Annotated in this window: 52 protein-coding genes (1 of these 52 running past the window's edge); 25 read left to right on the top strand and 27 right to left on the bottom strand. The window is 69.0% G+C overall.

Annotation, left to right across the window (positions count from 1 at the left end; all coding sequences use genetic code 11):
- The 3 genes from AC069H_RS33400 to AC069H_RS33390 all read left to right on the top strand — a co-directional run.
- Positions 1 to 392 carry the 3' portion of a lytic polysaccharide monooxygenase auxiliary activity family 9 protein gene (locus AC069H_RS33400; RefSeq protein ID WP_340684235.1) on the top strand. The gene continues 124 nt to the left of window position 1, outside the view, so only the last 392 of its 516 coding nucleotides appear in the window; its start codon lies off the left edge, out of view; it ends in the stop codon at positions 390 to 392.
- 71 nt (positions 393 to 463) lie between these two features.
- Complete coding sequence (locus tag AC069H_RS33395; protein ID WP_478234990.1) at positions 464 to 1411, top strand: DNA polymerase domain-containing protein; 948 nt, start codon at positions 464 to 466, stop codon at positions 1409 to 1411.
- A gap of 72 nt (positions 1412 to 1483) precedes the next feature.
- On the top strand, positions 1484 to 2638 hold the full coding sequence (locus AC069H_RS33390; RefSeq protein ID WP_478234989.1) for a 4-hydroxybenzoate 3-monooxygenase: 1155 nt from the start codon (positions 1484 to 1486) through the stop codon (positions 2636 to 2638).
- Between the two features lie 148 nt (positions 2639 to 2786).
- Here AC069H_RS33390 and AC069H_RS33385 read toward each other — a convergent pair whose 3' ends face one another.
- The 3 genes from AC069H_RS33385 to AC069H_RS33375 all read right to left on the bottom strand — a co-directional run bounded on the left by AC069H_RS33385 (position 2787) and on the right by AC069H_RS33375 (position 5395).
- Positions 2787 to 3413 carry an AAA family ATPase gene (locus tag AC069H_RS33385; RefSeq protein WP_478234988.1) on the bottom strand — a complete coding sequence of 209 codons (627 nt, stop codon included), beginning with the start codon at positions 3411 to 3413 and terminating at the stop codon, positions 2787 to 2789.
- Between the two features lie 55 nt (positions 3414 to 3468).
- Complete coding sequence (locus AC069H_RS33380) at positions 3469 to 4134, bottom strand: DUF998 domain-containing protein (protein ID WP_478226801.1); 666 nt, start codon at positions 4132 to 4134, stop codon at positions 3469 to 3471.
- A 109-nt stretch (positions 4135 to 4243) separates the two neighbouring features.
- Positions 4244 to 5395, bottom strand: a complete 1152-nt coding sequence (locus AC069H_RS33375; protein ID WP_478234987.1) for a beta-ketoacyl synthase N-terminal-like domain-containing protein — start codon at positions 5393 to 5395, stop codon at positions 4244 to 4246.
- A 134-nt stretch (positions 5396 to 5529) separates the two neighbouring features.
- Between AC069H_RS33375 and AC069H_RS33370 the strand changes: the two genes are divergently transcribed.
- The 4 genes from AC069H_RS33370 (at position 5530) to AC069H_RS33355 (ending at position 10079) form a co-directional block, all read left to right on the top strand.
- Positions 5530 to 8106: a sensor domain-containing protein gene (locus AC069H_RS33370; protein WP_478234986.1), complete on the top strand. Its 2577-nt coding sequence runs from the start codon at positions 5530 to 5532 to the stop codon at positions 8104 to 8106.
- Positions 8107 to 8225: 119 nt separating this feature from the next.
- Entirely contained in the window at positions 8226 to 8807 is a 582-nt protein-coding gene (locus tag AC069H_RS33365) for an Rv1733c family protein (protein ID WP_478234985.1), read from the top strand.
- Positions 8808 to 9151: 344 nt separating this feature from the next.
- Complete coding sequence (locus AC069H_RS33360; RefSeq protein ID WP_478234984.1) at positions 9152 to 9715, top strand: TetR/AcrR family transcriptional regulator; 564 nt, start codon at positions 9152 to 9154, stop codon at positions 9713 to 9715.
- 1 nt (position 9716) lies between these two features.
- Positions 9717 to 10079 (top strand): tautomerase family protein, encoded by a 363-nt coding sequence (locus tag AC069H_RS33355; protein ID WP_478234983.1) that lies wholly within the window; start codon positions 9717 to 9719, stop codon positions 10077 to 10079.
- Here AC069H_RS33355 and AC069H_RS33350 read toward each other — a convergent pair whose 3' ends face one another.
- Positions 10080 to 10775: a CDP-alcohol phosphatidyltransferase family protein gene (locus AC069H_RS33350; RefSeq protein WP_478234982.1), complete on the bottom strand. Its 696-nt coding sequence runs from the start codon at positions 10773 to 10775 to the stop codon at positions 10080 to 10082.
- 60 nt (positions 10776 to 10835) lie between these two features.
- Between AC069H_RS33350 and AC069H_RS33345 the strand changes: the two genes are divergently transcribed.
- Genes AC069H_RS33345 through ribA form a run of 5 tightly spaced genes read left to right on the top strand, consistent with a single transcriptional unit; the run spans position 10836 to position 15713 of the window.
- A complete protein-coding gene (locus AC069H_RS33345; protein WP_478234981.1) occupies positions 10836 to 11816 on the top strand; it encodes a zinc-dependent alcohol dehydrogenase in 981 nt (326 codons plus the stop codon).
- A 21-nt stretch (positions 11817 to 11837) separates the two neighbouring features.
- Positions 11838 to 12236 carry a 6-pyruvoyl trahydropterin synthase family protein gene (locus tag AC069H_RS33340; RefSeq protein ID WP_478234980.1) on the top strand — a complete coding sequence of 133 codons (399 nt, stop codon included), beginning with the start codon at positions 11838 to 11840 and terminating at the stop codon, positions 12234 to 12236.
- Positions 12233 to 13300, top strand: a complete 1068-nt coding sequence (locus AC069H_RS33335; RefSeq protein ID WP_478234979.1) for a glycosyltransferase family 4 protein — start codon at positions 12233 to 12235, stop codon at positions 13298 to 13300. The genes AC069H_RS33340 and AC069H_RS33335 overlap by 4 nt, the downstream gene beginning before the upstream one ends.
- Positions 13297 to 14124: an SAM-dependent methyltransferase gene (locus tag AC069H_RS33330; RefSeq protein ID WP_478234978.1), complete on the top strand. Its 828-nt coding sequence runs from the start codon at positions 13297 to 13299 to the stop codon at positions 14122 to 14124. Before AC069H_RS33335 ends, AC069H_RS33330 begins: the two co-directional genes overlap by 4 nt.
- Entirely contained in the window at positions 14121 to 15713 is a 1593-nt protein-coding gene (gene ribA / locus AC069H_RS33325) for a GTP cyclohydrolase II (RefSeq protein ID WP_478234977.1), read from the top strand. The genes AC069H_RS33330 and ribA overlap by 4 nt, the downstream gene beginning before the upstream one ends.
- Here the strand turns inward: ribA and AC069H_RS33320 are convergent.
- Positions 15669 to 16364 carry a creatininase family protein gene (locus AC069H_RS33320; protein ID WP_478234976.1) on the bottom strand — a complete coding sequence of 232 codons (696 nt, stop codon included), beginning with the start codon at positions 16362 to 16364 and terminating at the stop codon, positions 15669 to 15671. The genes ribA and AC069H_RS33320 overlap by 45 nt on opposite strands.
- Before the next feature lie 18 nt (positions 16365 to 16382).
- Here AC069H_RS33320 and AC069H_RS33315 point away from each other — a divergent pair, with 18 nt between their 5' ends.
- The 4 genes from AC069H_RS33315 (at position 16383) to AC069H_RS33300 (ending at position 20221) form a co-directional block, all read left to right on the top strand.
- Positions 16383 to 17171: an inositol monophosphatase family protein gene (locus AC069H_RS33315; RefSeq protein ID WP_478226813.1), complete on the top strand. Its 789-nt coding sequence runs from the start codon at positions 16383 to 16385 to the stop codon at positions 17169 to 17171.
- Positions 17172 to 17251: 80 nt separating this feature from the next.
- Positions 17252 to 18322: a glycosyltransferase family 4 protein gene (locus AC069H_RS33310; protein WP_478234975.1), complete on the top strand. Its 1071-nt coding sequence runs from the start codon at positions 17252 to 17254 to the stop codon at positions 18320 to 18322.
- Positions 18323 to 18400: 78 nt separating this feature from the next.
- Positions 18401 to 19138, top strand: coding sequence for a GNAT family N-acetyltransferase (locus tag AC069H_RS33305; RefSeq protein WP_478226815.1), 738 nt, complete (start codon positions 18401 to 18403; stop codon positions 19136 to 19138).
- A gap of 198 nt (positions 19139 to 19336) precedes the next feature.
- Positions 19337 to 20221: an NAD(P)-dependent oxidoreductase gene (locus tag AC069H_RS33300; RefSeq protein ID WP_478234974.1), complete on the top strand. Its 885-nt coding sequence runs from the start codon at positions 19337 to 19339 to the stop codon at positions 20219 to 20221.
- A gap of 357 nt (positions 20222 to 20578) precedes the next feature.
- Here AC069H_RS33300 and AC069H_RS33295 read toward each other — a convergent pair whose 3' ends face one another.
- The 9 genes from AC069H_RS33295 to AC069H_RS33255 form a co-directional block, all read right to left on the bottom strand.
- On the bottom strand, positions 20579 to 21544 hold the full coding sequence (locus AC069H_RS33295; protein ID WP_478226817.1) for an LLM class flavin-dependent oxidoreductase: 966 nt from the start codon (positions 21542 to 21544) through the stop codon (positions 20579 to 20581).
- A gap of 15 nt (positions 21545 to 21559) precedes the next feature.
- The gene (locus tag AC069H_RS33290; protein ID WP_478234973.1) at positions 21560 to 23479 is read right to left on the bottom strand and encodes a GTP-binding protein; all 1920 of its coding nucleotides are present in this window, start codon (positions 23477 to 23479) and stop codon (positions 21560 to 21562) included.
- 216 nt (positions 23480 to 23695) lie between these two features.
- Positions 23696 to 25138, bottom strand: coding sequence for a glycoside hydrolase family 3 protein (locus tag AC069H_RS33285; RefSeq protein ID WP_478234972.1), 1443 nt, complete (start codon positions 25136 to 25138; stop codon positions 23696 to 23698).
- Positions 25139 to 25141: 3 nt separating this feature from the next.
- Positions 25142 to 25972, bottom strand: coding sequence for a carbohydrate ABC transporter permease (locus AC069H_RS33280; RefSeq protein WP_478226820.1), 831 nt, complete (start codon positions 25970 to 25972; stop codon positions 25142 to 25144).
- On the bottom strand, positions 25969 to 26955 hold the full coding sequence (locus AC069H_RS33275) for a carbohydrate ABC transporter permease (protein WP_478234971.1): 987 nt from the start codon (positions 26953 to 26955) through the stop codon (positions 25969 to 25971). Before AC069H_RS33275 ends, AC069H_RS33280 begins: the two co-directional genes overlap by 4 nt.
- A complete protein-coding gene (locus AC069H_RS33270; protein WP_478234970.1) occupies positions 26952 to 28244 on the bottom strand; it encodes an extracellular solute-binding protein in 1293 nt (430 codons plus the stop codon). The genes AC069H_RS33275 and AC069H_RS33270 overlap by 4 nt, the downstream gene beginning before the upstream one ends.
- A gap of 383 nt (positions 28245 to 28627) precedes the next feature.
- The gene (locus AC069H_RS33265) at positions 28628 to 29050 is read right to left on the bottom strand and encodes a DoxX family protein (RefSeq protein WP_478234969.1); all 423 of its coding nucleotides are present in this window, start codon (positions 29048 to 29050) and stop codon (positions 28628 to 28630) included.
- Positions 29051 to 29185: 135 nt separating this feature from the next.
- Entirely contained in the window at positions 29186 to 31225 is a 2040-nt protein-coding gene (locus tag AC069H_RS33260; RefSeq protein WP_478234968.1) for a hypothetical protein, read from the bottom strand.
- A gap of 78 nt (positions 31226 to 31303) precedes the next feature.
- The gene (locus tag AC069H_RS33255) at positions 31304 to 32101 is read right to left on the bottom strand and encodes a thioesterase family protein (RefSeq protein WP_478234967.1); all 798 of its coding nucleotides are present in this window, start codon (positions 32099 to 32101) and stop codon (positions 31304 to 31306) included.
- 58 nt (positions 32102 to 32159) lie between these two features.
- Here AC069H_RS33255 and AC069H_RS33250 point away from each other — a divergent pair, with 58 nt between their 5' ends.
- On the top strand, positions 32160 to 32855 hold the full coding sequence (locus tag AC069H_RS33250; RefSeq protein ID WP_478234966.1) for a TetR/AcrR family transcriptional regulator: 696 nt from the start codon (positions 32160 to 32162) through the stop codon (positions 32853 to 32855).
- A 9-nt stretch (positions 32856 to 32864) separates the two neighbouring features.
- A complete protein-coding gene (locus tag AC069H_RS33245; protein ID WP_478226826.1) occupies positions 32865 to 34070 on the top strand; it encodes a PP2C family protein-serine/threonine phosphatase in 1206 nt (401 codons plus the stop codon).
- 1 nt (position 34071) lies between these two features.
- Here AC069H_RS33245 and AC069H_RS33240 read toward each other — a convergent pair whose 3' ends face one another.
- The gene (locus AC069H_RS33240; RefSeq protein ID WP_478234965.1) at positions 34072 to 34641 is read right to left on the bottom strand and encodes a YdeI/OmpD-associated family protein; all 570 of its coding nucleotides are present in this window, start codon (positions 34639 to 34641) and stop codon (positions 34072 to 34074) included.
- 90 nt (positions 34642 to 34731) lie between these two features.
- Here AC069H_RS33240 and AC069H_RS33235 point away from each other — a divergent pair, with 90 nt between their 5' ends.
- Positions 34732 to 35091: an arsenate reductase family protein gene (locus AC069H_RS33235; protein ID WP_478226828.1), complete on the top strand. Its 360-nt coding sequence runs from the start codon at positions 34732 to 34734 to the stop codon at positions 35089 to 35091.
- Between the two features lie 36 nt (positions 35092 to 35127).
- On the opposite strand, the gene AC069H_RS33230 is transcribed toward AC069H_RS33235, so the two are convergent.
- On the bottom strand, positions 35128 to 36309 hold the full coding sequence (locus AC069H_RS33230) for an MFS transporter (protein ID WP_478234964.1): 1182 nt from the start codon (positions 36307 to 36309) through the stop codon (positions 35128 to 35130).
- A gap of 75 nt (positions 36310 to 36384) precedes the next feature.
- Here AC069H_RS33230 and AC069H_RS33225 point away from each other — a divergent pair, with 75 nt between their 5' ends.
- Positions 36385 to 36927 (top strand): ArsR/SmtB family transcription factor, encoded by a 543-nt coding sequence (locus tag AC069H_RS33225; protein WP_478226830.1) that lies wholly within the window; start codon positions 36385 to 36387, stop codon positions 36925 to 36927.
- Positions 36928 to 36976: 49 nt separating this feature from the next.
- On the opposite strand, the gene AC069H_RS33220 is transcribed toward AC069H_RS33225, so the two are convergent.
- Positions 36977 to 38134 (bottom strand): epoxide hydrolase family protein, encoded by a 1158-nt coding sequence (locus tag AC069H_RS33220; RefSeq protein ID WP_478234963.1) that lies wholly within the window; start codon positions 38132 to 38134, stop codon positions 36977 to 36979.
- A 61-nt stretch (positions 38135 to 38195) separates the two neighbouring features.
- Here AC069H_RS33220 and AC069H_RS33215 point away from each other — a divergent pair, with 61 nt between their 5' ends.
- The gene (locus AC069H_RS33215; RefSeq protein ID WP_478234962.1) at positions 38196 to 39155 is read left to right on the top strand and encodes a helix-turn-helix transcriptional regulator; all 960 of its coding nucleotides are present in this window, start codon (positions 38196 to 38198) and stop codon (positions 39153 to 39155) included.
- 18 nt (positions 39156 to 39173) lie between these two features.
- Here AC069H_RS33215 and AC069H_RS33210 read toward each other — a convergent pair whose 3' ends face one another.
- Positions 39174 to 40835, bottom strand: coding sequence for a sulfatase-like hydrolase/transferase (locus AC069H_RS33210; protein ID WP_478234961.1), 1662 nt, complete (start codon positions 40833 to 40835; stop codon positions 39174 to 39176).
- A gap of 62 nt (positions 40836 to 40897) precedes the next feature.
- Positions 40898 to 42037 carry a PucR family transcriptional regulator gene (locus tag AC069H_RS33205; RefSeq protein ID WP_478234960.1) on the bottom strand — a complete coding sequence of 380 codons (1140 nt, stop codon included), beginning with the start codon at positions 42035 to 42037 and terminating at the stop codon, positions 40898 to 40900.
- A gap of 144 nt (positions 42038 to 42181) precedes the next feature.
- Between AC069H_RS33205 and AC069H_RS33200 the strand changes: the two genes are divergently transcribed.
- Genes AC069H_RS33200 through htpG form a run of 4 tightly spaced genes read left to right on the top strand, consistent with a single transcriptional unit; the run spans position 42182 to position 47575 of the window.
- Positions 42182 to 43414, top strand: coding sequence for a YncE family protein (locus AC069H_RS33200; protein WP_478234959.1), 1233 nt, complete (start codon positions 42182 to 42184; stop codon positions 43412 to 43414).
- Positions 43415 to 43423: 9 nt separating this feature from the next.
- Entirely contained in the window at positions 43424 to 44044 is a 621-nt protein-coding gene (locus AC069H_RS33195; RefSeq protein ID WP_478234958.1) for a hypothetical protein, read from the top strand.
- Positions 44045 to 44093: 49 nt separating this feature from the next.
- Positions 44094 to 45680, top strand: coding sequence for an alkaline phosphatase D family protein (locus tag AC069H_RS33190; protein WP_478234957.1), 1587 nt, complete (start codon positions 44094 to 44096; stop codon positions 45678 to 45680).
- 29 nt (positions 45681 to 45709) lie between these two features.
- Positions 45710 to 47575, top strand: coding sequence for a molecular chaperone HtpG (gene htpG / locus AC069H_RS33185; protein WP_478226838.1), 1866 nt, complete (start codon positions 45710 to 45712; stop codon positions 47573 to 47575).
- 57 nt (positions 47576 to 47632) lie between these two features.
- Here htpG and AC069H_RS33180 read toward each other — a convergent pair whose 3' ends face one another.
- From AC069H_RS33180 to AC069H_RS33145, 8 genes are all read right to left on the bottom strand, one after another.
- Complete coding sequence (locus AC069H_RS33180) at positions 47633 to 49672, bottom strand: iron ABC transporter permease (RefSeq protein WP_478234956.1); 2040 nt, start codon at positions 49670 to 49672, stop codon at positions 47633 to 47635.
- The gene (locus tag AC069H_RS33175; RefSeq protein ID WP_478234955.1) at positions 49672 to 50649 is read right to left on the bottom strand and encodes an ABC transporter substrate-binding protein; all 978 of its coding nucleotides are present in this window, start codon (positions 50647 to 50649) and stop codon (positions 49672 to 49674) included. The genes AC069H_RS33180 and AC069H_RS33175 overlap by 1 nt, the downstream gene beginning before the upstream one ends.
- A 17-nt stretch (positions 50650 to 50666) precedes the next feature.
- Positions 50667 to 51482, bottom strand: a complete 816-nt coding sequence (locus AC069H_RS33170; protein WP_034317853.1) for an ABC transporter ATP-binding protein — start codon at positions 51480 to 51482, stop codon at positions 50667 to 50669.
- Positions 51483 to 51554: 72 nt separating this feature from the next.
- Positions 51555 to 52424 carry a metal ABC transporter permease gene (locus tag AC069H_RS33165; protein ID WP_478226841.1) on the bottom strand — a complete coding sequence of 290 codons (870 nt, stop codon included), beginning with the start codon at positions 52422 to 52424 and terminating at the stop codon, positions 51555 to 51557.
- A complete protein-coding gene (locus AC069H_RS33160; RefSeq protein ID WP_125796300.1) occupies positions 52421 to 53164 on the bottom strand; it encodes a metal ABC transporter ATP-binding protein in 744 nt (247 codons plus the stop codon). The genes AC069H_RS33165 and AC069H_RS33160 overlap by 4 nt, the downstream gene beginning before the upstream one ends.
- The gene (locus AC069H_RS33155; protein ID WP_478234954.1) at positions 53161 to 54090 is read right to left on the bottom strand and encodes a metal ABC transporter substrate-binding protein; all 930 of its coding nucleotides are present in this window, start codon (positions 54088 to 54090) and stop codon (positions 53161 to 53163) included. The genes AC069H_RS33160 and AC069H_RS33155 overlap by 4 nt, the downstream gene beginning before the upstream one ends.
- A 224-nt stretch (positions 54091 to 54314) precedes the next feature.
- Positions 54315 to 56414, bottom strand: coding sequence for a heterodisulfide reductase-related iron-sulfur binding cluster (locus tag AC069H_RS33150; RefSeq protein WP_478234953.1), 2100 nt, complete (start codon positions 56412 to 56414; stop codon positions 54315 to 54317).
- 23 nt (positions 56415 to 56437) lie between these two features.
- A complete protein-coding gene (locus AC069H_RS33145; RefSeq protein WP_478234952.1) occupies positions 56438 to 56704 on the bottom strand; it encodes a hypothetical protein in 267 nt (88 codons plus the stop codon).
- Between the last annotated feature and the right edge of the window lie 463 nt (positions 56705 to 57167).

Raw genomic sequence — 57167 nt, 5'->3', positions numbered from 1 at the left:
AGGCGCAGTGCGCGCAGAACACCGTTTCCTGTGGCTCCATCAAATGGGAGCCGCAAAGTGTCGAGGGCCCCAAGGGTCTCATGAGCTGTAACGGCGGTGTCGGCCGTTTCGCGGACCTCAACGACGACAGCAAGGGCTGGAAGGTGCATTCCCTCGGCCGTACCACCACGTTCCGGTGGACGCTGACGGCTCGCCACCGCACCAGCACTTGGGAGTACTTCGTCGACGGCGCCAAGGTCGCCAGCTTCAACGACGGTGGCGCGCAGCCGGGTGCCACGGTCACCCACAGCGTGAACCTGCAGCAGAGCGGGCGGCACAAGATCCTCGCCCGCTGGAACGTCTACGACACGGCGAACGCCTTCTACGCCTGCATCGACGCCAACATCGGCTAGGTGCCGACTCTCGTGAGTGGTAGTGACGCCGTCACTACCACTCACGAGATTTTTTGTGCCACGCTCACCTCATGAGCGATGAGGAGCGTGACGGCGTCAAGCTGACCAACCTCGACCAGCCGTTGTTCGAGGGTGCGACCAAACGCGACCTGGTGGATTATCTGGACGCCGTCGCGGGCCGCATTCTCCCGGTTCTGGAGAACAGGCCGCTTTCGGTCATCCGCATCCTTCGCGGCCAGGACCCGTTCATGCAGAAGAACCTGCCCAAATACACGCCCGGCTGGGTCAAACGGCACGGAATGTGGGCCGAGAGGTCGAAACGGCAGGTGTCGTACGCGCTCTGCGACGACCGCCGGACGCTGCTGTGGTTCGCGAACCAGCGCGCCGTCGAATACCACCCGACCCTGATGACCGTGGACGCCGACGCGGGTCCGACCCATCTGGTGCTGGACCTCGACCCGCCCGCCGGAGACGATTTCGCCCACGTCGTGAAGGCCGCGATGCTGGTGCGGCAGGCCCTCGCCGACTCCGGGCTCGCCGGAGCGGTGAAGACCAGTGGTTCCAAGGGTGTGCACATCTTCGTCCCGCTGACGCCGGGACAAGGGTTCGAAGACGTCGCGGCCGCGACCCGCGCCCTCGCCGCCCGCGCGGAGCAGGTCGACCCGGCGGTCGCGACGACCGCGTACATCGTGGAAGACCGCGAAGGGAAGGTGTTCCTCGATTCGACCCGGGCGGGCGGGAACACGGTCGCGGCGGCGTACAGCCCCCGGTTGCGGCCGGGGCTGACGGTGTCGTTCCCGGTGGCCTGGGACGAGCTCGAAAACGTGGTCCCCGCCGATTTCACCGTCCACACGGCGCCGGGTCTCCTGGGGGACGAAGATCCGTGGGCCGAGGCGATGCCGGAGCCGCAGACACTGCCCGCCGGCCTCGTCGAGCAAGGGCACACGATCCCGATCGCCCGCGTCGTGGCGATGCACGAAGGGAAACGCAGGGCGAGGGCGCGCGCCCAGGAGGACTGAACGCCCACGACGCCACGGCGTTTTGTGTACCTTGGACCGCACTGGGGGCGGGCGAAGGTACTGGGGGCTTTCGTGGGAAAGATCGATGCCGACGTGGTGATCGTGGGGGCCGGTCCGGCGGGGCTCGTGCTGGGAAACCTGTTACGCGCCGCCGGAATCGACTGCATGATCCTCGAGCGCCGGAGCCGTGACCATGTCGAAAACCGGGCCAGGGCGGGGTTTCTCGCCGCGAACAGCGTCCGTGTGCTCACCGAGAACGGGCTCGCCGAGGGGCTGCTCGAGAAAGGCCTGAGTCACGACACCTGCGCCTTTCGTCATGATCAGGCCGAATTCGAGCTCAAGTACGGCGAACTCGGGAACGGCGAGGTGCACACCGTCTATCCGCAGCAGTTCCTGGTCACCGATCTGATCGCGGAGTTCCTCGCCCGCGGCGGGGAGATCAGGTTCGACACCGAGGTCGCCTCGGTGTCGGGGATGGACGCGACGGTGATCGCCGACGATCTTCTCTTGCGTGCCAAGTACATCGCCGGTTGCGACGGCAGGCGCGGGATCTCGCTGAGATCCGTGCCCGCCCGGGTCTTCCGGCGTGACCACGACATCTCGTGGCTCGCGATCCTCGCCGAGGCGCCGCCGAGTATGTCCGCGATCGGCTACGCGATCCACGAACGCGGATTCGCCGGGCATATGGCCAGGACGTCGACGGTGACGCGCTATTACCTCGAAGTATCGCGTGGCGAGGATCCGGAGAACTGGGGAGACGACCGAATCTGGGACGAACTGCACCTGCGGATGCGGGCCGACCGCTACGGCGAGCTCAAACGCGGCGCCATCATCGAGCGCCGGATCGTGGACATGGCGTCGCGGGTGATGGACACGATCCAGCGGGGGAACCTGTTCCTCGCGGGGGACGCGGCGAGCCTGATCAGCCCCGCCGCGGCCAAGGGCGCGAATCTGGCCTTGATGGAGGCCGAGATCCTCGCGCACGCGTTGATCAAGGCCCACACCGAGAGCGACACGGCGGCACTCGAGCGCTATTCCGCCGATTGCCTGCCGCGGATCTGGCGCGCGCAGGAGTTCTCCCTCTGGATGATCAACCTTCTGCACGGCCCAGCCGGATACGACGACGAGGCCGTCTTCCAGCGAGCTTTGCGGGACGCGCGGCTGGAAAGCCTGCGGGTTTCCCGCGCGCACCAAGACTTCTTCGCCGAGAACTACGTGGGGATCTGAACCGATCGCTCGTCGCGTCCGTATCCCGGTGCAGAGGGCTTCGCGGAGTGGAAAGGACGAACGACGATGCCGGTACGCATCCGCTGGACGCCGATGAACCCGCACCCGAACCGTCCCGTGCCCGCGGACGAACCCCGAGCCGGAACCGCTAGCCGGCGCGGACGGCGGGTGCCGCGGGCCGCTCGACGCGAAGGAGCCGGATGTCGCCTGAGCGGTCTCTCCCCGGCTCCTCCTCGGTGACGAAGCGCAGCGCCCCGGTGACCTCGCGGGTCACCATCCGCGCGCCGTGCCAGCCTGACGGCACCCAGCCGTCGCGTAGGGCACGGCGCACCTTCTCGGCCCTCTTGACGTGGCGGGCGAACGAGTGCCGCCGGATGACGCGCCCGCGCGCGACTTGGCCCGCGCGGGCGTCCTCCGGGTTGACGTCGAGCCACAGCAACCGGACCGGGCGGCGGCTCACCAGGCCGAGCAGGGCCAGCAGCCCGCGGGTCGTCGCGCGGGTCGAGGGCTCGTGCACGATGAGCGGTCCCCCGTCGGCCAGTGCGAACCGGACGACCCGCGCGCGATGCCACAGGTGGACCACCGGCCGGTAGAACCGGTACGGCAGCGCGGGCGGCAGCCGTTCGCGCAGCCGCGCGCGGACCTGATCGGAGTCGAGCACCGGTAGGGCGCCGGTCGCCGCCCGGGACAGCAGGGTGGTCTTGCCGGCCCCGGGAATCCCCGCGACCACCAGCAGGTCGCGGCGGCCGAGGCGGAGTGCGATGCGATCGGTCATAAGGCCTCAACGACCCGGCCGATGGCAAAGGTTCCTTTACCTTCACCGGCGCAGGTCAGGCGGTCACCCGGGTCCCCGCTGCCACCGGCTTGTCCGGCAGCAGCGTCCCGCCCTTGGTGAGCCACGCGACACCGAACGCGAGGATCGCGACCGACTCCAGCCACAGCGCCGGGTAGAGATCCTTCGTCAGGTCGTCGAAGACCAGCCCGCTCAGCACGATCAACGCCAGGCACACCAGCATGATCACGCCGGACGCGACGTACAGCTGGTTCCGTGCGGGTTTGCGGGCACCCGGGATCTCCTTGTCCGACTTGGTGAACAGCACGATGCAGAAGAACGCCAAGGTGAGGAAGAAGACCGCGGCGAAGCCGAGGTGCAGCAAACCGACGATCTCGTCCGTACGGTCGCCGTTCGCCGGTGTCGTGGGGAAGAGCGCCACCCCGACGGCGGCCACGGCCGCGATGTTGCCGGCGATGTCGTCGACCCGGCCGTAACCCCGATAGGACAACAGGAAGACGCCGATGGCGCACATGACACCGACCCAGACGTCCCGCATTCCCGAGTAGTAGTACCCGCTGATCGAGTTGAGCAGGCCGCCGCCGTCGACGACCATTGTCCCGAAGACCAGCACGAAGGGCAGCCCGATCCCGAGGAAACCTATGGCACGCCGCAAGAACAGGTAGTTGTGGACGAGGTTGTCGGTCGCCGTTCGCGGGCTCATGGTCGCCTCCGTGCTCGGTGCGTTGTCGCTACTGGGAAGTATTGACCATCCGAGCACCGGAAATGACGGTTCGTGACGACGTTGAGACCGTGTGTTATCGAATTGCTCGCTAGGCGGTCTCCAGTACGACAGCCGCGACGTAACCGCCCATCCCGATCGACGTCTTGACGGTGAGACCGCTTTCCGGGCGGGACGGCCCGTCCATCAGCTGCGAATGCCCTGCCGCCACCGGTTTCGGCGCCGGGACCAGGTCCCGCTCCGCCGCGAGGCAGATCGCCGCGATCTCGGTCAGCGCGCTGCCCGACTGGCTGTGCCCGGTCAGCGGTTTGATCGAGTAGATCTCGGTCTCCTTGGGGAAGACCGCTTCGAGGATCTGGGATTCCGTGCGGTGGCAGAGTTTCGTGCCCGTCCCGTGCGCGTTCAGGTAACGGACGTCGGACGGCGCGGCGTTCGCGTTCTCCAGCGCCCCGGTCACCGCCGCGACCGCGTTCGTCGGATCGGGGTCGAGAGCCATCGCGTTGTGCGCCTCGTGGGTCATGGCGCCGCCTCGCAGCGTCGCGTACGACTCGGTCTTCCGCTGGGTCAGCACCACCGCGACCGCGGCCTCGGAGAAGGTGAAACCCCTTGTGCCCTCTTGGAAAGGACGGCACGCCTCGAGCGGGGGCACGTCGGTGATCGCCACCCCGCAGTGCACGAAGTTGCGCACCATCGGCCTGGTCGCGGACAGATCCGTGGTGACCACGACCACGTCGTCGGCCATGCCGGCGTCCAGCCACATCTTCGCGGTGAGCACCGCGGCGCTGCCGGTCGCGCACATCGCGGACGTGGCCATGGAAGGGCCGTGGAAACCGAACTCCGCCATGAGGGTGGCGATCGGGGTCGAGGGCATCATGCCGATGAATTCACGCCGGTACATGAGCTGCTCGCCCATCTCGGTGAGCCGGTCCCAGGTGCGCAGGTCCTCGCGGACGCCGCCGGAGATGACGCCGACCCGGCGCCCTGGCGTCCAGCCTCGCGCCCCGGCGTCTTCGATCGCTTCCCGCGCCGCGGCGAGCAGGGCCCGCGCGTGCAGGCTGCCGTCCCTGTCCCGTCCGCCCTGGGGGACGTGGGCGACCCAACCCGGCTGATCCGGGGTTTCCCCGAAGCCGTCGGCGAATTGGGCACAGGGGACGCCGCTCGCCAGGCCCTCCCACAGCGATTCGCGCCCCCAGCCGTAGGCGGTTACGGCGCCGATGCCGCAGATGTCTGTTTTGCTCCGCACGTGTTTCCCTTCAACTACATTCAGTCAACGCTGGGGTGGAATAGCCGCGCCGATCAGCTGTCCGGGGAGGACGGCTACGTCGATTTAGTGATCTAATCGGAAGCTACATCAGTCGAGTAGGGGGTTTGGATCAGATGGATCCTGACGATCTCGACGGTGGGACTCCCGACACCCACCGGCCCTCGGATCAGGATTCCTCGCCAGCGAACGGCACCGCGACCCGCACGGTGGGGAAACCCGACCGGCACGCGTCGCTCGTCCGTCTGCTGACCGAGTTGTCCGCCGAGAGGGATCAGCGTGGCGAACCCGCGCTCGCCTTTCTCGGTCAGGGGTACCGCCTTTTGGAGCAAAATTCCGATGGCGGCGCATTGGGAACGCAATATCTCACGATGGTGGAGGCGAGCCCTTACGGGATCTGTGTCCATCAGCGGGGCAAAGTCGTCTTCGTGAACTCGGCCACGATGCGGTTCGTGGGCGCGAAGGTGTCGACCGAGATCATCGGGATGCACATCACCGATCTGGTCGACGTCGGCTCGCAGGACGCGCTGCTGGCGCGGATCGGCTCGCTGGTCTCGCCCGGCTCGTTCAGCGAGCCGACGGAGATGACCCTGCGGACCCTGCAGGGCAGGCGTGTCACCGTCGAATCGCAGGCGGTGCTCACGACATGGGAGGGCAAGCCCGCGTACCAGGTGATCATGCGCGACCTGACCACGCAGAAGGCGGCCGAGGCCGGTCTGCGGTTTCAGGCCGCGCTGGTCGGCCACGCGAGCGATGCGATCATCGCGACCTCTCCCGACGGGCTGGTGACGAGCTGGAATCCGGCGGCCGAGGCCGTCTACGGCCATGATCTCGACCAGGTCATCGGGGTTCCGGTGGCCGAGGTCGTCGGCGCGCCGATGAGCCCGCGGCAGGTCGTCGCATCGGGCGGTGTCGTGCAGGCCACGCATTACAGCGCCGACGGCACGGCGCTGGCGGTGCGGGTCTCCGCGGCCGAGATGTTCGACGGTTACGTGCTGCTGTGCGCCGACGAGACCGCGCAGCGCCGGGCCGAGGCCGAATTCGCCACCGTCGTCGAGACCCTCGACGAGGGAGTGCTGCTGGTCGGCCCCGGCGGCCGGATCGAACTGGCGAACTCCGCGGCGCACCGCATCGCCGGGGTGCCGCCGGGTTCCCTGGTCGGCTTGGAGAGCCGGACGTTGCGGCTGTACGACGAGCACGGCATCCCGGTACCCGTCGACGATCTGCCGTCTGCGCGGGTGCGGCGTTCCGGGAAGGTCGACACCGGGCGGGTCGTGCAGGTGCGGCGGCGGGACGGCGCGCACCGATGGCTTTCGCTGACCTCCGGTCCGCTGATGGCGCCGGGGCAGAGCGTGCCCTCCGTGCTGACGTCCTTCGCCGACATCACCGAGCGGCGGGCGATCAGCGAACGGCTGGCCTACGAGGCCACCCATGATCCGCTGACCAGGCTCGCGAACCGCACGCTCGCGCTGAACCACCTGCGCCGCACGAACGCCGATCCGGCGCATACGACCACCGTGATGTTCATCGACCTCGACAAGTTCAAGATCATCAACGATTCGCTCGGTCATACCGTCGGCGACCAGGTGCTGCGCATCATCGGCGACCGGCTGCGCGCCGCCGCCGGACCTTCGGACCTGGTCGGACGGCTCGGCGGGGACGAGTTCCTGGTCATCACCACCGGTTATACCGAAGCCGCCGAGGTGCGGGCACTGGCCGACCACCTCCAGCGGCGGCTCGCCGAATCGCTCACCGTGCACGGCCGCGAACTGCATATAAATACGAGTATTGGAATAGTGATCGCCAAACCTGGTGATCGGCGCAGTGCCGACGAATTGCTGGAAGACGCCGATTTGGCGATGTATCAGGCCAAGACATTCGGGCCGGGGCGATATGCGTTCTATGCGCCGATCATGCGGAAACGAGTCCAAGACCGTTTCGCGCTGGAACAGGATCTGCGCAACGCCGTCGCCGAAGGCCTGGTCGAGACCGTTTATCAGCCCGTCGTCGATTTGCGGACCGGTGACATCGTCGCGGTGAAGGCGAAGTCCTGTTGGGCTCACCCGGAGCGTGGACCGATCGATCCGGCGGAATTGGCCGAGATCGCCGACGACGGCGATCTTTTGACGGTCATCGGGGCGGAGGTCCTCGCCAAGGCCGCCCGCGAGATCTCTCGATGGCGTGCCGATCATGGTGTGCACTGTAATGTGAATGTGAGTCTTTCGGTCCGCCAACTGGGCGATCCCACCTTGCTGCAAGTGGTCCAGACAACCCTGGAAGCAGCGGGGCTGGGGCCGCGGGACCTGAGCCTCGACGTCGACGAGACGGCGCTGAAGGACGCGGCCGACGCGGTCGACGCGCTGCGGAAGACCGGGGTGCGGGTGACCGCGGAACGGTTCGGCGCCGGGTATTCCTCGCTCGCCCAGCTGTGCCGGCTCGATCTGAACGTGATCGAGATCGACCGGTCGTTCGTGGCCGATCTCGGCAGGTCGAGCGACGCCGAGCCGATCGTCGCCGGGATCATGGCGATGGCGCACGCCGTCGACCTCGTGGTGGTCGCCGAAGGGGTCGAAACCGCGCGACAGCTGCAGGTCTTGCACGAACTCGGCTGCGATTGGGCGAAAGGGCCGCTGGTCGCGCCGCCGGGCCGGGTCGAGGACCTGAAGCGCGCGTACGAACACGTCGTGCGATGAACCGGGCGGCCGCCGCGTACGTGGTCCTGGGTGAGAGCCGCTGACGGGACCAAAGCCTCCTGGTGCTCCGGTTCTTTCCGGCGCAGTCTTGTCGGTGGGGACCGGTGAAGGAGGCCGTCGTGTGGCTCGTGTTCCTGTGGCGCCGGATCCATCTCGGCCGGAACCCGCTGGCGCGGATCCCCGACCGGATCGAGGCGGCGATCCTCGTCGGCGGCCTCGTGGCGGCGCTGCTCGGTGTACCGCTGGCCGCGGCGGCCGGTTCGGAGACCTACGCGACCATGACGGCGCGCTCGGCTCTTGAGACGGCTTCGCGTCACTCGACGACCGCTTTCCTGCTCGAGGACGCGCCGCCGGCGCGTATCGGCGTCGACGGGACGCCTTCCGCGGAGACGGCTTCGGTGGCGGCGCGGTGGGCGTTGCCGGATGGGGGCTTCCAGGAGGCGCCGGTCGCCGCCGACCTCGGCGCTTCGGCGGGGGACGCGGTGACGGTGTGGCTCGACGAGGCCGGCGCCGTGGTCGAGCCGCCGGTGCTGCCGATGGACGCGACCAGTACGGGGATCGGCGTCGGGGTGGGGGTGTGGCTGGCCGTGGTGGCGCTGCTTGCCGCGGGGTATCTGGTCGCTCGGCACCTGCTGAACCGGGCGCGGTGGGCGGCCTGGGACCGGGCGTGGGAACGGTTCGGGCAGGACTCGCGGTCCTGAGGATGTGGCGCGTTCAGTCGACTGGTTGCGGCTTGGACTTCCTGCGTGAAGGCCCCTTCCCTCGGCTCAGCCGAGGGAAGGGGCCTTCGCGCGCTTTGGGTGTGAGGCTTGGGGTCACTGGGGTGCATGTGGTGATCTGGCGGTCCGTGAAGGCCTCCTTCCCTACTTTGAGGGTAGGGAAGGAGGCCTTCACGGACCGGCGGGTCTCTCGTGGGGCGCAGTTAGTCTGCTGACTGCGGAATGTGGGCGCTGACCTGCGGATAAGCGCGAAAGTGGTAGCAAAGGTCCCTTGCTCTCCCGCCTCCGGCTTGCTCACTGTACCTACTAGTATGTACGGTCTGGTCGTGGACAAGAGGGAAAGGCTCATCGAGAGCACTCGTGAGCTCCTGTGGGAGCGCGGCTACGTCGGCACCAGCCCGAAGGCGATCCAGGAACGCTCCGGCGCCGGCCAGGGCAGCATGTACCACCACTTCCAGGGCAAGTCCGAACTCGCGCTCGCCGCGCTCGCCCGCAGTGCCGACGATCTGCGTGCCAGGGCGGAGGCTGAGTTCTCCGCGCCCGGCTCGGTCGTCGAGCGTGTCACCGTCTACCTGCGCCGCGAACGCGCCGTGCTCAAGGGTTGCCCGGTCGGCAGGCTCGCCCAGGATCCCGACGTGATGGCCGACGCGGATCTGCGCAAGCCGGTCGAAGAGTTCTTCGGCTGGCTCACCGGTCGCCTCGCCGAGTTGCTCGACGAGGGCCGCACGGCCGGTGAACTCGACGCCGGACTCGATCCGCTCGCCACGGCGACCGCGCTGGTCGCGGTGCTGCAGGGCGGCTACATCCTCGCCCGCGCGGCAGGCTCCCCGGAAGTGTTCGCGAAAGCCGTCGACGGCGCCCTCGGCCTGCTCGCCACCAAGGAGAACTGACATGCCCCTCGTCCGTATCGACGCCATCGGGACCGGCAAGCTCGAAGCCCTCGGCAACGCCGTCCACGACGCGATGGTCGAGACGCTCGGTATCCCGGCCGACGACCGTTTCCAGGTCCTCAACGGCCAGAGCATCCTGAAATACGACGACTACCTGGGGATCCACCGCGACGAAGGGGTCGTGTTCGTCTCGATCACGATGCGGCCGGGGCGCACCGACGAGCAGAAGAAGTCGCTGTACCGGCGGATCGCGGAGCTCGCCGAGGAGTACTCGGGGACCGAGCCGCGGAACGTGCTCGTGATGATCACCGAGACCGATCCGGTCAACTGGTCGATCGGGGACGGCGAAGCGCAGTACGCGTGATCACGCGGGCGCGGCGGTGAAGGCGTGTTGCTCCAGCAGCCACCACGTGTCGCGTCCGAACGACCACGCCAGCAGCGCCAGCGCGCCCAGCGTGACCACGAAACCGGCCCAGAGCGGCAGGATCGCCGACGCCGCCACGACCAGCACGATGCCCTGGACCGCCGCGACCGTCTTGCGCGCCATGCTCGGCGGAAGCGGCGCGTTCAGCCACGGCCAAAGCCTGCTCGCGGCGACGAACACGTAGCGCATCGCGCCGATCGTGAGCACCCACGGGCCGAGCGACTGCGCCACGACCACGCTCAGGATCAGGATCAGATACGCGTCGACCTCCATGTCGAACCGCGCGCCGAGCGGGGACGCCGTCCCGGTGCGGCGCGCGACCTGGCCGTCGACGGCGTCCAGGACGAGCGCGACCGACGCGAGGACGACCATCGCGACGATCTCCCGGCCCGCGGTGTCGACGACGAGCGCGGTCACGCAGCCGACCAGCCCGGACCGGCCGAGCGTGACGGCGTCGGCCGGGCCGAGGGAGCGCGCGGTGCTCCGGTTCAGGCCGTAGGTCAGGAATCCGCCCACGGCGAGGCCGTAGGCCGCTCCGGCGAGCCAGCCCGGCGGGCCCAGTCCGAAGACGGCGTCCAGTGTCCCCAGCAGCGCCAGCTGGACGAGGACCCCCAGGAAAACTCCGGGGTTGATCACGAGGCCTCCTCGTTAGGGTGGCGGTGACCCCGTTTCCAGGGTCCGACATGAGAGGACACGATGGAACGCGCCTTCTGGTTCAGTGGTTCCGGCGACGGTGAGATCAGGCCGGTCTCGCTCCCTCCGGTCGGCGACGGGGAAGTACTGGTCCGCACCCTGTACACGGGCGTGAGCCGGGGCACCGAGACGCTCGTCTTCCGCGGCGAGGTCCCACCGAGTCAACGCGCCGCCATGCGCGCGCCGTTCCAGGAGGGCGACTTCCCGGGGCCCGTGAAGTACGGATACCTCAATGTCGGCGTGGTCGAACGTGGTCCGGAAGACCTGGTCGGTCAAGTCGTTTTCTGCCTCTACCCGCACCAGACGCGTTACGTCGTCCCGGCGTCGGCCGTGACGCCGGTGCCGCGCGAGGTCCCGCCGGAGCGCGCGATCCTCGCGGGGACGATCGAGACCGCGGTCAACGCCGTCTGGGACGCGTCGCCGAAACTCGGCGACCGGATCGCCGTGGTCGGCGCCGGGATGGTGGGGAGCAGTGTCGCGAAACTGGTCGCCGGTTTCCCGGCGACCAGGGTCCAGCTGATCGACGTGGACCCGGAGCGCGCGAAGATCGCCGAGGCGCTCGGTGTCGACTTCTCGACACCGGAGGACGCGCTGGGCGACTGCGACCTCGTCGTGCACGCCAGCGCGAGCGAGGCGGGGCTCGCGCGCTCGCTGGAGCTGCTCGCGCCGGAGGGCGAGGTCATCGAGCTGAGCTGGTACGGCGACCGCCGCGTCAGTGTCCCGCTCGGCGAGAACTTCCATTCCCGGCGGCTGACGATCCGCTCCAGCCAGGTCGGCATGGTTTCGCCGTCTCGCCGCCTGAACCGGGACTACGCCGCCCGCTTGGCGCTCGCCCTGCGCCTTCTGGCCGATCCAGGATTCGAAGTGCTGGTCAGCGGGCACTGTCTGTTCCATGAACTACCGGACGTCTTGCCGCGTCTGGCCGCGAATGAACCGAGAACGCTCTGCCTCCGTGTGACCTATCAGATGGAGGACACGCGTTAAGGGCTCGATCCGGGAGGTCCGTTGTTCAGTATCACCGTCCGCGACCACATCATGGTGGCCCACAGCTTTCACGGCGAGGTCTTCGGCCCCGCGCAGCGGCTGCACGGGGCGACCTTCCTGGTGGACGCGACGTTCCGCCGGTCCGAACTGGACGCCGACAACATCGTCGTCGACATCGGCAAGGCGACCGAAGAGCTCAAAGCGGTACTCGCCGACCTGAACTACCGCAACCTCGACGACGTGCCCGAGTTCGCCGGGGTCAACACCTCGACCGAGTTCCTCGCCAAGGTCATCGCGGACAGGCTCGCCGACCGCGTCCACACCGGAGCGCTCGGCGAGGGGGCGCGCGGACTCGAGGGGCTCACCGTCTCGCTGCACGAATCCCACACCGCCTGGGCGAGTTACGAGCGTGCGCTGTGACCGGGCTTCCTTTCGTCCTGCCGAACGACATCGACGACGTGGACGCGCCCAGCGGCGGCAACGTCTACGACCGGCGGCTGTGCGACGGCCTCGCCGCGATGGGGGTGGAGGTCCACGAGATCGCCGTGCGCGGGAACTGGCCGCGGCCCGACACCGAGGCACGCACCCTGCTGGCGCGCAAACTCGCCGAACTGCCCGACGGTTCGCCCGTCCTGCTCGACGGGCTGGTCGCTTGCGGGGTGCCGGACGTGATCGGGCCGTCCGCGCGGCGGCTGTCGATCGCGGTGCTGGTGCATCTCCCGCTGGCCGACGAGACGGGTCTGTCGCCTTCGCTCGCCGCCGAGTTGGACCGGCTGGAACGGGAGACGCTCAGCGCGGCCGAGGCCGTGGTCGTGACCAGCGCTTGGGCCGCGCGACGGCTGATCGAGCACCACGACCTTGCCCCGCATCGCGTGCACGTGGTGCCGCCCGGGGTGGACAAGGCCGAAGTCGCTTCCGGGAGCCTGGACGGCACGCGGCTGGTCTGCGTCGCCAACGTGACTCCGCGCAAAGGACAGGGCACGCTAGCGGACGCGTTGAAGTCGCTCAAAGATCTACCGTGGACCTGTGAATGCGTCGGTGCCATTCCCCGCGAGACCCGCTACGTCGAACGCCTGCGGCGACATACGCTCGGCGATCGGTTCACCCTTGCCGGCCCGCGATCCGGCGAAGCGCTCGAAGCGACGTACGCGGCCGCGGATCTTCTCGTGCTGCCGTCGCGCGCGGAGACCTACGGCATGGTCGTCACCGAGGCGCTCGCACACGGCGTTCCCGTGCTGACGACCGCGGTCGACGCGCTGCCGGACACCCTCGGCCAGGCGTCCGACGGCAGCGTGCCCGGCATGCTCGTCCCCGGTGAGGACGTCAACGCGCTGGCCACGGCCCTTCGCCGCTGGCTCACCGAACCTGAACTGCGTGATCGTCTTCGCGCCTCCGCCCGCCTTCGCCGCGAGACGCTGACGGAGTGGGACGAGACGGCCCGCGGTGTCGCCGCCGTTCTGCTGAGCGAAAGGACGGCGGCATGACCAAGTTCGCTCCCAGCTGGCTTCAGTTGCGTGAGGACGCCGACGCCGCCGCCCGCGCGACCGAGCTGATCGAACCGGTGCGCGCGTTCCTGCGCGGGCAGGACGGGCCGGACGGAGCCGTCATCCGGGATCTCGGCTGTGGCACCGGTTCGCTCGGCCGCTGGCTGGCGGTGCGGCTGCCCGGCCGCCAGCGCTGGATCCTGCACGACCGCGACACCGACCTGCTCACTCACGCGCTGTCGCGTACCAGCCGTCCGGAACACGCTTTGGACGGAAGCGAGGTCACTGTCGTCACCGAAGAGCGTGACATCACCGAGTTACGTGCGGAGGACCTCGCCGGGACCTCGCTCGTGGCGGCGTCGGCGCTGCTCGACCTGCTCACCGCCGATGAGATGTCCCGGCTGGCGGAGGCCTGCGTCGAAGCGGGCTGCGCGGTCCTGTTCACGTTGAGCGTTTCGGGCCGGGTGGTGCTGTCGCCCAAGGACAAGTTCGACATCGAGATCTCCGACGCCTTCAACGCGCACCAGCGCCGCGTGACCGACGGCCGGTGGCTGCTCGGACCGGACGCGGTGGACGTCGCCTTCGGCGTCTTCGAACGGCTCGGCGCCACCGTGCGGCGTGCTCCCAGCCCGTGGCGGCTCGGGGCCGACCAGGCCGCGCTGACCGCGGAATGGCTCACCGGCTGGGTCGGCGCCGCCTGCGAGCAGCGGCCGGAGCTGGCGCCGGAGGCGGACGTCTACCTGCGGTGGCGGCTCGCGCAGTGCGCGGCGGGCGAGCTGGACGCGGTGATCCAGCACGAAGACCTCCTGGTGGTGCCTGCGTGAAACGGTGCTGGCCGTGGCTTCGGATCCTGGGTGCGCTCGGCATCCTCGGAGTGCTCGTCTGGCAGCTGGGCACGGGCGCGTTCCTGGACGGGCTGCGCGAGGTCGACGCCGTCGGGATCGCCGCCGCGCTTGGGATCGGTTTCGCCACCACGGTTTTCAGTGCCTGGCGCTGGTGCCTGGTCGCGCGGCGGCTCAGTCTGCGGTTGTCGCTGCCGAGCGCGGTCGGCGAGTACTACCGCGCGTTGTTCCTCAACGGTGTCCTGCCCGCGGGCGTCCTCGGCGACGTCAACCGGGCCGTGCGGCACGGCCGCGAAGCCGGTGACGTCCCGCGCGGCGTCCGCGCGGTGGTGCTGGAACGCACGGCCGGGCAGATCGCGGTCATCGGAGCTTCGGTCGCCGTCGTGCTGAGCGCGTCTTCCGTGGTGCCGCCGCCGATCGGCGGAGTCGTCACGGGCGCCGGGATCGTGGTCGTCGCCCTCGCCCTCACCCTGATCGTCACCGGGATGACGGCGGGGAAGCGGTGGATCCACAGTGGATCGAAATGGCGCCGCGGGTTCGCCGTCACCCTCGCCGACGTCCGGCTCGGTCTGCTGACCAAGGAGACCTGGCCCGGCGTGAGCCTGCTTTCGGCCGCCACCCTGGCCGGGCATCTCGCGCTGTTCGTCGTCGCCGCGCGCGTGGCCGGGATCACCGCGCCGGTCGGCGACCTGCTGCCGTTGATGATCCTCGCCCTGCTCGCGATGGGCCTGCCGCTGAACATCGGCGGCTGGGGCCCGCGCGAAGGGGTTTGTGCGCTGCTGTTCGGCGCGGCGGGGCTCGGTTCGGCGCAGGGCGTCACCGTGGCCGTCGTCTACGGCGTGCTCGCGCTCTTCTCCAGCCTTCCCGGTGCGGGCGTCCTGCTCGTGCGTTCCGTCAGGAGTCACCGAACAGACAGGAGAAACCCGATGACCGTCGAGAGGGTCGTGGAGACCAGACTGCCCACCCGATACGGCGTCTTCCGCGCGTATGGGTACCTGGACGCAGACGGCACCGAACAGATGGCGCTGGTGCACGGCGACGTCGCGACCTTCGGCACGCTGGCGCGGGTCCATTCGGAATGTCTCACCGGAGACGTCTTCAGCTCGATGCACTGCGAATGCGGCGACCAGCTGGCCGCCGCGCTGCAAGCGATCGTCGACGAGGGGGCCGGAATCCTCGTGTACGCCCAAGGCCACGAAGGACGCGGAATCGGCCTGCTCGCGAAGCTGAAGGCGATGCGTCTGCAGGACGAAGGTCTCGACACCGTCGAGGCGAACATCGCGCTGGGGCTGCCGGTGGACGCGCGCGACTACCGTGCCGCGGCGGAGATCCTGAACGACCTCGGGGTGCGGTCGGTGCGGCTGCTGTCCAACAACCCGGAGAAGGTCGACCAGCTGAAACAGCACGGGGTGCGGATCAGCGAGCGGGTGCCGCTGCTGGTCACGCCGAACGACGAGAACCTGCGGTACCTGCGGACGAAACAGGAGCGGATGCACCACTTCCTGCCGCATCTGGACATGATCGAGTCAGCCGAGCGCGGCCAGAGTGTCCCCGAAGTTCTCCACCAGTGACTCCAGCACCAGCCGTCCCTTCTCCGCCGTCGCCAGCGAAGGCCGCCCGACCACCCCGGAATCCGAATACGGGCGCAGGCCCACCGTCAGCAGGTGCCGCCTGTCGTCGGCGAGGTGATCCGCCTCGGTGAAACCGGGCCGGACCAGCGCCGGGTGTGCGTGCAGCAGAAGGGAGGTCTCCAGTTCCCCCGCGTGCATGTCGCTGTCCAGCGAAGTCTCCAGTCCGGCCGCTTCGTGCGCCGCCTGCCAGCCTTCGACACCGGGGAAGAGCGCCATCGGGGTCGTCGACTCCTGGACCACGTTGGACAGGACGTAGTTGCCGCCGTGCGCGTTCACCAGCACCAGTTTCGGTACGCCGGAACGGCGCAGGGAGGCCGCGACGTCGTTCACCACGGCGTACAGGGTCGCGGCCGAAATGCTGACCGTGCCCGCCCAGTCCGCGTGTTCGTGTGAACAGCCGATCGTGATCGGCGGGAGCCGCAGCACCGGGTACGCCGCGGCGAGGGCGCCGGCGATCGTCGTCGCGATCAGGGCGTCGGTGGCGAGCGGGAGGTGCGCTCCGTGCTGTTCGAAACTGCCGACGGGCAGCACCGCGACCTCGGCGCCGCGGATGCGCTCGTCGGCCGTCGTGGCCGTCGGGAACAGGTCCATTCCGGCTACGGTACCCATATGACCGACCACGCCGCATTGTTGTCCGTGGCCCGCGAGGCCGTCGCCAAGGCGACCGGGATCATCCGCTCGATGACGTCGTTTTCCGTTGCCGCCAAAGGTGATCGCGATATGGTGACCGACGTCGACCTCGCCGTCGAGGACGCCGTCCGCGAATTCCTCGCCCGCGAGACGCCGGAGATCGGCATCCTCGGCGAGGAACGCGGGCATCAGGGCGACAAGGACCTCTGGTGGGCGCTCGACCCGGTCGACGGCACGGCGAACTTCGCGCGCGGCATCCCGCTGTGCGGCGTTTCGCTCGGGCTCGTCGACGGTCTCAAGAGCACGGTCGCGGCGATCTCCCTGCCGTTCCTCGACGTCACCTACACCGCTGTCGAGGGACAAGGCGCGTACGCGGACGAAGAGCGTCTTGAGGCGTCGAAAGCGACGGAGCTGTCCGACGCGATCGTGAGTATCGGCGACTTCGCGGTCGGCGAGGGGGCGGAGGCCAAGAACCGCGTCCGGATGGCGCTGCTCGCCGAACTCGGCGGCCGCGTGCAGCGGGTCCGCTTCCTCGGCTCCGCGGCGATCGACCTGGCCTGGGTCGCGGACGGCAAACTCGACGCGAGCGTCATCCTCTCCAACCAGCCGTGGGACACGATGGCAGGTGTCCTGCTGGTACGGGAGGCCGGGGGAGTGGTCGTCGACACCGACGGCGGCGACCACACGGTGCGTTCGGCGGCCACCATCGCGGTCGGTGCCGGGCTGCGTGACGAGATCGTCGCCGCGATCGCCCGAGTGCACGGGTGAAACTTTTCTTCCTCCGGAGGTGAACCGGCCGGGCTCCGTATCCGTGTCTCCAGATAAGGCGCCCGCATCTGGAGGTAACCGTGTTCACCTCGAATGACCGCGTGACCGAACCGGTCGTCTTCGTCCTGCCGGGGGACACCGAGGACATCAGCGGTGAATACGACCGCCGGATGTGCCAGAACCTCCCGGCCACCGGCCTCCCGCTGCTGGAACTGCCGATCGCCGGCGAATGGCCGATGCCGGGGCCGCTGTCCCGGTCGAGGCTGGCCCGTTCGCTCGCCGCGCTGCCCGACGACACCGTCGTCCTGATCGACGGCACGGTCGCCTGCGGGGTGCCGGAGATCGTGGTCCCGCACGCGCGGCGGCTGCGGCTGGCCGTCCTGGTCCACCGGCCGCTCGCCGACGATCCCGCGCTCGATCCGGCGCAGGCCGCCGAACTCGACGCGAGCGAACGGGAGACCCTGCGGCTGACGGGGATGATCGTCGCCACCGGGCCGTGGCTCGCGCGCCAGCTGATCGACCGGCACGACCTCGACCCGACGCGGGTCTACGTCGCGACACCCGGCACGGACGCGGCCCCGCTCGCCGCCGGGGCCGACGGCGTCTCCCGGCTGCTGTGTCTCGCGCCCATGACCGCGCGGCACGGCCAGGACGTGCTCATCCGCGCGCTTTCGACGATCGACGAACTGGCGTTCAAATGCGTGTTCGCCGGCGCGACCCATCACGATCCCGCCTACGTCGACGAACTGCGCTGGACGGTCGAACGGCTCGGGCTCGGTTCCCGGATCAGCCTCATCCAGCCGCCGGACGACCTCGACCTGGTCTACGACGGCGCGGATCTGCTCGTCCTGCCCGCTCGCGGCGGCACGTCCGGGCTGGTCGTCGCCGAGGCGCTCGCGCGCGGAATCCCTGTGGTGGCCACCGAAACCACCGGCGCGCGCGACGCGCTCGGCCCGGCGCCCGGCGGCGGCGTCCCCGGCCTGCTGGTGCCGCCGAACAACCCTTCGGCGCTCGCGGCGGCCTTGCTGCGCTGGTCGCTCGACGCCGAACTCCGCCATTCCCTGCGGACGTCGGCGCTCGAGCGGAGCAGCGTCCTCGAGGAGTGGGACGTCGCCGCGGGCAGGCTCACCGACGTCCTTTCCCGGTTGTAGGCCGCGCCGCGTCAGCCGGTTTGATCATCGCCCGGAAGCAGCTATCGGGCCGATCACCGGCTCGGTTGACTGGGCGGCATGCGAATCGTCGATCTTGCGTCCCGTCCCGATCTCCTCGATCCCGCGCTGAATCTCGGCGATGTCGGCGGTGAGTTCATCTACGCCGGGTTCAGCGGCAAGATGATCACCCCGGAGCGGTTCCTGCGCCACTGGTCCCGGTACTTCCTGATCGCGCTGGACGACGACGGCGAACCGATCGCGCGGGCGCTGTCGGTCCCGCTGACCTATCCGGCCGCGGACCGCCGCGAACTACCGGCGCACGGCTGGGACGAGGCGATCCAGTGGGCCGCGCAGGATCTCATGGACGGCCGCGCGCCGGACACCCTATGCGCCCTCGAAGTCGTCGTGGCGCCACGGATGCGCGGGACGGGCCTGTCCACGCCGATGCTGAAGGCACTGAAGGCGCGCGCGGCCGAGACGGGGCTGAAGCGGCTGATCGTCTCCGTACGCCCGATCGGCAAGGAGGACGAACCCGATGTGCCCATGGAGGAGTACGCCGTCCGGCGGCGCGAGGACGGGTTGTTCGCCGACCGCTGGCTGCGCACCCACGAACGGCTCGGCGCGCGGATGATCAAGGTGTGCCCGTTCGCGGTGACGATCTCAGGCTCGATCGCGGACTGGCACGAGTGGAGCGGGGTCAAACTCGCCGACGGCGACAACGTGATCCCGGGCGGGATCGCGCCGGTGCACGCGAACGTCGAGCGGGACTGCGGGGTCTACGTGGAGGCGAACGTGTGGATGGAGCACCCGTTCTGAGCCGCGGTGCCGGGCGGGGCGGGCCGCGAGGACGTTGCGAAAGAGGCTTTCGCGACCTGTCCGTGGGGTGCCTGGGCGCGGTGGGTGGCTCGTTCACGACTGTGCGGCGACGGTGTCGCGACGCCATGTTCCTCGCGACTTCCGGCAGGATCGTCTCAGCGGCCGCGCCGGGACAAGGCCGTGCCGCAAAGTGGGCTCATGGGTATCTCGCGAGTCGGTTTCGCCGGGCTGGGCAGTATGGGCGAGCCGATGGCACTGAACCTGGCGCGCGCCGGAATCCCGTTGCTCGTGTGGAATCGCACCCCGGGCAAAGCGGGCCGGATGGCCGAGGCGGTCGAGGACGTGGCAGAGCTCTTCGCGCGGTGTGACGTCGTGATCCTGATGCTCAAGGACGCGGACGCCGTCGATGCCGTGCTCGACCGCGGCGGGCCCGCGTTCGGCGGCCGGGTGGCCGGCCGCACGATCGTCCACATGGGAACGACGGCGCCGGGCCACTCCCGCGAACTCGAGGCCGAGCTCCTCGCGGCCGGGGCGAAGTACGTGGAAGCGCCGGTCTCCGGCTCGCGGATCCCGGCGGAGGCGGGTGAGCTGGTCGCCATGCTCGCGGGGGACCCCGGCACGATCGAGGAGGTCCGGGAGCTGTTCGCGCCGATGTGCCGGGAAACGGTGCGCTGCGGGCCGGTGCCCAACGGGCTCCTGATGAAACTGGCGGTCAACGTGCATTTGACCGCGGTCGTGACGAGCCTGGCCGAGACCGTGCGCTTCGCCCGGGCCCACGAACTCGATCTCCGTCTGCTCGCCGACGTCCTCGGCGCGGGGCAGCTGGCCAGTCCGATCCTGCGGGTCAAGGCGCCCAAACTCGTCGAGGAGGATTTCGCGCCGCAGGCCTCGATCGCGAACGTCCTGGCCAATGTCGAGCTGATCGCGGCCGCGGCGAGGGAGACGGGACTCGAGTTGCCGCTGATCGAGGCGTCCCGCGCCCTCTACGCCGAAACCGCGCGGCTCGGTTACGGCGCGGAGGACATGGTCGCCGTGATCAGGGCGCTCGACGCCCGGCCGCATTCAGAGGACGAAACGCGGTAGTTGCGTGTGCAATCGTACGGCCGTGAAGGCCTCCTTCCCTGCTCTGAAGGTAGGGACCCGGCGAAGTCGTCTATCCGCTGGTCAAGTGGCTGGTGGAGGGGCTCGTCACAGTGGCCTGACACATCTTGACTGTCCACAGGGGACACTCTCGGGGGGCGGTGCCTGATTCGGGCGTTTTGCGAAGGTGTCGTGAGTGATAAAGACGGTTCTAACCGTCCTTATCACTCACGACCTCGGTAAAAACCGTACAGAGCGACACCGGCCGGCGTTTCGCCGCATTGGCTGTGGGGAAAGTCCCCTTCACCAGGCGCCGCTGGTCCGGCCCCGTCCGCGTTCAGAGGACGAAACGCGGTGAGGTCAGCCGCGCAGAGCCGACGCGATCCGGCCCGCCGCGGCGAAGGACTCCTCCTCCGGCTCGCCGAGCAAGGGGAGCAGGATGACGGATTCGGTCCCGGCCGCGTACAGCGCGCGGATCTGCTCGACACAGCGGTCGAGCGGCCCGCTGATGCTCAGCCGGTCGATCCACTCGGGCCGCAGCCGCCGCGCCAGCTCCGCCCGGTCGTCCTTCGCGGCGGCGACCTCGGCCAGCAGTTCGGCGCCGAAGTCCAGCGGTTCCAGCGCCGGGCCCGAGTTCGGCCCGATCGCGGAAGCGACGTCGGCCCGTGCGCGCTCGCGGGCCCGTTCGGGATCGGCGTCGAGGGCCAGCCAGTTGTAGGTGGCGATCGTATGGCCTTCGACGCCGATGAGATCGCGTGTCGCGCGGACGTATTCCGGGGTCGCCGGTTCGGCGAGCAGCGTCCCGTCCGCGACCCGGCCCGCCGCCGCGAGCGACTTCGGCCCGCGGACGCCGGCGACGAGCTTCGGCGGCAGCGCGGGCGGGAACTCCAGCTCGACCTCGTCGAGCCGGACGTGCTTGCCCTCGAAGGAAACGCGCTCGCCCGCCAGCAGCCGCCGGATGACCGTCAGCGTCTCCTCGAACGCCGCCAGCGCCGACTTCGGCCACGCGTCGATCTGGCGCATCCAGCTCGGCACCCCGTGCCCGAACCCGACGATCAGCCGTCCCGGGTACAGCTCCGCCAGCGCCGCGATCTCCATGGCCGCGATGGCCGGGTTCCTCGCCACGGCGGGCATGATGCCGATGCCGAGGGTGATCTTCTCGGTCGCCGCCAGCACCGCCGACGCCGTCGCGATCCCGCCCGCGTAGAAGCAGTCCTCGACGATCCAGACCTCGTCCAGGCCCTCCTGTTCCGCGCGCCGGGCGAGGCCGGTCAGCCGGGCGGCGGGCAGCTCGCGCGGGATCCTGACCCCGAGCCGTGAAACCATGACGTTCTCCGATCCTCAGACGCGCCGCAGCACGCGTAGCAGGTATTCCTTGCGGTTCAACGGGTTGTGATCGGTCCTCGACCGTGACGGCGCGGCACCCCGGACAGGCCGGTAGCCGTGGAAGGCGGTCTCCATCGTGCCTTCGCCCCGGGCCGCCGAAGGCAGGAACTGATGCACCTCATGGGTTTTCGCCGCCGGGATCTCGCCTTCCAGCTCCGCTGTCCCGGCTTTCGTGACCGTCGTACGCGGGACGGCACGAGCCTGCGCCAGCAGGGCGGTGACCGGGCCGAGGGTGTCGGCCGGGGTCTGGAGGAAGAACCGGTGCATCGGTTCGTGCACGGTCGTCCCGGCCTCGCGCAGCGCCGCCATCAGCACCAACGGCGTCAGGTCGCGGAAATCGCCCGCGGTGCTGGACATGCTCTTGTCGAAGGTGCCGTGCGCATGGCTTTGCCGGGCGTAATAACCCGAATGCGTCATCGTCACCACGCAATCGAGCACCTCCCAGCCGTGGAGGCCTTCGCGCAGTGTCTCCTTCACCGTTTCCTCCACGGCTTTGACGAAGGAATACGGCATGGAGCCGAGTTCGACCTCAAGCTGGAACGAGATCCCGCTTCCGGGTGACCCCGGTCCGACACGGAGCCCGACCGTCGCCAGAAAGGGATTCGGCGCCTTGCCGATGAGTTCGGCGGCCGACCCGGTGCCGGAGACGTGCTCGACGCAGATCGTGGTCGTCTCACTGAACGTGACGTCGAGGCCGTACTCGTCCGCGAGCGTCGCCTGTATGACCTCTTTCTGCACTTCTCCGTACAGCGAAACGGAAGTCTCCTGGCGGACCTCGTCGTGCCGCAGGCCGATCAGGGGGTCCTGCTCGGTCAGCCGGGTGAGCGCCTGGTGCAGCGGCCCGCGATCGGACGGGCGCACCGGCGAGACGACGGTTTCCAGTGTGGGTGGCGAGAACAGCGCTTCCCGCACTCGCGCCCGGGCCCCGAGCATGTCTCCGATCCGGACATCGAGCCCCGAGAGCTTCGCGATCCGCCCGGCGTCGACCGAGCCCGACGGCACGGCCGAGCCGTTGTCGAAGACGCTGATCGCGGTGACCTTGCCTTCGCCGTCCCCGAGCGGGACCTTGTCGCGCACGGCGACGCTGCCGGAGAACAGCCGCACGTAGGCGATCTTCTCGCCGCCCGGCGCGCGCTCGACTTTGAACACCGTGCCGGACAGCGGCCCGTCGACGTCGCTTTCCTCGGCGGGCAACAGGTTCTCGATACCGTCGCGGAGCGCGTCGATCCCGGCGCCGGTGATCGCGGACCCGAAGTAGACCGGATGAGCGAGACCTTCGGCGACTTTCGCAGTCAGTTCGGCGCGGAGCCGCGACGGCGTGAACGCGTCCGGGGCGGTGAGGTACTCGGTGAGGAAGTCCTCGTCGAGGGTCGCCAGGAGGTCGATCACCCGATCGGGTTCCATTGGGTCCATCGCGATCGCCGACGGCGTGAGTTTCGCGGTGATTTCCTGGAACACCCTGCCGGGATCGGCTCCTCGGCGGTCCAGTTTGTTCACGAACAGCAGCACCGGGATGCCCAGCCGTCGCAGCGTCCGCATCAGGACACGGGTCTGCGCCTGGACGCCTTCGACCGCCGAAAGCACCAGGACGGCGCCGTCGAGCACGCCGAGCGCGCGTTCGACCTCGGCGATGAAATCGGGGTGGCCGGGGGTGTCGATCAGGTTGACGGTGACGTCGCCGAGGGCGAACGAGACCACGGCCGCCTTGATGGTGATGCCGCGGGCGCGTTCGAGCGCCAGTGTGTCGGTCTGCGTGCTGCCGTCGTCGACGCTGCCCAGCTCGCCGATGATCCCGGCGGTGTGCAACAGCCGCTCGGTCAGGCTCGTCTTCCCGGCGTCAACATGCGCCAGAATCCCCAGATTGAGGGTCTTCACGAGTGGTCTTGTCCTCGAGGTAGGCGGGAATTACCTGATGGAAGGACGTGGACACTCGCAAGACGATCATCTCCTAGGCCGGGAACCGATCCCCAGGACTACAACACCCCTGATCCGGTACCGCAACCGAATTACCCTCGAACGCATTTCGTCCTCTGAACGCGGTACTTGCGTGTGCATGTACCGCATCCAGAGGACGAAATGCGAGAGAGGAGGTCAGGCCAAGTACTCGGCCGCGGCCCGGAGGCTGACGTAGGACCCGCTGAACGTGTCGATCCGCGGGCCGTCGGTCTCCGGCCCCGGCACGCCGGTCTCGACCCGGATGTAGTCCACAGTGGACTCTCGCAGCCAGCCGAGGAACTCGCGGACCTCGGGGTGCCGGTGCGCCTCGCGCGTCACGATCACGAGGTCGCGGGCGCCGTGGACGGCCTCGATCGCGGTCGCGATCCCGTCCGCGCCGACCTTGAGCGCCCGCGTGCCGGGCACGAGTTCGGTCAGATGCGAGCCGAGCCCCCACGGCATCGGGCCCGCCGCGACGATCGGCTCGGTCTCGATGTCGATCACCAGCGGTGGCCCGGCCAGCTTCGGCGACCCCTGGATCCGCAACGCCTTGCGCGCCGCCTCCAGGCCGAGCCGATGATCCACCGGCGAGATCGGCGTCGACACCGGGGGAGTGCCGAGTGCCGCGACCCGCTCCGACGCCTCGGCCAGCCGCTCCAGCGGCAGCTCACCGGACTCGACGGCGGCCGCGATGACCGCCGCGATCCGGTTCAGCTCGTCCTCTTCGAACGACACACCGCCGAGGCAGAGCGCGTCGGCGCCGGCGATCAGCGCCCGCACCGACGCCCGGCCGACCCCCTCGGTCTTGCCGAGTTCGCCGGCGACGGCACCCATGTCGAGCGCGTCGGTGACCACCGCGCCGGTGAAGCCGAGTTCGTCGCGCAGGATGTCGGTGAGTGCCTTCGGGTTGAGCGTCGCTGGCAGCTCACCCCACGCGGGCACGACGAGGTGCCCGGTCATCACCGCGCGCACCCCCGCCGCGATCGCCGCCTTGAACGGGACGAGTTCGAGCTCGTGCAGTTCCGCCTCGGTCCTGGGCAAGACCGGGAGCGCGTGGTGCGAATCGTCGGTCGCGGCACCGTGCCCGGGGAAGTGCTTGGCCGACGCGGCCACGCCGTACTTCTGCAGGCCGGTGATGTACGCCGCGACATGCGGCGACGCCTTCACCGGATCCGAACCGAACGCGCGGACCCCGATCGAGGGATCCTCCGCCGCAAGCGTCAGATCCGCGCACGGGGCGAAGTTGATCGTGACCCCGCACGCGGCCAGCCGTTCGCCGAGCGCCGCCGCGACCGAGGTCGTCAGCTCGACGTCGTCCGCGGCGCCGAGTGCGAGCGGTCCCGGCACGAACGAGCCGGTGGCGACGTCGAGCCGGGTGACGTCACCGCCCTCCTCGTCGATGCCGACGAGCACGTCGGGCCGTTCCGCCCGCAGCTGCGCGCTCAGCGCGGCCACCTGCTCGTCGTCGACCACGTTGCGGCCGAACAGGATCGCGCCGCCGAGACCGTCGGCCACCTTGCGCCGCAGCCAATCCGGCGCGGTCGTGCCGTCGAAGCCCGGGACGAGAACGGATGCGGCGAGCTTTTCCGGTGAAGACAAGGATTACCCCTTCACTGCGCCAGCGGTCAGGTTGGACACGAGCTTGCGCTGAACGATGATGAAGAACACCAGTGCGGGCACGGCGTAGATGACCGACGCAGCCATGATGCCGCCCCAGTCCACGGAGAACGCCGTGCGGAACGAGGACAGCCACACCGGCAGCGTCTGCTTGTTCTGGTCGCGCATGAACACGAACGCGAACAGGAACTCGTTCCACGCGGTGATGAAACTGAACACCGAGGTGGTCACCAGTCCCGGCGCGAGCAACGGCAGCGTCACCCGGCGGAAGGCGCCCGCCCGGCTGCATCCGTCGATCATCGCGGCCTCTTCGAGGTCGTACGGGATGCCGTTGACGAAGCCGTAGAGCATCCAGCAGGTGAAAGGCAGCGTCGCCGCGAAGTACACCAGCAGCAGCGAAGGCAGCTGGTTGAGCAGCCCGGCGTCGCGCATCAGCAGGTACATCGGGATCAGCAGCGCCTCGAACGGCGCGAGCTGCGCGACCAGCACCAGCATCAGGAAACCCTTGCGCCCGCGGAATCGCATGCGGGACAAAGTGACCGCGGCCAGTACGCCCGCGACGAGCGAGCACAGCACGGCGCCGATCGTGACGATCAGGCTGTTGGTGAGGTAGGTGGTGAAACCGGGCTTCGTCAGCGCCGTGACGAAGTTTTCGAACGTCACCGAGAGCGGGACCAGGTCGTAGTCCGGTGACAGGACCTGGCCCGGCGTCTTCAGCGAGGACGTGACCATCCAGTACGTCGGGAAGACGAACAGGAGGGCCACGATCACCCCGAACGTGCCGAGGCCGATCCGCTGGATCAGGGACTTCTTCATGACAGGTCGGCCTCCTTCGTGCGCACCAGCAGCTGGACGTACCGGGCGGTGAGCAGGATCAGCACGAGCATCATCAGCAGGGCGGCGGTCGCCGCCAGGCCGAAGTGGTTGCCCGCGAGGCCCTTGAGGTACATGTAGACCGGCAGTGTCGTGCTGGCGCCGTCCGGCCCGCCCTGGCGGATCGCCCACACCTGGGCGAACAGCTTGAAGTCCCACAGAACCGACAGGAACGTCACCATGGTGAGGATCGGCCGGATGGCGGGCCAGCTGACCGCCCAGAACGCCTGCCAGGCGTTCGCGCCGTCGATGCCCGCGGCCTCGTACTGCTCCTTCGGGACGCCGAGAAGCCCGGCGTACAGGGTGAACGCCACGAACGGCACGGCCTGCCAGACGACCAGCAGGCCGATGACGGTCAGGGTGCTCGGCCCGGTGGAGAACCAGGAATGCCCGATGAACCCGTCGAAGCCGAGTTTCGCGAGCGTCTTGTTCAGGATCCCGTACTGCTGATCGAAGATCCACTGGAAGACCGTGGTCGTCGCGAGCACCGGGGTCGCCCACGCGAGGATCAGCGCGACCTGCAGGATCACCCGGACGACCGGGTTGAGATGCCGCATCAGCAGCGCCATGAAGAGCGCGAGCAGTAGGGTGGTGAGCACGACCGCGGCGGTGAACACCAGCGTGCGGACGGTGATCTCCCAGAATTCGGGGTCGGACAGGATCTCGGAGAAGTTTTCGAACCCGATCCAGACCATTTCTCCGGAGACCAGCTCACGGAGGTCGAGCTTGCGGAAACTGATCCCGATCAGCTGCAACGTCGGCCAGCCAAGCAGGACCAGGATCGCGACCAGCGCGGGAAGGATCAGCAGATACGGCGCCGTCCGTTCGCCGAGACGGAGGCGCCGATTCGACTTCGGCGGTTTGATGCGCGGCGAAGCCGGCGGGGAAGACCCCGCCGGCTTCGTCACATCTTTTGTCGTGGTCATCCGCCGATGAGCTTGTCGAGCGCGGCGTTGGCGTCGGCGGCCGCCTGGTCGAGCGATTTCGTTCCGGTCAGGTAAGCGGTCATCATGTCCTTGATCGGGTTCTGGCCGGACTCGACGTCACCCCACTTGGGGCTGGTCGGCACGGCGCGGCCGTTCTTGGCCGCCTCGGCCATGACCTTGCCGAACTCGCTGCCGGCGAGGGCGGAGACGTCGGTCGAGGTACCGGGGACGTAGCCGGCCTTGGCGAACTCGGTCTGGTACTTCGGGGTGCTGATCAGCTTGACGTAGTCCTTGGCCGCGGCCGCGTTCTTGCTGTTGGCCGGGATGACCAGGTTGGAGCCACCGAGGAAAACCGGGGCAGGCTTGCCGGCGGTCTTGCCGGGGATCGGGAAGGCGCCCGACTTCCCCTTGATCGACGGGTCGGTCTTGGCGGCGGTCTCGATACCACCCGACACGGCGATCATCATCGCGACCTTGCCCGCGCCGTAGATACCTTCCTGCTGCGGCGTCGCTTCGTCGGCGTCCTTCGGCGCCTTGGTGCCGGAAGCCTCGGTGAGCTGCTTGTAGAACTCGAGCCCGGCCTTCGCCTGCGGGGTATCCAGGGTCGACTTGAAGGACTTCCCGTTGGCCTGCGCGATGTCGCCGCCCTCGTCCCAGATGTAGGACAGCAGCTCGTACCAGTTCTGGCCGGGGTGGTAGAGGGCCTGGAACTCGGGGTCGCTGCCGAACTTGGTCTTGAGCTTGGTGATCGCGTCGAGCCATTCCGTCCGCGACTTCGGCGTCGCGGTGATACCGGCCTGCTCGAACATGTCCTTGCGGTAGATGACCTCACGGTTGGCCGCGTAGAACGGGACGCCGTAGGTCTTGCCGTCGAACTCGCCCGAAGCCTTGAGGCCCTGCAGCCACTGCGCGCCGTTGAAGTCGTTCACGCTCGACGTGAGGTCGGCGAGCACGCCCTGGTTCGCGAACGCGGGGGTCTGGGTGTTGCCCAGCTCGATCACGTCCGGCGGGTTGTCGCTGGCCAGCGCGGTGGTCAGCTTCTGCTGGATGCCGTTCCACTGCTGGATCTCGTACTTGACCTTGACGCCGGGGTGCGCGTCTTCGAATTCCTTGTGGAGCGAGTTCGTCAGGGCTTCCGGGGCGGTCCCCGTCATGAGCCAGACCGTGAGCGTGCCGTTCGAGGCCGGAGCGCTCGAATTCGTGCTGTCGCCACTGCCGGAACCGGCGCAGCCCGCCGTCGCGAGGGTGATGGCGGCGGCGCCCGCAGCCATCTTGAGCCAGCGCTTCACTCGTGCCGTCCTTTCGATGCCCGGCCACCATGCCGGGCTCCCACAAAATGGTGTAGACCAATGCGGGCAGCGTGGTACGTACCACTCCGGCTGTCAAGCAGGTGGCCGGTTCGTTGTAAACGAGCCGCAATCTTTCACCTTGAGTGAGCGCATGATCACGCTGATGATCGGTTTTCGGCGTCCTCGTCAGCGCCTCGCGAGGCACGCTGACATGCGGTTTTTCTTTGCCTGTTCCGGTGATCGGGGCATTCGGCGGGAGTCCTTTGCGCCGTTCGGTGCAAAGATGGCGCGCGTTCGCCTAGCCCGGGCGCGGCACGGTGATCACGGTCGAGGCCGGGGCCGCCGACGCGTTGCGAAAGCCACAGTGCAACGCCTTTCGCGGGCTAGCGCAGGTCCTCGTCGTCGGCGGGCGGCTTGATGCCGAGCAGCGCCCGCGTCTGATCCTGGAGGAACCACGCCAGCGTCGCGCAGGCGATCAACAGGATGAGCGGCAGAACCGGGCCGCCGTTGGGGAGGATGAACAGCTCCGTGATGCTCGCGCCGACCATGACCCCGGCCAGCAGGAGCGCCGACGGGCCGCCGAAACGGGGGATGAGCAGCCCGATCGCGCCGCCGACCTCGAACACGCCGGTCACGTACCGGAGCCACTGCCCGAGCCCGATCTCGGCGAAGGTCTGTTCGGTGTGGCCGCCCGCGAACAGCAGGTAGCCGCTGTAGAGGAACTCGGCGGCGAGCGCGACGCGCACGACCCACAGCACGATCGAGCCGATCGACAGGCTTCGGGTACCGCTGGCTCCGTCGGACATGCCGGGCATCTTTCTCCTGGTGAGCGCGGCTGGGCAAGTGCCGAGTGGGTACAGGTGGTCGTGAGTGGCGATTCGGGTTCTAACCCGAATCGCCACTCACGACCCCGGTGAGCCGAACGCGGGTCAGGACGCACGTCACTGCTCACCGAGGAGTATCTGTTCGAGCAACAGGTCCACGTCCCGGGCGGACTCGGCTTCGCCTATCCGGTGGAACGTTTCGGCGGCACGGAGCGCGCGGCGGGCGGCTTCCCGCATCCGGCCCGCGGCGCTGAGCACGTGGGCGGCGACGTGGTCGAGCTGGGCGGCGAGATGCTCCCTGACGGGCGCGGTTTCGGTTTCCACGGCGTGCACGGCGGTTTCCGCGGCGTCGAGCGCGGTCAGCGCCGCGTCGAGGTCGCCGGACCGCAGCCGGGAGAGCGTGGCGGCGTTGCGGCAGGTGGCGGCCACGTAACCGCCGCCGATCGCCGAGGCCGCGTCGGCGGCCCGCGCGTAGAAGTCGGCGGCGTTCGCGCCGTAGCCGAGCAGGTCGAGTTGCTCGGCGGCGGCCATGCTCACCGAGATGTAGGAATGCCCGGTGTCGCCCGAGTCCTGGAGTATTTCGGCGAGGACGGCGTATTCGTCGAAGGCGCGTGAGGATTCGCCGAGGGCGCGGTAGCTGTCGGCGAACATCCACCGGCAGCGGTGCGCCCAGTCCGGTGACGCGGTGAGCAGGGCGATGGTGCGGGGCGCGACGTCGAGCACGTCGTCGTAGCGGCCGGCGCCGTGCAGCGCGGTGACGAGGACGTACCAATGTTCCGCGGTGTCCTTGCCTTTCGACGCGGCGACACCGAGGGACGCGTAGGCGTCGTCGACGGCTTCGGAGAACCGGCCGGTGCCGATCAGCGAGAGCGCCCGGAGGTGGCGGAGATGTCCGCGCAACCGTTCCGGGCCGCCCACGGGCAGCGTCGACAGCAGGTGCTCGACGAAGATGTCCAGTTCGTCGAGCGCACCTGTGCGTTCGTACGCGATCCGGACCTGTTCGACGGCCTCGACGGCCTTCTCTCCGACGTTTCCGACGATGAAGGCGTCCGTCGCCGCCCGCGCGAGGTCCAGTGTGGTCACCGGATCCTCGCCGTCGCCGTTGCGCAGCGACGCTTCCAGGCACAGAAGGGTGCCGTGGAGCAAGGGATCGCCCGCTTCGCGAGCCCGCCCCGCTCCCCGTCGCAAGGCCTCGTACGCCTCGGAGGTCCGGCCCTGTCCGGAAAGCACGTGCGCCAGCCAGTATTCGCCCCAGCAGGCGGCGCGATCGTCCGTCCCGGCGCGCAACCGCGCCGCGGCCACCGTCGTCAGCGCGACCCCGGTCTCGGCCTGATCGTCGAAGACGAGCCAGAGGCCGAGCCAGCATTGGTTGAGCAGGAAACGGATTTCGTCGTTCTGACCCCGGAATCCGGCCGCGGCGTCGCGTAGCCGTTCCTCGGTGTCGTCGCCCTGGAAGAAGATCGCGCGCAGTTCGGTCAGCCGAGGGGCGATTTCGTCCGGGACGGTTTCGATCGCCGCGAGACAGGCTCGTGCCTCCTCCGGCTCGCATCGGTGATTGTGGATCTCCGCGCGGATGACGAGTTCCTCCGCGGACAATCCCGGCGGGGGCACGATCGGGGCACGGGGGAGCGCGGCAGGCAGGAGCGGCACGAATTCCGCGACCGGGTTCGCGGCCATCTTCCGTTCGGCGTACGCGGTGAAGTAGCCGGTGTGATCGCGTTCGTCGAGTTCTTCGGCTTCGACGAACGCCGCCGCCCGCATTCGCCGGTGGAGCCTGTTCAGGGGAACACCGTCGTACGGTCCGTTGAGAACGAACGGGATCTCGCCGTATCCGGTTTCCGTCAACCGGCGGGTGAGCAGCGCGGCCGAGGCGAAGAACTCCAGCCTGTCCACGGCGTCCGCGTGGTCGCCCACACCGTCCAAAAGCGACAGAAGATCGACACCGGTGTGCTCGTTGCCGGTGAGGGCGCAGAACTCCAGGCGCAGCGCGTGATCGCCGTAGCGGAGCGGATCCCCGGCGGACGCCCTCGTCACCCATCGGTAGGTCGACGCGGCCTCGGCGTACTTGCCGGCGGCCGCCAGTGGCACCAAGGTCCGGCAGAGCCGGGTGATCTCGGCTCCGCCGGAGCCGTCCGCGCGGCGCGGTTCCGCTTCCATGGTCCTGCCCCCAGAACAATGACGTCGACGCCGGATCTTAACTCCCGGCGCCGCGTCATGGTCCTGCTTTCGGGTGGTTCAGGGGACGCGTACGGCGGCGATTTGCGTCGCTTGCCCGATCAACCTGTTCTTCTCGTCCCAGAGTTCGGCGACCTCGTCCATCCGGTCGCCGCCGATCTCGCCCGCGCGCATCCGCACCCGCACCGGGCCCGGCGCCGGGATCCCGCGCAGGTACGCGGTGAACTGGACGGTCGGCGCCCAGCCCGCGATGCCGAGGTCGTAGGAGATCGGCGGCACCGGGTCGAGTGCCACGAGCAGGCTCACCGGATCCCAGTCGGTGCCGTCGGCGAGCCGCAGCCAGGACGAGATGACGCCTTTCCGGGACGGCTGTCCCACCGCGAACCCCGCCGAGGCCGGGTCGATCCGCTGCTCTACGACGTCCATCAAGCCGATCCGGAAGCCGCCCCCGCCGTCGGCCGGTATGGGCAGGCAATTCTGCTCCGGCGGGATCTCGACCGGGTCCACTCCGGACCACCATGCGTCACCGTCGGTCAGCACGCCCTGCGTGATCAGGGCTTCGGTGCAGGGCTCGCCATGCTGGCTCAGCCGCGCGCGCAACTGGGTGAGGCCGCGGCCTTCGCGCAGCACCTCGACCTCGACGACCGCCGGGCCGGGCTCCGGGGCCACGGAGAACGAGCCGCTGATCGCGGTCAGATGCGGATGGGAGGAGATCTCGGCGGCGGCCCTGGCGAGTACGGCGAGCAGATAGCCGCCGTGCAGCTTCGTTCCGATCGTCCACTGTGGATCGAGTTCGGTGTCGAACACCGGGTGCTCGCCCCGGCGGACGAGGGCGGTCGCGGTCTGGAAAGGCGCCATGGCTCAAGCTGACATCGTCAAGTTGACGGTGTCAAGTCAATGCTGGCAGCATCACGGCATGGGCGCGAAGCGGACGAAGGCGCGGCCGGGTGAAGGGGAGAAGCTGCGGGGCGAGATCCTGTGCGCCGCCGAAGCCCTGCTCGGCGAGGCGGGGACCGACGAGGCGCTGACGCTGCGTGCCGTGGCGCGCCGGACCGGCGTCTCCACACCGTCGGTCTACGCGCATTTCCCGAGCCGCGACGCCTTGCTGGAGGCGGTCTGCCTGCGGGTGTGGGACGAACTCGCGCACCGGATGCGCGAACACGCCGTCGAGGTCACCGATCCGATGCGCTCGCTGAGCCGGTGCGCGCGGGTATACGCGCGGTTCGCGCTCGACCATCCGGTGCAGTACCGGGTGCTCCTGATGCGTCCCTCCGCCGGCTCGTCTCCCGGTGCGGTCGCCTGTTTCCGGTATCTCGCCGACGCGACGACCACTTGTGTGCGGGCCGGCATCCTGCGCGGCGAACCGGAAGTGCTCGCGATGGGCCTCTGGTCGGCGATGCACGGCTGTGTGAGCCTGCTGATCGCCCAGCCGGGCTTCGGCTGGCCGGAGGAACCCGAGGCGCTGATCGACACCGTCATCCGGATGGCCGGTCTCGGCACGGCACTCGCCTGCCGCGTCCCGCGGGACGCCATTCCGCCGAGTGCCGTACTGGCGAAGGACCTCGACGGACTGGCGGCGGGCTGGGCGGTGCGGGCCGGGCGGACTGGATAGGCTCTGCGCATGTCCGAGACCCCGACCGCCGACGAGCGGCTCAAGGTGCTCGAGGCCATCACCGACACGTCCTTGGGGAAACTCGGTCAGGACAAGGTGATGGCCACGATCCTGGCGCGCGTGCGCGAAGTCCTCGGGGTGGACACGGCCACGGTGCTCCGGCTCGACCCCACAGTGCAGCAACTGCAGGCCATCGCCGCCTCCGGGATCGAGGAGGAGGTCTACCAGGACGTCCGGATCCCGGTGGGAGCCGGTTTCGCGGGACGGGTGGCCGAGCAGCGGCGGCCGGTCATCATCGACCGCGTGGACGAGACCACGGTGGTGAACGCGCTCCTGTGGGAACGGGGGCTGCGCAGGCTGCTCGGTGTGCCGATGCTGGCCGAAGACGAGTTGGTCGGCGTCCTGCACGTCGGGTCGGTGACGGCGCGGGAGTTCTCCGAGACCGACGTCGAGCTGCTGCGGCTGGTGGCCGCGCGGCTCGCGCTGGAGGTGCAGATCGACGTCGCCGCCAGCGATCGCGCGGCCGCGGCGGCGCTCCAGCGGAGCCTGGTGCCCGCGCGGCTGCCCGCCGTCCCCGGGATGAAGTTCGCCGCCCGGTACGTGCCGGGGACCGAGCCCGGCGTCGGCGGTGACTGGTACGACCTGTTCCCGTTGCCGGACGGCGGTCTCGGCATCGTGATGGGTGATGTCGCCGGGCACGGCCTCAACGCCGCGGTGATCATGGGACGGTTGCGGAGCGCCCTTCGCGCCTACGCGCTCGAATCGGACGACCCGGCGGAAGTGCTGTCCAAACTGGACCGGAAGGTCCAGCATTTCGAGCCGGGAGCGCTGGCCACCGTCGTTTACGGGTCGGTGTCGGCTTCGCGGGACCGGTCGGTGATCTCGCTGGCCGGGCACCTGCCTCCGGTGCTCGCCGCGCCCGACAGCCCTTCGGTGTTCGTCGAGGCCCCGGTCGACCCGCCCATCGGTGTCACCGGACCGCGGCGACGAAGAACCGAGATCGAACTGCCGCCCGGCGGCGTGCTCGCCTTCTATACCGACGGTCTCGTGGAGCGCCGGGACCAGCTGATCGACGTCGGTTTGCAACGGCTCGCCGGCGTGGTCACCACCGATCCGCCTTCGGTGGTGTGCGCGCGGGTGATGGCCGCGCTCGTCGGCGCCACGCCGGCGCAGGACGACATCGCCCTCCTCGTGGCCCGCCGCGAACGGAACTGAGTCACCGGACCGGGTGGTTGGCGCGGAGGTTCACGGCCGCGAGCTCGACAGTCCTGGCGATCCGCCGCTCCCGGGTCTCCGGCTTCTTCGCCGTCAGGATCCATTCCAGGATCAGCCTTTTCGACGATGGCGGGAACTTCTCGAAATGGGTGCGGGCGGCCTCGTCGGCGTCGAGCCGGGCGCGCAGGTCCTCGGGGACGCCGTCGCCGTCCGGCACGACCTGCCAGCGGCCCTTCTCCTTGGCGAGATCGATCATCGCCTGCCCGCGTTCGGTCATCAGTCCCTCGGCGATCAGGCGAGTGGCCCGCTCGCGGTTGACCCGGCTCCACGAACTCCTGGGGTTGCGCGGAGTGAACCGCAGCCGGGAGCTCGTGGCGTCGTTCTTGCGGTGCAGCCCGTCGATCCAGCCGAAACACAGGGCCTGCTCCATCGCCTCTTCGATGCGGACGCTGGGAACGCCGCTGTCCTTGTGCCGGATGACCAGCCAGACCTCCTTCGCGGTCCCGGCGTACTCGGCCAGCCAAGCGCGCCACTCGGCGGGAGAGGCGGCGGTGAAGGTGGTCTCGTCCATGGCCGGGTTCCTTCCGTCGTAACGTCTGTGACCATCATCGGAAGCAAAGTGCTCACCGAGTGAGCGCTTTTCGAAGGGAGGTGGCCCCGGATGGAGATCTGGGTGAACCCGGCGTGTTCCAAATGCCGGTCCGCGGTGTCGATGCTGGACGAGGCGGGAGCCGAGTACACCGTGCGGAAGTACCTCGAAGAGCCGCCGACGGCGAAAGAACTGAAGGCCGTCCTCAAGCGGCTCGGCCTCGAGCCGTGGGACATCACCCGCACCGCCGAGCCGATCGCGAAGGAACTCGAGCTGAAGACGTGGGGGCGCACACCCGTCGACCGCGATCGATGGATCGAGGCGCTGGTCACCCATCCGAAGCTGATCCAGCGGCCGATCATCACCGCCGACGACGGCACGACCGTCGTCGCTCGGACCCCGGAGGCCGTGCAGTCGGTGCTGCCAGGCTGACCGCCTCGTGAGTGGTGAGGACGGTTCTAACCGTCCTCACCACTCACGAGGGGTGAGCAGCACCAGCGTCAGGATCACGGCGGCCGCGCCCGCGAACACCGGTCGTAGCCCGAAGGTCTCCGCGAACAGCCCGGCCGCCGCGGCGCCCAGTGGTTTGGTGCCCCACGCGACGAGCCGGTGGCCGCTGGTGGCCCGCCCGAGCAGATGGTCCGGGATGATCCGCTGCCGCAGTGAAACGACGACGACGTTCCACACCATGACCCCGGCCCCGCCGAGGAAGAAGACCGCGCCGATCACGTACGGATTCGCGGTCACCGCCGGGATTCCCGCGAACGCGGCGCCGGTGAGCAGGCTGAGTACCAACGCGCGGGAACGGCCGAGCGCGAGTTCGATCCGCTCGGCCGCGAACGACCCCGCGAAACTGCCGAGGGCGATGGTGGCCAGCAGGAAACCGTAGGCCTGTTCGGACAGGCCCATCGCCGACGACGGTCCCACCGCGTGGAGCACGAAGAGCGTGATCACCGCGCTCGTGGCGAGGTTGAACCCGCCGACCATGATCGCCAGGATCCGGAGAATCCGGTTTTCCCAAAGGAAACGCAGACCTTCGACGAGATCTTCGTGCACGCTCGTGTCCCGCGTCCGTTCGGCGCGGAACGAGCCCGGGACGAAGAAGAGTGCGACGATCGCGACGATCCAGAGCGCCGATGGCGCGGCGAACGCGGCGAAAGACCCTGCGGCGACAAGGAAACCGCCCAGTGGCGGGCCGGCGAATTCGTTCGCCGTGAGTTCGGCGGCGTAGAGGCGGCTGTTGGCCCGCGTCAGCCGTTCGCGGCCGACGACCTGGGGGAGGATCGCCTGCGCGGCCGTGTCGTGGACCGTCTCGGCGAGCCCGAGACCCAGCGCGACGACGTAAAGCAGCCAGATCGACCCGTGTCCCAGCGCGATCGCCGCCGCGAGCGCGGCGAGCAGGCTCGCGCGGACCACGTTGGCGGCGAGCATCGCGCGGCGGCGGTCGACGCGGTCGGCGAGCACGCCGGCGTGCAGGGCGAACACCAGCCACGGCAAGGACGACACGGTTGCCAGCCCCGCGATGAGCGCCGGCGACCGGGTGAACTGGACGGCCACCAGTCCGAGCGCGATCTTGACGATCCCGTCGGCCAGGTTCGACAGCCCCGACGAACTCCACAGCCGCCAGTAGGGGGTCCCGAGCGAGGTCACCGATGGAGGATCGCACATCGATTGAGAAAACTCCATCGATGTTTCTCTTCTCCATCGGTCGGCTACGCTGCGGTCATGGACGATCAGGTCGCCGCGAGGGTCGCGGACCGGCGGCGCGAGGCGACGGCGCGTGAGGCCAAGGCGCTCGGTCATCCCTTGCGGCTGCGCATCCTCCGGCTCTGCGGCGAGCGGGAACTGACCAACAAGGAACTCGCCGTCAGGCTGGACAAGGATCCCGGAACCGTGCTCTACCACGTGCGGCAGCTCACCGAGGCCGGTCTGCTGGAGCAGGCCCCGGTGCGCACCGGGGCGAGCGGCGCGCTGGAGAAGCCCTACCGCAGCGCCGGCAAGTCCTGGTGGCTGGACGGGCCGTTGAACGGCGAGGACGAAGACACCCGGTTCGGGCCGATCGAGGCCTTCCAGGACGAACTCCGCGAGGCCGGGCCGGGTTCGGTGCGGGTGGTCGAGCGGTTCGCGCTGCACCTCTCGCCGGAAGAGGCCACCGAACTCGACAACCGCATCCTCGACATCCTCGACGAGTATGTGGCGACCGACCGGCAGCGGCTCGACAGGCCGCTGCTGAACGGGATCTTCCTGCTGCACCGCATGGCCGAGTGACCTCGTGAGTGGTGAGGACGGTTAGAACCGTCCTCACCACTCACGAGGGTCACGCCAGCTTGCGGAAGAACTGCCGGATGTCGCCGACCAGCAGATCCGGCGCGTCCTGCGTCGCCCAGTGGCTGCCGCGGTCGAATTCCTGCCACGAAACGATGTTCGCGTGGTCCCGCTCGGCGAAGCGCCGCAGCGGCCGGAAGTCGTAGGCGAAACTCGCCAGCCCGGTCGGCGCGGTCGTCGGCTCGGCCGGGTGCTCGCTGTGCTTGTCCTCGTAATAGAACCGCGCCGCCGAGGCAGCGGTGTTGGTGAGCCAGTACAGCGTGGCGTTGGTGAGCACGTGGTCGTCACTCGTGGCCGAGAGCAGCTGCGCGCTCCACGCCAGCTGCCCGGTCGGCGAGTCGGCCAGCGCGTGCGCGAGGTTCTGCGGCGCGCTCTCCTGGAGTTTGGCGTAGCCGGACATGTCGTCGTTGAAGGTCTGGAGGAACTGCATGTACTCCAGTTCCTTCTCGGTCATGCCCTCGAACTCCGCCGGGTCGCCGCTGGGGAAGGAGAACAGCTGCGTGACGTGCACGCCGATCACGTGGTCCTTGTCGACGCGGCCGACCTCGGGGGCGACGAACGAACCGGCGTCGTTCCCGTGCGTGCCGTAGCGCTCGTAACCCAGGCGGCGCATCAGCTCGGCCCAAGCCTGAGCGGTGCGGTACCGGTTCCAGCCCTTCTCGCGTGTCGGGCCGGAGAAGCCGAACCCGGGCAGCGACGGGATGACCACATGGAACGCTTCGGCCGCATCGCCCCCGTGGGAACGCGGGTCGGTCAGCTGGTCGATCAGGTCGAGGTATTCGAAGACCGAGTTCGGCCAGCCGTGGGTGAGGATCAGCGGCTTCGCGTCCGGCTCCGGCGAGCGGACGTGCAGGAAGTGGATGTTCTGCCCGTCGATCTCCGTGGTGAACTGCGGGTACTCGTTGAGCTTCGCCTCCCACTTGCGCCAGTCGTAGTCCTCGCGCCAGTACGACACGAGCCGCTGCACGTATTCCAGGGGCACGCCGTACTCCCAGCCCGGCGTGACCGGTCCGCGCTGCACCCCGTCGGTCACCTGGTCGGCGGGCAGTTCGTTCGCCCAGCGGACGCGGGCCAGGCGGTCGGCCAGGTCGTCCAGCTCGGCCTGCGGGATCTCGACGCGGAAGGGCTTGATCTCGGTGTTTTCGTTCATGAGACCAAGGTAGGGTTTCATTAGGAACGTTCCGTTCCTAAAGGAGGAGCATCCTGAAAAAATGTTGGAAACTTCGGCACGACTACTCCGTTTGCTCTCCCTCCTGCAGACTCCCCGTGACTGGACCGGTACTGAACTGGCGGAACGCCTCAAGGTCAGCCCCCGTACGATCCGCAACGACGTCGAGCGGCTGCGCGCGCTCGGCTATCCGGTGGACGCGACCCGCGGTTCGGTCGGCGGATACCGCCTGGGCGCGGGCGCCGATCTGCCACCGTTGCTGCTGGACGACGAGGAGGCCGTCGCCGTCGCGATCGGCCTGCGCACCGCGGCGGGCGGCACCATCGCGGGTGTCGAGGAGACGTCGGTGCGCGCGCTCGCCAAGCTGGAGCGGGTACTCCCGTCCCGGTTGCGCCGCCGGGTGAACGCCTTGCAGGCGTACACGGTCCCGGTGCCGAGGGACGAGCCCGGCCCGCGTGTCGCCGCCGAGACGCTCACCGTGCTGACGGCGTGCTGCCGCGATCGTGAGGTGCTGCGGTTCGGCTACCTGACCCACGACGGTTCGGAAAGCGTCCGCAAGGTCGAGCCGTATCGCCTGGTGAACTGGGGGCGCCGCTGGTACCTCGTCGCCTGGGACCTCGACCGCGGCGACTGGCGCACGTTCCGCGTCGACAGGCTGACGCCGCGCGTCCCCACCGGTCCGCGGTTCACCGCGCGCGAACTGCCCGAGGACGTCACGGACCGGGTGCGGCGCGGCGTCTCGTCCGCCGCATGGCGCTACCGGGCCGAGGTCACCGTGCACGCGTCCGCGGAGGAGGTGACCGCGCGGATCAACCCGGCCGTCGGGACCGTGGAGGCCGTCGACGCGAACACGTGCGTCCTGCGCACCGGCGCGGACAGCATCGAGACAATGGCTGTCCACTTAGGACTGCTCAACTGCCCTTTCCGCGTCACCGAACCCCCGCAATTAGTCGACTACTTGCGCGAGTTGGCCGACCGGTATCGCGACGCCACCCGCATTTAGTCCTCTGAATGCGGGGTTTCAGCGAGCGAAGGTGGTCAGGAACCGGTCCCGGAACGCGTCCATCTTCCACACCGGCGCGTTCCGGTCCGGGTTCAGGCCGTCCTGCCAGTTCCAGCCGGCGATCTTGCCGAGTACCGCCTTGTCCCGCGTGACCACCGTGATCGGGACGTCGTGATCCGCGCCCGGGCCGGCGACGATCGGGTTCGGCTGGTGATCGCCCAGGAACACGAGCACGAGATCGTCGTCCCCGTACGTCTCCACGTACGAGATGAGCGAGTTCAGCGAATAGGCGATCGAGTTGCCGTACGCGCCGCGCACCTTGGCGGGGTCGGTGAACACCTCTTCGGGCGTTTTCCCTTGCGAGGGCATGGGTTTGTAGATCGACCCGTCCCCGACGGCGGCCCAGTCGACCATGCGGGGGAGCGGCGTCCACGGCCAGTGACTGGTGACGAGGTCGATCTCCGCCATCAGCGGCGGACGGTCCGCCTCCGCGCGTTCGGCGCGCTGGAAAGCCGAAAGCGTGAACTGGTCCGGCATCGTGGCGTAGGAGAACGGCGGGCCGCGATAGCCGATGCCGCGTGAGTCGTAGTAGCGGTCGTAGCCGTAGACCTTGCCTTCGGGCCAGTCCTCGGTATGCGCCGGGACGACGCCGACCGTCTCCCAGCCCGCCCGTTTGAACGCGCCGCCGAGGGTGAACCGGTCGGTCTTCACGAAGTCGTCGTAACGGTGCTGGCTGTCGACCCAGACCCCGGATTGGAACGTCGAGTGCGCCAGCCAGCTCCCCGCGCTCGTCGTCGGCGAGGTCAGGAACGCGCTGCGCGAGCCGTATCCGGCGTTCTTCAGCCGCGCCGTCCCGGCGTCGAGAACCGCGTCGACCTTCGGCGCGATGTCCGAGTCCTGGACGGCCACTCGCCCGTAGCTCTCGACGAAGGTGAACAGCACGTCCTTGCCCCGCAACGCGTTCAGCAGCCCGGAAGCCGGAGTGTCACGGAAAGCGTCGACGGCGATCTCCTCGGCGAAGGCCTCTCTGTCCCGGATACCGGCTCGCACCTGGCGGAGGTCGTCGTAGGCGAAGGCGACCGCGCTGCGTGACGCGAACGGCTGTCCCGGAGCGAGTTGCGCGCCGGTGACCGCGCAGACCATCCAGAGCACGCTGAGCACGGCCGTCACCCGGGTCGACGCGGTGCGCCGTCCGGCCACCACCCGGCTCAACCGCAGGACGGCGAGCGCCATCAGCACGATCACGACCACGGCCAGCAGCGTCAGCCCGGCGAACGACGCGAGCGCGCCCGCCCGGCCGATCGACGTGCCGAGCAGGTCGACACCGTTGCCGAGCACACCCCAGTCGAACACCGGGTTGAACCGCCGGTTCAGCGCGAGCCCGAAACCGATGTCGATGGCCTTGAGCACGGTCAGGAACCCGAGGAGCGTGCCGGCCGACACCGCGACGACGCGTCGCGCGCCGTCGCGCAGCATGAGTACGACCGCCACCCCGAGCAGCGCCTCCACCGGCAGCCGCACGAACGCCTCCGGCGTCAGCCCATCGAGGTCGTCCGGCGCGAGCAGGGCGAACAGCACGAGCACCGCGGACGCGGTCGTCGCCGCGCTGGACGCGATCTCGCGGGCTGTCGTCCGGTCGCCGGGCAGGCCGGCCAGTGCGGGACGCGGGAAGACCGACAAGGCGGGTTCCTTCCGGGGTGGACTGCCTTCATCGGGTTACACGGACGAGGGGCTCCGGCGGTTCAGCCCGATCGCCACGTGCGCAGCGCCCACCACCAGCTGACGGTGTGCCTCACATGCGCTCCGCCGTCTTCCTCCGGCGGGTCGAGCGACGTTCCGGTGATCTCGCCCAGCCGGGAAAGCCGATATCGGACGGTGTTCGCGTGGACGTGCAGCGCGGCGGCCGTCTGGTCGAGCCGCCGCCCGTGGTCGAGGTAGGCCAGCGCGGTCGAGACGAGTTGTTCGTGGAAGGGATCACCTGGCGTCAGCGCGTTCAGCAGGGTGCCTTCGAGCAGTGCGGCGAGCCTCGGTTGGGCGGCCAGCGCGGTCTCCACGGCCAGATCCGCCACCGCGTGCAGACCGCGGGACCGCGCGGCTGTCGGCAGGGCCATCACGCACAGGGCGTACGTGCCGCGGACCTCGGCGAGCGGGACGGCGGGGGAGGCCACCATGAGCACGTCGTCCCCGAGCGCCGACGGGGTGGGGAGCCGCGGCGCCAGCCCGGCCAGCCGCCCTTCGACCAGGCCGAAGACGCCACCCGCCGCGCCGAGCCGTCGCTCGACGACGCGTGCCTGGTACGGATCGCCGACGTCGGAGAGCAGGCAGTGGTAGCGCCCGCCCGGGTTCAGCCCGGCGTTCGCGACCTCCTCGGCCGAAGGCGCCGTCGTGTCGCCGCCCAGCAGCCGCCGCAGCAACCGGGCGCGGCTGTCGTGCACCGTGCGGGAGAGTTCGAGTTCGGCTTCGTGATACCCGGCGATGACCTGGCGTTCGAGCGCGCGGGTGTTCCGGTCGAAATCGACCAGCGCCGCCAGCATGACGTCGTCCGGCACCCCGGCCGCCTTGCCGCGTTCGACGGCGATCTCCACCGCGCGGCTGCGGCCCGCCTGCACCCCGCGCAGCAGCGCGGCGAGCGGCACGCCCTGCGCGGCCCTGTCCGCGCCGAGCACGGCGGCCGCGGCGTAGTCCTGCTCCCCGGCTCCGCCCGGCCGGTCGAACGAAGCGAGCCCGGCGGCGAGCACGATCGCGACGTGCCGCCGGTTCTCGTCCACCGGCAATCGCGCCACTTCGGGCGACTCCGTGCGGGCGGCCCGGACCACTTCGTCGACGACGCCGGCGTCGGCCGCCATCTCCCGCAGCACGTCGTGGAGCGACCGGTGCGCCATCGCCACCGCCTTCCCGCGCGGATTGTGCCCGGTGCACAACGAAGCCGGCGGTCCTTGGCGACCGTCCCCTACCGAGGGTGTCCGGCCGGTTGGTTTCCTGTGAGCTACCGAAAGGTAACAGGCCCTCGCCGAAAGGTGCGCCCGATGCGGAAACGCCGGTTGCTGAACACCGTCCTCGTGACCTGCCTCGCCGCGGCAGTGGGCTCGGCGCCCGCCGCCGCGGCGGACGAACTGCGACAGGTCCTGTTCGTGGGCAACAACTGGGAGGGGACCGCGGACGTCATCGCGCCCTCCGGGGACTACGCCAAGATCGCGCGCGTGAACATGGTGCCGGACAAGGACGAACGGCTCACCGAGATCTACCTGAACCCGATCAAACTCGCGTTCTTCCTCGGCATCCGCAACGGCGTCGGCGAGGGACACGACCAGCTCGTCGACGACCTCTACACGACCCCGGACGGCCGCGCGGTCGTCGCGTCCCGCCCGAGCTTCGCCGACGTCGTGTCGATCGACCTCGCCACCGGCAGGGTCAACTGGCGGTTCCCGGTGTCGGGTTTCCGGTCCGACCACATGGCGGTGTCGCCGGACGGCCGCAGCATCGCGGTCTCCGCTTCGACGTCGAACACCGTTCACGTGCTCGACATCGAGACCGGGCGGCAGCTCGGTTCGTTCAAGACCGGCGACAAACCGCACGAGAACACCTACACCGACGGCGGCCGCTACCTCTGGAACAGCTCGATCGGCGAGGTGAACACCGCGCTCGACGCGCCGTGGCAGGACTTCACCAAGGGCGACCGGAAGCTCACCGTGGTCGACGCCAACACCTTTCAGCAGGTCAAGGTGATCGACATGCGCGAACGCCTGGACGCCTTCGGGCGCAAGGACCTCTCCGACGCGGTCCGGCCGGTGGCGTTCACCCCCGACGAGGCGAAGCTGTACTTCCAGGTGTCGTTCTTCAACGGGCTCCTCGAATACGACGTCGCCACCGACCGGATCACCAGGTCGAAGACGCTGCCGAAGAACCCGAACACCAGTGAGGACCGCACGACCTGGGTCAACGATTCGCGCCACCACGGGCTCTCGATGAGTCCCGCGGGCGACAAGCTCTGCGTCGCCGGGACGATGGACGACTACGCGACCATTGTGGACCGTGCGAGCCTGCGAGAAGGACAGCTCGTGACCGCCGCGAAGCCCTACTGGGCGACCGTGAGCGGCGACGGAAAGCATTGCGTCATTTCGGAAAGCGGCTCGGACCAGGTGACCGCGATCGACTTCGCGACCGGCGCGACGGTGAAGTCCGTCCCGGTCGGCGACCACCCGCAGCGAATCCGGATCGGCCACGTGCCCGACGGCTGGACGGGGCCCGCGGGCCGATAGTCTGCGCCGGTGAGCGAAGAGATCTGGGCGGCCCTCGGTGCGACATCCCTCGAAGAGGTGCGGCGGCGTGCCGTGGTGATCGACGCGATCACCGAGATCACGCCGGTCGAGGTGGACGGCGCGGAGCGATTCGCCTGGAACGACGGCGGCGGGCAGTCGGCCGTCTGGTACTTCACGCCGGACAAGCAGGCGCTGCTGCTGACCTTCGACCACGAGTCGGCGCTGAACCTGTCCGCCGAAGACGACTACTCGGCGCAGGAGGCGCTCTACGGCGGCGTTCCCGAAAACCTCGTCGCGCTGGTGCGGAACCGCCCCAAGAACTACGAGTCGCTGAACCTCGTCGACACGGAGACGGGAGCGTCGATCCACTACGCCGGTGGCGTGTTCTGGTTCGACGGCGAGCGGTGGGCGCAGGCCGACGGCTTCCTGGAGCACTGCCGCCGGGAAGGCTTGGACCCGCTGAGGGAGTCGGGGTTCGCCTACTGCGTCGGCCACTACCGGTTCGGCAAGGAATTCACCCCCGAGGCGATCGTCGAGGACCGGGCCGCCGACGGCTGGTACGAAGACGACGACGCGGAACGGGCTGAGGCGCTGGCCGAGATCCGCGAAATCTTCTCGCGGCTCGGCTGAGGCTCCGCTCAGCGCACGATCTTGGCTTCGTTGTGGCACCGTTTCGGGAATGAGTCTGCGCCTGGGGCCGTTGCTGCGGCATGTCGACGAGACGTCGGCGACGGTGTGGGTCGAGACCGGCACGGCCAGTGAGGTCGAAGTACTCGGCACGACCGCGAGGACGTTCGAGATCAAGGGCCACCACTACGCCCTGCTCGTGCTGACCGGTCTCGAACCCGGCACCAGCACCGAATACGAAGTGCGCGTCGACGGCGAAAAGGCCTGGCCTCTGCCTGATTCCGGGTTCCCGCCGAGCCGGATCAGGACCTTGCCCGAGGACGAGTCGCGGGTCCGGCTCGTGTTCGGCTCGTGCCGCAAACCGCACGAAGACGACGCCTTCGGCCCGGACGCGCTGGCCGCGTACGCCCGCCGGATGGCGGCCGGCGCGGAAACCGAGTGGCCGCAGGCGTTGCTGATGCTGGGCGATCAGGTCTACGCCGACGAGACCACCGACGAGACGCGGGAATGGCTCTCCCGGCGTCGTGACATCTCGAAGCCGCCCGGGACCGAGGTGAAGGATTTCGAGGAGTACACCCACCTCTACCTCGAAGCCTGGGGTGAGCCGTCGATCCGGTGGCTGCTGTCCACCGTGCCGACGTCGATGATCTTCGACGACCACGACGTCCGCGACGACTGGAACACCTCGCACCCTTGGCGGGAGCGGATGCGCGCCCAGCCGTGGTGGCAGGAGCGCCTGCGCGGGGCGATCATGTCGTACTGGGTCTACCAGCATCTCGGGAACCTCGGCCCCGCCGAACTCGCCGAGGACGCGACCTTCCAGAAGGCCCTCACCTCGGGAGGGGACAACGCCGGCCTGCTCACCGCGTTCGCCGACGAGGCAGACGACGACCGCGACGGCACCAAAGGCGCGCGCTGGAGCTATCGCCGCGACTTCGGTGGAGTACGGCTGCTGGTCATCGACAGCCGGGCGGGGCGGATCCTGACGGGCGGTGCCCGGTGCATGGTCGACGACGACGAATTCGACTGGATCGAGAACAACGCCGCCGCGCCGTGCGACCACCTGCTGATCGGCTCCTCGCTGCCGTGGCTGCTGCCTCCGGTCGTCTCCCATCTGCAGGCTCTGAACGAGCGTGCCTGCGACCGTCCCGGGTGGCGCGGACGGCTCGCGGAGCGGATCCGCCAGGCCGCGGACCTCGAGCACTGGGCGTCTTTCCGGGCGTCGTTCGACCGGCTCGCCGCCATGATCGCGCGTGAGGGACGCCGGGACGAACCGCCCGCCACCATCGCGGTGCTCTCCGGCGACGTCCATCACGCCTACATCGCCGAGGCGCGCTATCCGGAGCCGGTGACCTCGACCGTCTTCCAGCTCACCTGCTCCCCGGTCCACAACGCCATGCCGCGCCCGCTCCGGCTGGCCTTCGCCGCCACGTGGTCGTCGCCGGTGGCGTCGATCGCGCGGCGCTGGGCCCGCCGGGGCGGCGTCGCACCCGACCCGCTGACCTGGTCCAAGGTGTCCGGCCCGCATTTCGGCAACGTCATCGCCACGGTCGAGACCGAGGGCCGGGCGTGCGTCACGACGATCGAACGGGCCATCGGCGACGGGCTGGTCGAAGTGGCCAGGCGGAGGCTGGCCTGAGCCCGTTCCACGCTGGGTAATATCGGCGCGTGACAACCTCTGCCGAAACACTCGAGTTCCAGTCGGAGGCACGTCAGCTGCTCCAGCTGATGATCCACTCGATCTACTCGAACAAGGACACCTTCCTGCGGGAACTGGTGTCCAACGCCTCCGACGCACTGGACAAACTCCGCCTCGAAGCGTTCCGCGACAAGGACCTCCAGGCGGACACCGACGATCTCCACATCGAGATCGCGACCGACCCCGAAAACCGCACCCTGACCGTGCGGGACAACGGAATCGGGATGAGCCGGGACGACGTCGTGGCGCTGATCGGCACGATCGCGAAATCCGGCACCGCCGAATTCCTGAAGAAACTGAAAGAGACCAAGGATTCCGCGGCTTCGCAGGATCTGATCGGCCAATTCGGCATCGGCTTCTACGCCAGCTTCATGGTGGCCGACAAGGTCACGCTGCTGACCCGCCGCGCCGGATCGGACGAGGGCGTCCGCTGGGAGTCCGAGGGTGAGGGCACGTACACCATCGAGACGGTGCCGGACCTGCCGCAGGGCACGTCGGTCGTCCTGCACCTCAAGCCCGAGGACGCCGAAGACCAGCTCTTCGACTACACCTCGGCCACGAAGATCAAGCAGATCGTCAAGAAGTACTCGGACTTCATCACCTGGCCGATCCGCATGACCGAGGGCGACGAGGTCGTCACGGTCAACTCGATGAAGGCGCTGTGGGCCCGCCCCTCCAGCGACGTCACCGAAGACGAGTACAACGAGTTCTACAAGCACGTCGCGCACGACTGGAACAACCCGCTGGAGACGATCCGGCTCCAGGCCGAGGGCACCTTCGAGTACCAGGCGCTGCTGTTCCTGCCGGGCCACGCGCCGCTCGACCTGTTCATGCGGGAGCGCAAACGCGGCGTCCAGCTGTATGTGAAGCGCGTCTTCATCATGGACGACTGCGAAGCGCTGATGCCGGAGTACCTGCGCTTCGTGAAGGGCGTCGTCGACGCTCAGGACCTCTCGCTCAACGTCTCGCGCGAGATCCTGCAGCAGGACCGGCAGATCCAGTTGATCCGCCGACGGCTGGTCAAGAAGGTCCTTTCGACGGTCAAGACCCTGATGGCCGACGAGAACCCCTACAAGTACGAGACGTTCTGGAAGGAGTTCGGCCGCGCCGTCAAGGAAGGCCTGCTGGACGACCACGAGAACCGCACCGCGATCCTCGACATCTGCTCGTTCGCCTCGACGAACGACCCGGAGAAGCTCACGTCGCTGCGCGAGTACGTCGAGCGGATGAAGGACGGCCAGGAGCACATCTACTATCTGACCGGCGAGTCGCGGCAGAGCATCGAGAACTCCCCGCATCTGGAAGCCTTCCAGGCCAAGGGTTACGAGGTGCTCGTGCTCACCGACCCGATCGACGAGATGTGGGTCGACGCCGTCCCCGGCTACGAGGAGAAGCAGTTCCAGTCGGTCGCGAAGGGCGAGGTCGAACTCGACTCCGACACCACCGACGAGCAGAAGGAAGAGTTCTCCGGGCTGCTGACCTGGCTCACGAAGACCCTTTCCGACCAGGTCAAGGAGGTGCGGCTCTCGTCGCGGCTGACGACGTCGCCCGCCTGCATCGTCGGCGACACGAACGACGTCACCCCGACGCTGGAGAAGATGTACCGCGCGATGGGCCAGGAACTGCCGCAGATCAAGCGGATCCTGGAACTCAACCCGGGCCACCCGCTGGTGTCCGGGCTGCGGGACGCCTTCGCCTCGCAGGGCGAGAACGACGGACTCGCCGAGACCGCGGAACTGTTGTACGGCATGGCTTTGCTCGCCGAAGGCGGTGAACTGGGCGACCCCGCCCGCTTCACGAAGCTGCTGGCCACCCACCTGCAGAAGGCCCTGTAGTTCCGTGAAGGCCTCCTTCCCTACCTTGAGGGTAGGGAAGGAGGCCTTCACGGACTTCTACGGCCGGGTCTTCCAGAGCACCAGCACGAAATACGGTGTCCCGACCATCGCGATGACCAGGCCCGCCGGGATCTGGGCCGGCGCGATGACCGTCCGCCCGAGGGTGTCCGCGACGCTCACCAGCAGCGCCCCGAGCGCCGCGGCCACCGGGATCACCCGGCCGTGCCGTCCGCCGACGAGCGAACGCGCCAGATGCGGCGCGACCAGCCCGACGAACGCGACCACGCCGATCGCGGACACGGCGGTGGCCGCCAGGATCCCGGAGGCGGCCAGCACGACCAGCCGCGACCGTTCGATGCGCATCCCGAGCACGCGCGGGGTGTCCTCGTCGAGGGCGTGCAGGTCGAGTTCCCGGTGCTTGATCCACAGCAACGGCGTCAGCGCGAGGAGCGCCAGTGCCACGGGTGCGACCTGTTCCAGCGTGCGGCCGTAGGTCGACCCCGAAAGCCAGGTCAGCGCCTTGGCCGAGTTCCACGGGTCGGAGACCACGATCAGCAGCGTGATCAGCGCCATCCCGGCCGACCAGACCGCGATGCCGATGATCACCAGCCGGTCCGAATCCAGCCCCGACCGCCAAGCCAGCCCGTAGACCAGCAAGAACACCACGGTCGCGCCGACGCCGGCGGCACCGGCGATCGACCAGGCTCCGACCGCGGGGACGATGGTGATCAGCGTGATCGCGCCGAGCCCGGCGCCCGCGGTGATGCCGAGCAGACCGGGTTCGGCGAGTGGGTTGCGGCTGACCGACTGGATCCCGCAGCCCGAGACCGCCAGCGCGGCACCGGCGAGCAGCGCGGCCAGCACCCGCGGAAGTCGTTGGTCCAGCACGAAAGTCAGCGCGGTCCCGGTGTTGCCGGTGACCCAGTTCGCGAGGTCGCCGAGCAGCACCATCCGGTCGCCCAGCATCAGGCCTGCCACCGGGACGGCGGCGAGCAGCGCCACCAGCACGACGGAAATGGCCACGAGCCGCCGGGTCGATCCGGCGACCCCGACCCGTCCTGCCGGAGCGGGACGGCGTGAGCCGCTGCCCCGCCCCCGCCGCGCCAGCCACACCATCACGACGGCGCCGACGATCGTGGTCACCACACCGGTCGGCACCCGCACGGCGGCGGCCGAACCCATGATCGCCCGCAGGACGACGTCGGCGCCGAGCACCGTCACCACACCGACCAGCCCGGACACCGGCAGCAGCGCGCGGTGTTTGGCGATCGGCAGCAGCAGCCGCGTGATCACCGGCGCGCTCAGCCCGACGAACCCGACCGGTCCGGCCACGGTCACCGCCGCCGCGGTCAGCGCGACGGTCAGCACGACCGCGCCGACCCGGGTCCGGCGCACCCGCAGGCCGAGCACGGTCGCGTTGTCGTCGCCGAGGGCGAGGACGTCGAGTTTGCGGCCCATCGCGATCAGCGCAGCCACGGCGATCACCACGATCGGCGTCATCTGGGCGGTGGCCCGCAGATCGGAAACGGTGAGCGAACCACTGCCCCAGGCGAACAGCCCGGACGTCTCCTGCTCGAACAGGAGCAGCAGCAGGATGGTCACCGACTGGAGCGCCAGCAAAACCGCCGAGCCGACGAGCACCAGCCGCGGACTCGCCGAACCGCCTCCCGCCAGGCCCAGCACGATGACGGCCGCGGCGAGCCCGCCCGCGAACGCCGCCCCGCCCACCGGCACGAGCGGCAGCGAAAGCCCGAACGCGGAAATGGCCACCACGGCGAAATGCGCGCCCGCGTTGACCGCGAGCGTGTCGGGCGAGGCGAGCGGGTTCCGTGCCACGGACTGCATTCCCGCGCCCGCGACGCCGAGCGCGACCCCGAGCAGCAACGCGGCGAGCAGCCGGGGGACGCGCGAACCCTCCAGTACCGCGAGGGTCTGCGCGTCGCCCTGGCCGAAGATCGCCTTCACCACGTCCAGCGGACCGGACGTCGAGGTGCCCTGGGTTAAGTGGACGCCGGCGAGGACGACGATGAGCACCACCAGCCCCGCCGACACCACCGCGGTGCGCACGGCTTGCGGCGCGCGCAGTTCCTTGGTCATCAGGCGGTGATGGCCTTCACGATCTGGTCGGCTGTCATGATGACCGACTTCGGCCCGCCGAAGGTCCACGTGCCGGCCTCCAGCTTGTGGATCTTCTTCGAGATCACGAACGGCAGCCGCTGGTAGACGGCGTTCTGCGCGAGCCCGGTGGTGAAGACGTCTTCCTCCGACGCGCTGTAGAACAGCACGGTCTTCGGGTCGGTGATCGCGGTCAGGCCCTCGACGTCGGTCTGGCCGAGACCCCACTGCGGGTCGACCTTGCCGGTCCAGGCGTTCTTCAGGCCGACGGCCTCGGCGGTGTCGGAGACCAGCGAGCCCTTGCCGAACGGGCGGATGCTGACGGTGCTGCCTTCCAGGTAGCCGTCGGCCATCAGGAACGGGGTGCCCGCGGCGCCCTTGGCCTCGACGGCCTTCTTGCCCTCGGCGAGTTTGGCGTCCATTTCGGACAGTTGCTTGTCCGCCTCGGCCTCCTTGCCGACCGTCTTGGCGATCAGCTTGAAGTCCTCGCGCAGGCGGTCGAAGTTCCGGCTCGCGTCGCTGGACTTGGTCACCACGACCGGCACGTACTTCTCGATCTGCGGGACCAGGGTCGAGTCGCGCTCGTCGGCGATGATGACGACGTCGGGGTTCAGCCCGACGATGGCGTCGACACTGGGCTCGTTGCGTTTGCCGACGTCCTTGACCTCGGCGGTCAGCGGGGCGGCCTTGTCCCAGACGTTGTAGCCCGCGACGTCCGCGGCGCCGACCGGCATGACCCCGAGCGACGCGACCATCTCGGCCTCGCCCCACTCGAGCGCGACGACGCGCTTGGCCGGGGCCTTGAGGTTGACGGCCTTTCCGCGCGCGTCGGTCACCGTGACCGGTCCGCTCGCGGCGGCGGTGTCGCTCGGCGCGGCCGCGGTGTTCTCGGTGGTGCCGCAGGCGGACAGCAGCAGGGCTGCCGCCGCGACGAGGGCGGCAGGGGTCAGCAAACGCATGGTTCTTCCTGGATTTCTCAGGCAGGCCTGGGCGAATGCCGCCCGAGTGGCCTGCAGTGGATCGCGCCCGTCACCGGGTCGTTCGCGACGTGGACGGTGACGCCGTAGGCCTGGGAGAGGTGCTCGGTGGTGAGCACCTGCCCGATGTCACCCGTGGCCACGATGGTTCCCTCGCTCAGCAGCACGACCTCGTCGGCGATGATCGCCGCGTGGTCGAGGTCGTGCAGCACCACGCCGACCGCGACGCCTTCGTTGGCCAGATCGCGGACGACGTCGAGGATCTCGACCTGATAGCGCAGGTCGAGATGGTTGGTGGGCTCGTCGAGCAGCAGCACGGAGGTCTGCTGGGCGAGACAGGAAGCGAGCCAGACACGCTGGAGTTCGCCGCCGGAGAGCTCGTCGACGCCGCGTTCGGCCATCGGCGTCACCCCGGTCAGCTCCATCGCGCGGCGGATCGCGGCGGCGCCGTCGACGTCGACCCCGCGCCAGCCCGAGCGGTACGGGTACCGGCCGTAGGAGACGACGTCGCGCACCGAAACGCCGCTCGGCGTGGGCCGGTGCTGGGTCAGCAACGTGACCCGCCGGGCGAACTCCTTGCCGGACAACGCGTTCCCGCCCCAGACGGCGCGTTCCCCGAGGCGGACGCCGCCCTCGCGGGGTTTGTGCAGCCGCGCCAGCGAACGCAGGAGCGTCGACTTGCCGGAGCCGTTAGGACCGACCAGCGCGGTCACCACGCCGGCGCGCAGCGACAAGGACACGCCGTCCACCACGGCCCGCTCTTGGTGCGCGAGCACCAGGTCATGGCCGGTGAGCAGCGCGTCTTCCGTAGACATGAGGGGAGCCTAACCTAAGGGAAGGCGTCAACCCATGTCACGAGAGACACAGAGCGCGGGGTGATTGTCCGGTTACGCCACCCGGGCGGCTTCCCGTCGCCGCTTGGCCAGCCGCTTCCCGACGATCCCGTGCCGCGGCCCGAACAGGTACACCAGCGTGAACCCCGCGCCCTGGACCAGCACGATCATCCCACCGGACGCGGTGTCGAGGTGATAGCTCAGGTACAGCCCGGTCACCGCCGCGAGCACCGAGAACGAAGGCGCGATCACGAGCATCCGGCCGAACCGGTCGGTCAGCAGGTACGCGGTCGCGCCGGGGATGATCAGCATCGCCACCACGAGGATCACGCCGACCACCTGCAATGCCACCACCGCGGTCAGCGCGAGCAGGCCGAGCAGTGCGGCGCCGAGCACCCGCGGGTTCAGCCCGATGGCGTGCGCGTGCGTGGGATCGAAGGCGTACAAGGTGAAATCGCGGCGTTTGAGCACCAGCAGGGTGAGCGTGATCGCGCCGAGGACGCCGATCTGGATCAGGTCCGAGGTGTCGACGCCGAGCAGGTTGCCGAAGATGATGTGGTTCAGATCGGTCTGGCTCGGCGTCACCGAGATCAGCACGAGCCCGAGCGCGAACAGCGTGGTGAACACGATGCCGATCGCGGCGTCCTCCTTGACGCGGCTGGTGTCGCGGACGACGCCGATCAGCGCCACGGCGAGGAATCCGAAGACGACGGCGCCCAGCGCGAAGGGCGCGCCGAGGACGTACGCGAGCACGACGCCGGGCAGCACCGCGTGCGAGACGGCGTCGCCCATCAGCGACCAGCCGATCAGCACCAGCCAGCAGGAGAGCACCGCGCAGACCGCCGACGCGATGACCGTGGACGCCAGCGCCCGCACCATGAAGTCGTAGCTCAGCGGTTCGAGGAACAGGTCGTAGAGACTCACGCGGGTTCTTCTTCCCGTTGCAGGACATCGAGTCCGAAGGCCAGCGCGAGGTTCTCCGGCCGGAGGACCTCGCCGGGGGAGCCGTGCGCGAGCACCTTGCGCATCAGCAGGATCGCCTCGTCGGCCAGTCCCGGCAGCGCGTGCAGATCGTGCGTGGAGATCAGGACCGCGGCGCCGTCGGCCGCGAGTTCCTTGAGCAGGCGGGTGATCGTGGCTTCGGACCGCTTGTCCACGCCGGCGAACGGCTCGTCCAGCAGAAGGACACGGGCGCCTTGCGCGATGCCGCGCGCGACGAAGGCGCGTTTGCGCTGCCCGCCGGACAATTGGCCGATCTGGCGTCCGGCGAGTTCGGTCAGTTCGACCCGCTCCAGCGCGTGGTCGACGGCTTCGTGGTCGGCGCGGCGCGGCCGCCGCGTGAAGCCGAGCCGCCCGTAGCGGCCGGTCATCACGACGTCCCGCACCGACAGCGGGAACGACCAGTCGACGTCCTCGCTCTGCGGCACGTACCCGATCACGCCGGTCTTGCGGGCGCGGGCGGGGGTGCCGCCGTCGATCGACACCGTGCCGGTGTCCGGCCGGACCATGCCCATGATGGTCTTGAACAGCGTCGACTTGCCGGAGCCGTTCATCCCGACCAGTCCGCAGACGTGCCCGTGTTCGAGAGTGACGTCGACACCGTCGAGCGCGAGGACGTCGCCGTAGTGCACGGTGACGCCTTCGACGCGGATCGCGGCTGTCACGGCTTCGCTCCGGTGAGGGCGGCGACGATCGTCTTCGAGTCGTGGCGGATGAGGTCGAGGTAGGTCGGCACCGGGCCTTCCGGACCGGACAGGGAATCCACGTAGAGGACGCCGCCGAACGCGGCACCGGTCGCGGAGACGACCTGTTGCATCGGGGCGTCGGAGACGGTCGACTCGCAGAACACCGCGGGGACCTTGTTCTGCTTGACGAATTCGATGGCGCGGGTGATCTGCTGCGGCGTGGCCTGCTGTTCGGCGTTGACCGCCCAGATGTACCGCTCGGTGAGGCCGGTGTCGCGCGCGAGATACGAGAAGGCGCCTTCGCAGGTGACCAGCGCTCGTTCGTTCCGCGGCAGACCGCTCAGCGCACCCGTCATCTCGTCCCGCACCTCCTTCAGTTTCGCCTTGTAGGCGTCGCCGTTGGCCTTGAACGCGGCGGCGTCGCCGGAGGAGAGCTCGCTGAACGCCTTCACCATGTTGTCCACGTAGATACCCACATTCGTCGGGGACATCCACGCGTGCGGGTTCGGTTTTCCCTGATAGGCGTCTTCGCCGATGGCGATGGGCTGGACACCCTCGCTGACCACCTTGTGCGGCGCGTCGCTCTCCTTGACGAACCGGGCGAACCACGCCTCCAGGTTCAACCCGTTGTCGAGGATCAGGTCGGCCTTCGCGGCCTTCTTGATGTCGTCCGGGGTGGGTTCGTAGCCGTGGATTTCGGCGCCGGGTTTGGTGATCGACTCGACCCGGAGCTTGTCGCCCGCGACGTTCGAGGCGATATCCGCCAGGACCGTGAACGTGGTCAGTACGACGGGCCGCTTGTCGTCCCCGCCGCCGCTCGTCGCGTCGCCCGTGCCGCCGCACGCGGACAGGACGAGTGCCGTCGACGACGCCAGCGCGCACACGGTCTTGCGCAGATTCGCCATACCGCGAGTTTAGAGTTCGGTGTGCCGAACTTCCAACTCTCGTGTGCCTTAAATCTCTGGGTGAACCCGCGTCCGCGATCGACGTCGGCAGGACGCGGCCTGGCCGGACCGGTCAGGCCGAGGAGGAAGGGCGCCCTGCCACCGCGATAGCGGGGCCTTCGGCCGGGCGGGTTCACGCGTTGTGGCCGTTCCCGGCATACATCTCAGCTCCGCCACCCGGTGCCTTAAATCTCCGTGGTGGTCCGGTCCCGCTCCCGCACGGTCTCCAGCAGGAGCTGGGAGACGTCGCGCACGGTGACGTTCTCGCCACGCTGCTCGCTCTGCCGCTGCACGAGGCCGTCGTTCAGCATCACGCGACAGAACGGGCAGCCGGTGACGATGGTCTCCGCGTCCGTGCCGAGGGCTTCGTCGACGCGTTCGAGGTTGATGCGTTTGCCGATCTGCTCCTCCATCCACATCCGCGCGCCGCCGGCGCCGCAGCAGAGCGAGCGGTCGGCGTGGCGGGGCATCTCGCTGAGCGTCGCGCCGGTCGCGCCGACGAGTTCGCGCGGCGGTTCGTAGACCTTGTTGTGGCGGCCGAGGTAACACGGGTCGTGGTAGGTCACCGGGCCGGCGTCGACCGGCTTGACCGGCGTCAGCTTGCCCGCGCGGACGAGGCGGTTCAGCAGTTGCGTGTGGTGCAGGACCTCGTAGTGCCCGTCCAGTTGCGGGTACTCGCGGCCGAGGGTGTTGAGACAGTGCGGGCAGGTGGTGACGATCTTGCGGGTACCCGGTTCACGGCCCTCGAACACCGCGTTCAGCGTCTCGACGGTCTGCTGCGCGAGCATCTGGAAGAGGAACTCGTTGCCGGAGCGGCGCGCCGGGTCGCCGGTGCACGACTCGTCGGTGCCGAGGATCGTGTACTTCACCCCGGCTAGATGCAGCAGCTCGGCGGTGGCGCGGACGGTCTTGCGGGCGTTGTCGTCGAAAGCGCCCGCGCAGCCGACCCAGTAGACGTACTCGACGTCGTCGGCGAGTTCGCCGTCGAAGATCGGCACCTCGAAGCCGAGGTCCTTCGTCCACGCGAGGCGGTCGGAGTTGTTCTGGCCCCAGGGGTTTCCCTTGGTTTCGAGGTTCTTGAACAGCACGCCGAGTTCGCTCGGGAAGGCCGACTCGATCATCACCTGGTAGCGGCGCATGTCCACGACGTGGTCGACGTGCTCGATGTCGACCGGGCACTGTTCGACGCAGGCGCCGCACGTGGTGCAGGACCAGAGGACGTCCGGATCGATCACGCCGCCGTCGTCCTGGGGACCGACGAGGGGACGCCCTTCAGGCGCCTCCTTTCCGTCCAGGATGTACGGCGCCTTCTCGAAGAGGTGGTCGCGCAGATCCATGATCAACAGCTTGGGGGACAAGGGTTTCCCGGTGTTCCACGCCGGGCACTGCGACTGGCAGCGCCCGCATTCGGTGCAGGTGGCGAAGTCGAGCATGCCCTTCCAGGTGAAGTCCTCGATCTTGCCGCGGCCGAACGTGTCGTCCTCGCCCGGATCCTCGAAGTCGATCGGCTTGCCGCCGGATTCCATCGGCAGCAGCGGGCCGAGCGCGTCCGGGAGCCGCTTCGCCGTGACGTTGACCGGCGCCAGGAAGATGTGGAGGTGCTTGGAGTAGAGCACGATCGACAGGAACGCCAGCATCACGCCGATGTGCAGCAGCAACCCGACGGTCTCCAGCGGCTCGGTGACCGACGGACCCAGCGGCTCCAGGAGTTCGCCCACGCCAAGGGAAACCCAGGCGCCCGACTCGTACGGGAAGACGCCGACCGCGGCCGACGCGCCCCGGAAGAGGAACATCGTCCAGATCACGTTGAAGATCATGAACAGGATCAGCCAGGCGCCGCCGGTGTGCGAGCCGAAGAACCGCGACGCGCGGTCTTTCCGTTCGGGTGCTTGGCGGATCCGGATGACCGCGAAGACCGCGAGCGAGACGAGCACCGCGACCGCGATGAAGTCCTGGAGGAAACCCAGAACCGCCCAGTGCCCGATGAGCGGGATGTGGAAGTCGTGGTCGAACAGGGCGCCGTACGCCTCGACGTAGACCGATCCGAGGATCACGAAACCCCAGAACGTGAAGAGATGCGCGAGCCCGGGGACCGACCACTTGAGCAGTTTGCGCTGCCCGAAGACTTCGGCCAGATGCGTTTTCGCGCGGACGGCCATGACGTCCGAGCGTTTTTCGTCCGGCTGGCCGGAGCGGATCAGTTTGTAGAGCCAGGCGGCGCGGCGGGCGGCGAAAGCGAGACCGGCGACGGTGATGAGCAGACCGAGGATGAGACGAACGAGCACGAGTCCTCCGGGGGAGAATCGGCTCAGTGAGAGCCGGTGTAGTACCGGCACGCCTTGCAGGCGTACCGCATTTTGGCCACTCGCCACCGTTTTCGGTAGGCCTCGAGATGTCCCGGCCGTGGCGGATGCACGCCGAGCCTGTGGTGACGGCGGATCCGCCGCCCCGTTTCGAAGAGTTCGGTCGCCAGGCCGAGATAGGCACGCCTGAGCGCGATCCCCGGTTCCGCGGCGAGAGTGTCCCGGCAGAATCGGTGCAGCAGAGCCAGATCCGGGAGGCCCGGGGTGGTCACACCCGGTAGGTGCTCGACGACGCCGAGGCCGGGATGTCCTGGGGGAACGGAGAATCGCGCGGGAAGTCCACAATGGACGCAGGTGAGCGTGCAGCTCAGACATCGGGTGACATGGCGGATTCGCCGTTCGCGTCGATCCTCGTCGATCGTTTCGCGAACGTGCCACCCCATGGAGCCTCCCAAGACCGTGGTGTGTCCTGTGTCACTCTCAATACTGGAGAGTAGGGCTCGCTCCGGTGGTGCGACAGGTCCAACCGGATGGCTTCGGAGCGGCCGGTCGGCGTAACGCCGGCGGTAAGGCGTCGGTACGGGTGGTCGTGGGTGGGGTTTTTGGTTTTCCCCCCAAAAACCCCCCCCCCCCCCCCCCCCCCCCCCAGAGACCCAAGAGGAAAAGTTGCTCGTGCCGAAAACCCCCGCACCCCCCAAACACCACCGAAGGATCGCCGGGGGCCCCCCTCCCACC

Source organism: Amycolatopsis sp. NPDC043887 (assembly GCF_056435665.1).
Note: the sequence above shows the minus strand (reverse complement) of the source record. Positions and strands in the feature narration are given on the sequence as shown.

Bases quoted from the DNA above. Each gene is read 5' to 3' on its own strand.
- AC069H_RS33220 (WP_478234963.1), bottom strand. From the start codon at position 38,134: ATGAACGAAAACACCGAGATCAAGCCCTTCCGCGTCGAGATCCCGCAG.
- AC069H_RS33380 (WP_478226801.1), bottom strand. From the start codon at position 4,134: ATGAGCCCGCGAACGGCGACCGACAACCTCGTCCACAACTACCTGTTC.
- AC069H_RS33300 (WP_478234974.1), top strand. From the start codon at position 19,337: ATGGGTATCTCGCGAGTCGGTTTCGCCGGGCTGGGCAGTATGGGCGAG.
- AC069H_RS33355 (WP_478234983.1), top strand. From the start codon at position 9,717: ATGCCCCTCGTCCGTATCGACGCCATCGGGACCGGCAAGCTCGAAGCC.
- AC069H_RS33205 (WP_478234960.1), bottom strand. From the start codon at position 42,037: ATGGCGCACCGGTCGCTCCACGACGTGCTGCGGGAGATGGCGGCCGAC.
- AC069H_RS33200 (WP_478234959.1), top strand. From the start codon at position 42,182: ATGCGGAAACGCCGGTTGCTGAACACCGTCCTCGTGACCTGCCTCGCC.
- AC069H_RS33215 (WP_478234962.1), top strand. From the start codon at position 38,196: ATGTTGGAAACTTCGGCACGACTACTCCGTTTGCTCTCCCTCCTGCAG.
- AC069H_RS33345 (WP_478234981.1), top strand. From the start codon at position 10,836: ATGGAACGCGCCTTCTGGTTCAGTGGTTCCGGCGACGGTGAGATCAGG.
- AC069H_RS33180 (WP_478234956.1), bottom strand. From the start codon at position 49,672: ATGACCAAGGAACTGCGCGCGCCGCAAGCCGTGCGCACCGCGGTGGTG.
- AC069H_RS33320 (WP_478234976.1), bottom strand. From the start codon at position 16,364: ATGGACCTGTTCCCGACGGCCACGACGGCCGACGAGCGCATCCGCGGC.
- AC069H_RS33255 (WP_478234967.1), bottom strand. From the start codon at position 32,101: ATGGCGCCTTTCCAGACCGCGACCGCCCTCGTCCGCCGGGGCGAGCAC.
- AC069H_RS33370 (WP_478234986.1), top strand. From the start codon at position 5,530: ATGGATCCTGACGATCTCGACGGTGGGACTCCCGACACCCACCGGCCC.
- AC069H_RS33155 (WP_478234954.1), bottom strand. From the start codon at position 54,090: ATGGCGAATCTGCGCAAGACCGTGTGCGCGCTGGCGTCGTCGACGGCA.
- AC069H_RS33260 (WP_478234968.1), bottom strand. From the start codon at position 31,225: ATGGAAGCGGAACCGCGCCGCGCGGACGGCTCCGGCGGAGCCGAGATC.
- AC069H_RS33330 (WP_478234978.1), top strand. From the start codon at position 13,297: ATGACCAAGTTCGCTCCCAGCTGGCTTCAGTTGCGTGAGGACGCCGAC.
- AC069H_RS33190 (WP_478234957.1), top strand. From the start codon at position 44,094: ATGAGTCTGCGCCTGGGGCCGTTGCTGCGGCATGTCGACGAGACGTCG.
- AC069H_RS33265 (WP_478234969.1), bottom strand. From the start codon at position 29,050: ATGTCCGACGGAGCCAGCGGTACCCGAAGCCTGTCGATCGGCTCGATC.
- AC069H_RS33275 (WP_478234971.1), bottom strand. From the start codon at position 26,955: ATGACCACGACAAAAGATGTGACGAAGCCGGCGGGGTCTTCCCCGCCG.
- AC069H_RS33295 (WP_478226817.1), bottom strand. From the start codon at position 21,544: ATGGTTTCACGGCTCGGGGTCAGGATCCCGCGCGAGCTGCCCGCCGCC.
- AC069H_RS33240 (WP_478234965.1), bottom strand. From the start codon at position 34,641: ATGGACGAGACCACCTTCACCGCCGCCTCTCCCGCCGAGTGGCGCGCT.
- AC069H_RS33305 (WP_478226815.1), top strand. From the start codon at position 18,401: ATGCGAATCGTCGATCTTGCGTCCCGTCCCGATCTCCTCGATCCCGCG.
- AC069H_RS33235 (WP_478226828.1), top strand. From the start codon at position 34,732: ATGGAGATCTGGGTGAACCCGGCGTGTTCCAAATGCCGGTCCGCGGTG.
- AC069H_RS33175 (WP_478234955.1), bottom strand. From the start codon at position 50,649: ATGCGTTTGCTGACCCCTGCCGCCCTCGTCGCGGCGGCAGCCCTGCTG.
- AC069H_RS33250 (WP_478234966.1), top strand. From the start codon at position 32,160: ATGGGCGCGAAGCGGACGAAGGCGCGGCCGGGTGAAGGGGAGAAGCTG.
- AC069H_RS33315 (WP_478226813.1), top strand. From the start codon at position 16,383: ATGACCGACCACGCCGCATTGTTGTCCGTGGCCCGCGAGGCCGTCGCC.
- AC069H_RS33395 (WP_478234990.1), top strand. From the start codon at position 464: ATGAGCGATGAGGAGCGTGACGGCGTCAAGCTGACCAACCTCGACCAG.
- AC069H_RS33225 (WP_478226830.1), top strand. From the start codon at position 36,385: ATGGACGATCAGGTCGCCGCGAGGGTCGCGGACCGGCGGCGCGAGGCG.
- AC069H_RS33170 (WP_034317853.1), bottom strand. From the start codon at position 51,482: ATGTCTACGGAAGACGCGCTGCTCACCGGCCATGACCTGGTGCTCGCG.
- AC069H_RS33245 (WP_478226826.1), top strand. From the start codon at position 32,865: ATGTCCGAGACCCCGACCGCCGACGAGCGGCTCAAGGTGCTCGAGGCC.
- AC069H_RS33280 (WP_478226820.1), bottom strand. From the start codon at position 25,972: ATGAAGAAGTCCCTGATCCAGCGGATCGGCCTCGGCACGTTCGGGGTG.
- AC069H_RS33385 (WP_478234988.1), bottom strand. From the start codon at position 3,413: ATGACCGATCGCATCGCACTCCGCCTCGGCCGCCGCGACCTGCTGGTG.